This window comes from Salinisphaera sp. (assembly GCF_002729955.1).
Lineage (GTDB): Bacteria > Pseudomonadota > Gammaproteobacteria > Nevskiales > Salinisphaeraceae > Salinisphaera.
The window spans coordinates 1-50092 of the sequence record NZ_PBYA01000009.1 but is presented as its reverse complement, the minus strand read 5'-3'; the positions used below and the strand labels follow the sequence as shown (position 1 = coordinate 50092).

Below are 50092 nucleotides of genomic sequence, written 5' to 3'. Positions count from 1 at the left end.
CGGAGCCGCGCAGGGAACCGATGCGCAGCATCGGCGCAAGACAGGGTGTCCTTTGCTTTGGTTACTTTCATTTGGACAAGCAAATGAAAGTGACTCGCACATCAGTGCGAAACCCCAAGCCGCAAGTACCCGCGTCGTTGATTTAGAAAACGAAAGGTTCGAGTTAAAGCCTACGCGCCATCTGCCATCCGCCAACCGCTACGAACCGGCCCCCTCGTCGGCAAACCGCAATTTCTCACCACAAACACGACAGACGTAATCGGTGCCCTTCTGGGCGCGCTTGTGACGGATGCTGGTAAGAAAAGCCGGCTCCTCGCAGCCGCATGCATAGCGAAAGCGTTTGAGCTGGCGTACGGGTTCGGCGGGCAGCGTATGACAGGGCGCCGGGTCGACACCGAAGGCGCGCATCAGTGCTTTCCATTCCTTGCCGTGCGGGCGGGCACGGCGGCCGTAGAGCCGGTAGATCACCACGTGGGCGACTTCGTGGGGCACGGTTTCGGCGATCATTTCCTGCGGATGCGAGGCCAGCAGTGCCGCGTTGATGCGAATCCGGCAGTCGCGACTGCGACGCGCGAAGATCGCCTGGCCGGCGGCCCGGCCGCGCAGATCGAAGGCGACCGCCGGCACCGGCAGGCGGCGCGCACTGGCGCCGGTGATTTCGCGGGCGCGTTCGATCCAGTACACCGTGTCCTGTACGACGCGTGTTTGCAGGTCTTCGCCGTCGAAGTCGAGGCGATGCTGTTGGGCCTGGGCCATGGCGCAACCAGTGGTGAGTGATTCCAGCAAGCGGCTCAGGATACCTGTTGGCGATCGCTGTGCGCAGGCTGGCGGCGCGGGGGCGCCACGAACGCCAGCACCTGCCGCAGGCTCAGACGCTGGCGTCGCACCCAGTCGGCATCGTCCAGCCGGTCGCGCAGATTGAAGGGAAAACTCTGGCTGAGTTCGGCCAGGCGCCGATCCGCTGCCGCCCGCGCGTTTGCCAGACGATCGTGCTCCTGGCGCAGTTCGACGAGGTCCTGCGGCAAGCGGGCCGTGGCCGCGGCGGGCTGGGCACGGGCAAGCAATTCACGCAGCCGCGCGGCATCACCGGCGCGATAAGCCATAACCGCGAGCGACCACAGCCCGGCGGTATCGGCCGCGGCGGCCCGCGGGGCAACCTGGGGATGCAAGGCGGCCAGCAGGGCCCGAAAAATGGCCCGGGCCTGGTCGGATTCCACCGGCGCCAGCGGCGACCAGCCACTGCGAGGCGCCAGCGCGGCGCCCAGGCGCAGTTCCGGCGCGCTGTCCACGTCGCGACGCAGATCGCCGAAGGCCGCCCAGTAGCGCGCCGCCCATTCGGGGCCGTCGTGGAAACGCCAGTCGGCTTCGATGGCCAGTGCCCGTACGAGCGCACGGCGCTCGGCGCGTGCAGCCTGCACCAGCTGGGCATGGGCCGGATGAATCAGTCGTTGGGCCATTGTTTCGCTCATGGGTCGCTCCCGCTTGTCCACGTGATGTCGTCAACGTGGGAGAGCTTGCCGGTGGCGGTGGGTCAAACAGCGACCCTGGGCTGTATGAATTTACATTAAATATATTCGGCGTAGTGCGCTGCCGCCGCACGCAGGCGCTCGGCAGCGGCCCGGCGCAGAGATTCCGGGGCGATGATTTCGGCCTCCGGTCCGTAGGCGAGCACGTCGGCCAGCAGTTCGGCGCTGGCCGAATACGGCACCCGCAGTTCGTAGCCGCCGTCGTCGAGCGCCCGGCCCTGCTGGTCGGGGTGCCATTGCTCGTCGGCCACCCAGCGTGCGGCCTGGGGCGAAAAGCGGATGACCGCCGTGTTCTCGGGCGTGCCCGAAAAGATGCCGTAGCCGCCACCCAGCTCGGCCTCGAGGGCGTCGCTGTCCATATCGATGGCTTCGTCATCGAGCGTTTCGGCCGCGCGGATCCGGTCGAGCGAAAAACTGCGCAGGCCGTCGGCATCATGACACCAGCCGTCCAGATACCAGTTGTCGCGGTAATAGACCAACCGCTGCGGGGAGATGGTGCGCTGGCTTTCGGTATCGCGTGCACGCCCGTGATAGCGAATCCGCAGCCGTCGACGCATGGCCATGGCGCCGGCGACCTCGGCAAAGGCCGGCCCCGGCCTACGCGCGCTGGCGCGCAAAATCCGGGTGCGCCGGGCAAGCTCGCCGGTGCCCATGGCCCGGCTTTCGAGAATGCGTTCCAGACGCTTGCGTACCGGCGCGAGGTCTACCGCCAGCAGACCGGGCTGGACTGTTTCCAGTAGCTGGTCCATGGCCAGCAGCGAGATCAGCTCCGAGGCGTTGAACCAGAGTCCGGGCAATTCGAACTGGGCGTCGGGCGTGCTGCCATCGGCGCTGGCGTAGTAGTAGCCGTTGTATTCGCGGTCGTATTCGATGGGCGCATCGAGATAGAGCCGCATATCGCGAATGATGCGCTTGACCGTCGCGGGCGAGCATTCCAATCGTGCTTCCAGCGTGGCCTTGGGCGTGGGCCGGCGCGCGCCAGCCAGCTGCTTGTGCAGGGCGTAGATACGGTCGAAGACGTTCATGCGACGAGTTTAGGAAGCTCCGCACAACCTGTCACGGTCGCGCCGGGTCCTTTGCGCGCGATTCACAGACAAGTGACAGCGTAGCCTGCCCAAGCCAATAACAAGTTGCACGGTCGCGAATACTGACGCCGATCAAGCGCGCGCAAAGCCCCGGGCGCCAAGCGGTTCGGCATCACAGACGCCGCGGCCCCGTTGCCGGGCTTGACCTGCCAAAAAGGCAGGCGCTGCGCTTGGACGCCTTGCCGCACCGTCTGTGAGGACTCGAACGCGAGCCGCGACAGGTTATGCAGATATCCCCTGGCGCCTCGTTTCAAACCCGCCCACGAAAAAGGCCGCGCTGAACCCCAGCGCGGCCCCCTTTCCTGCATGTTGCGATCAGTGAATCAACGCGCGGCGCGGCGTGCCTCGAGATTGACGATACGCGTGTCCTGCGCGGCCGGTGTTTCGGCGATATCGAATGCCGTGCCCCCGTTATCGGGGTTGTAGCGCGATTGCAGATATTCGGCAAAGGCATCCTGCTCGGTGCCGGTGGCTGCGAACATCGCCAGGCCCGGATCGTAGTCGGTGCCGATCTGCGAAGCATCGATCACGCCGTCGGTGGTCGGGTCGATATCGACACGCTGCGGATCGGCCAGATTCTTCAACGGATAGGCATCGCCGCAATCATTGTTGCCGGCATCGTAGTTGTCGCCCGGCACACAGGCGGCGGTGAAGGCGAGCAGTACCATACGAATCTCGCGACTGGCGTCACCCTGGAGGACGCCGTTGGTCACCAGCGTATCGGTGGTATCGCCGTTGGCATCGATGAGCTCGAGGCTGCGGATACGGTTACCGGTGGTGGCCGTACCCAGATTCATCTGCCCGCCGGTACGCGCGGTTTCGTCCACGTCGAAGGCGATACGCATGCCGCCAATCTGCGGGAACTGGCCGGGCGTGGCCCCATCGGTGGTGGCGGCCACGGCATGTTCCATGATGTCGCGCAGCTCGGCCGCGGTCACGCTGATGATCGTCAGGCTGTTGTTGAAACGCAGCGCGCCGGCGATATCGAACTGCGACACGCCCCCTTCCGGCTTGCCGATGGATTCATTGGCCTGCGGCGGGCGCAGTTCGGCCTCACCGGTACCGCCCGGCGGGACAACCGACTGGCCGATGGCGTCGCGGATACCGCCGCCATTCTTGAGCGACACCTGCACGCCCGGCTCGACGAGGCGCGCGTAGTACAAATTGGCATCGGCGGTGAGGTCGCCAAGGTTCGTCTCCTCGGTACGCACCTGGGTGCGGCGCCCGTCGAGATAGACATCGGTAATGCCCTGGACATTGCCGTCCTGCTCGGCGAGTACGTTCTGCAGCGCGGACTGTACGGCCAGTACATCCGAGTCGGCCTCGGTATTCAGGCCCCGGGTGGCCAGTTGCTCGACGATGGCATCGGTGCTGGCCCAGGCGCCGTTGGAGACCGGGTCCAGCGAATCGGTCAACAGCACGCCATTGGCATCGAAATCGACCACGAGACGGCCGAGATATTTGTAATCGCCGTCGACGTTGACCACCAGCGTGGGCGTCTCATCCGGGCCCTCGAAGGCCAGCGGATAGGTGTCGGCCGCGCTGTCGCCGTCGCGCAAGACGTCGTTGCTGTCGGCCAGCAGCGTGTTCGAGCCGCCGGCGATGATGATATCGACATCGTTCAAACGCGTGGCCAGGGCTTTTTCGATGGCGATCTGCTGCATGTGTGCAACGACCACGATCTTGTTGATGCCCTGGGCGACGAGCGCGTCCACGCCGGGCTGGATGGCTGCCGCGAGCGCGTCGTAGCCGGCATCGTCCATGGCAAACCCGTCCGGCGACATATCGATTCCGCCGGTCGAGGTGATGCTCGCCAGAAGCGGCGTGGTCGCACCGACCACGCCGATGGTTTCGCCGCCGACCTTCACCGTGGTCGAGCCTGCCACACGCCCGGCCACCTGCGCCGAGGGCTGGCCATTCTCGGCGACCAGGGCTGACAGATTGCTGTCGCCCGAAAAATCGGCATTGAAGGACAGATACGGGAAGGCGGCGCCGGCATAGCCATCGCTGTCGCCGTCACCCGCGATCAAACCGGCAAAGGCCGACGTGCCGGCGTCCAGATCATGATTGCCCAGTGCCGAGGCGGACGTGCCGAAACGATTCACGAACACGATATCCGCGCGGCCGTTGCCGGCGGCGCCGAGCGCTTCGGGCACATCGTCGTCGGCCAGCGCGCCGGCGGCGAAAAACCGCGGTCCGGGAATGAAATTGTCGCCCGAGGAGAGCACGAGCGTATTGTTCGACAGCGTATCGACGCTGGCGAACGCGTTGACCAGGCTGGAAAAGTTGGAGACGTAATCCAGCGCCGCGGTGGAGCCGTCCATATCCGCGAAATGCAGTAGCTGAAGACGATAGGCGGCCGTTTGCTGCCCATCGCCGTTATTGTTGTCGTCGTTGTCGTTGGAATCGCTGTCGGAACAGCCGGCAATCGCCGCGGTCAGACAGAGTGTCAGCAGCAGTCGTCGCCAGACGGATCGCGTCTTGTTCATGGGTCCCCCGGGAAGTGTCGGTTAAAGTCGACGCGCAGGCTAGCGGGGGCATAAGGCGGCACGATGACAATTCACTGACAGACCCGTGACGGTTGCAACGCCTCAACCGCCACGGCCAGACTGGCGTATAACTCGACTTTGGTCGCAGCTTAAGGATTCCATGATCCGACTCCACGAAACCGTCCGTGTCGCGCGCAGCCCCGCCGACTGCTATCGCTATCTGGCTGATTTCTCCACCTGCGAGCAATGGGACCCGGGTGTCTATCGCGCCCGCAAGCGCACCCCGGGGGCACCCGCCGTGGGTAGCGAATTCGACGTGACCGTGCAGATGTTTGGCCGGCGTACCACGCTGACCTATCGAATCACCGGACTCGCCCCCGACCAACATATCGCGCTGGAAATGCGGGGCCCGGGTCTTACATCGGTCGAAACCATTCGTTTCGAAGAGAGCCCCGCCGGCGATACGACGATCGACTATCGCGCGGATTTTTCGCTCTCGGGCGTCCTGCGGGCCAGCGAACTCGCGCTCAAGCCCGTATTCAAGCGCATGGGGCGCAAGGCAGTGGCCGGGCTTGCCAGTGCGCTGACGATTGATACCGAAGCCCCGCGCCAGGGTTGGGTGAGCTATGCGGCCGATCGCAGCCTGTTGCTGGCCGCTCCGGCGTTTACCGAACGCGGCTATCTCGCGCTCGACGACAAGGCCCATAGCGAATTCATGGACGAACGCGTGGCCGTGGTCACCGGTGCGACCAGCGGCATTGGCGAAGCGATCGCTGCCGAATATGCGCGCCTGGGCGCGACCGTGGTGCTGGTGGGCCGGGATACCGGCAAGCTCGCGGCATCGCGCAAGCATGTACACGACTTCGCCGGCCAGGCGATAGAACGTATTCATACCGAACAGGCCGACCTGCTCGATGTCGCGGCCACGCGCGCGCTCGGCGAGCGGCTGACCGCGCGTTTTCCGAAAATCGATGTGCTGGTCAATAACGCCGGCGCCCTATTCCACGAACATGCACTGACCGGCGACGGCTTCGAGCGCAGCCTGGCGATCAATCTGGTCGCGCCGTTCGTGCTCACCGAAACGCTGTTGCCAGCGCTCGCTGCGGCCAAGGCGCGGGTGATCAATATGTCCAGCGGTGGCATGTATCTGCAGCCGCTCGTGCTCGACGACCTGAATTTCGAGAACGAAACCTTCAGCGGCAACAAGGCCTATGCCCGTGCCAAACGCGGCCTCGTCGCCTTGACCCGCCACTGGGCACGCCGCTACGGCGATGCAGGCTTGCACTTCAATGCGATGCACCCGGGCTGGGTGGCTACGCCCGGGGTGACCGAATCGCTGCCGGGCTTCGACAAGGTCATGGGGCGCGTGCTGCGCGATGCGCGCATGGGCGCCGATACCGCCGTGTGGCTGGGTTCGGCCCGCGCGGCGCGTAATTGCCAGGGCCAGTTCTTTCTCGATCGAACCCCCCATCCCACCGCCGTATTGCCGAATACGGCGGTACGCCCGAGCGAAGCGCAAACGCTTTATGGCTGGCTGCGCAACGAAACGGGCATCGAGGTTCACGGTGTCGGATAAGCGCGAACAACGTACCCGGCGTCGGCGCATTCTCGGCGCCGGCATGCGCAGCCTCGGTCGCGGCGTGCTCCAGACCATGCCCGGCTACGATCGCGCCAAGAGCTGGCAGAAAACCGGCCAGGACTGGTTCGACACCCTCGGCGGGCTCAAGGGCGCGGCCATGAAGCTGGGCCAGATCGCGTCCCAGTATCGCGATTTTCTGCCGGAACCGCTGGTCGAACAGCTCTCGCGCCTGCAACGCAACGCCGAACCCTGGGCATTCGAACGGCTCGAACCCGTGCTCGATGAAGCCTGGAACGACGAACAACGCGCGCTGATCGCCGAGATCGATGAACAAGCCATGGCCGCGGCCTCCATCGGCCAGGTGCATCGTGCACGACTGGTGGACGGGCGCGACGTGGTGGTCAAGATTCGCTACCCCGGCGTGGCGGATGCGGTGGACGCGGATATCGACAACCTTGGCCGCCTGCTCAAGCTGTCGCGTTTTCTGCCGATCCGCGGCAGCGATATCGATGCGGTGCTCGATGAACTGCGTGAGCGCTTCATCGAGGAAACCAACTACGTACAGGAGCTGGCCCACCTGCAGACGTTACGGGCAATCGAGCTGCCCGGCTTCGTACTGCCCGAGCCGGTGCCCGAGTTGTGTACCGATGCAGTCCTGGTGACGACCTATGTGGAATCGCGGCCCGTCGACGAGGCCGCGCCCGAACGCGGTCATGCCATCGTTCAGGCGATCAACCTGCAGGTATTCACCCACGGCATTCTGCATGCCGATCCGCACCCCGGTAATTTCGGGGTGACCGAGGACGGCTCGATTGCCCTGTTCGATTTTGGCTGTACAAAAACGCTCGATATCGAAACCCGTCACGGGTTGCGGGATGTGGTGGCCGCCGCCCTCGACGGCCGCTGGCAGGATCTGCATCACGCGCTGGAACGCCTGGGCGTGGTGCCGCCCGACAGCTGGGCACAGCACGGCGAAACCTATGCCCAGATCTATGCCAGCCACGCCACGGCTTCGCTGGAACCCATTCGCCATCAATCGCCCTATGTGTTTACCGACGACGGGCTGATCGAATCCATACGCGGCGAAGTGCGCGCATCGCTGCGCCACTGGAAGCTGTTCAATGCCGCCCCGCAGCTGGTGTTCTTGATGCGCACGCTCAGCGGGCTGTACTGGATATTGCGTAATATCGGCGCAGAAGCCGATCTGCATGCCGAGTTGCAAAAGATCGCGGCGGGCGACTACGATCCGCCGCCTGTCAACGAGCCGCCGGCCTGAGCGATTCAGGCGGTTCGATCACGCCACGGGTTCCCTCACCCCGTCACGAAAAAGGAAAAGCAGGCATGTCGTTATCGTTATCAGCGGCGCAGCGGCGCCGGATCGTGATCGTACTCGCGGGGCTGCATGTGCTGGTCATCGCCGCGAGCAACTATCTGGTGCAGTTGCCGTTCACCCTGCTGGGCTGGCATACGACCTGGGGCGCGTTCAGCTTTCCGTTCATCTTCCTGGCCAGCGATCTGACCGTACGTTTGCTCGGCGCGGCCACCGCGCGGCGCGTGGTGGCCGCGGCCATGGGCCCGGCACTGGTCGTGTCGTATCTGTTGTCCGTGCTCTATGTCGACGGGCGATTTGCCGGTGTCGATGCGCTCGGCGAATTCAATACGCTGGTCGCGCGCATCGCACTGGCGAGCTTTTGTGCCTATCTGTTCGGCCAGTTGCTGGATATCGGCGTGTTTCAGCGCCTGCGGGCGCTACGCCAGTGGTGGGTCGCACCCGCGGCCTCGACCGTATTCGGCAACGCGCTGGATACGCTGCTGTTTTTTTCGATTGCCTTTGCTGGTTCGTCGAATGCGTTCATGGCCGAGCACTGGCTGGAGATCGCCTGTGTGGATTATGCGTTCAAGCTGCTGATCAGCCTGTGTCTGTTTCTGCCGCTCTACGGCGCATTACTGGCCGTGCTGTCACGTTATCTGCTCACGGCAACGGCCGACGCCACGCCGGGGCGTATCGATTCTCGCGCTGACAGACCCGGTTATAGCCGGTAATGCCGCGCTGCGTGCCCGGCACGCGGCGTGCTATAACTCGAGCTGATGCCAATAAGCCCGGCAGCGGGCACACAACAACACGATTTAGCGAGGGAGATACGCCATGGTCAATCGCAACTTGGCGCTCTGGCTGTATATGTTTGCGGGGGCACTATTGCTGGCTGGTGTTGCCGTCGCCGCCCATGCCCAGTCGGCGATCGTGAACACGCACAAACCGTTCACGCTGAAGGTCCGCTACGGCAATAACGCCGATCCGGCCGCCACCGCCGCGGCTGGAGCGAAGCCACGACGTATCGAGACCACCGTGGCCGAACTCGATAGCGAGCATATCGAAACCCGCGACGCCGTACTCGAATACTGGTTCGACGCGACCGGCGATTCGGGTGATATGGCCCTGTCGGTCGACTTCACCTATGCCATCGCCCAGGGCCAGCTTCATGCCCAGACACGACTGCTCATGCGCGCGGGCGAGTGGAAGCGCGTCGCCGTGAATACCGACTCGGCGACCGGCACCGACGCCGTATTCGTACGCGTGGATCGCAATTAATCGAACCGGTCAGGGCCTGCGCGTTCAGAGACTTAGTGCCCCGCCTGCGAAAATGAAAATAATTTAATACCGTCCTGACGGAAACTTCAGGAAAGTGCTACGGTCTTAGTCAGGCCGAGGGCGGATGCTTCGAGGGTCGAAGCGTTCGTATGGGACCCTTAGCTAGGGTTCAACAATGGATAAAGCGGATCGCGTCGGTTTTGCGGCGTTTTTCGTGGCCTGTCTCTTTCTCGCCTTTCTCGGCGGTACGCTGGTCGTGCTCGCCAAGGTGTTTCCATACGAATGGCTCAATGACGCCTACAAGGCCGGTCATGCGCTCATCGTTCAGGACTCGATCCACGACCGGTACACACAGACCGACCAGTGGCGTAGCGCACGCACCGACAAGCGCGGCGTCACCATCAACGACCCCGCGCGTGCCTATAACGGTTATACGCTGTATACCTCGGGCGGCGCGCCCTATGCGTCGCTGGTGGATATGGACGGCAACGAAGTCCATCGCTGGCAGCTGGACTACAGCAAGCTCTGGGACACCGCGCCGGACGGGCGCGGCGCGCGCGACGACGCGCTCATGTACTGGCGCAAGGCCATCATGTACCCCAATGGCGATCTGCTGGCGATCTATATCGCTGCCGGCGATACGCCCTGGGGCTATGGCCTGGTCAAGCTCGATGCCGATTCCAATGTCCTGTGGAAATACCACGGCGCCACCCATCACGATATCGATATCGCCCCGGACGGGCGTGTGCTCGTGCTCACCCACGCCTTCAGCGAAAAGCGCTTCGAGAATTTCCCGGCGCTGGCGAAACCGTTTCTCGACGATTACGTGGTGGTGCTCGACGGCAATACGGGCGAAGAACAGGCCAAGATCCCGCTGTTCGAGGCCTTTTACGAGTCGCGCTATCAGCCGCTGCTGACCAATATCGCCCATTTCGCCCTCGAAGACCCGCTGCATACCAATAGCGTGCAGTTCATCGATGACGAACTGGCGAAGAACTTCGCCCCGGCCAAGGGCCGTGGCAATCAAGTGCTGGTGTCGTTTCGACACCCCGGCACGCCGGCGCTCATCGACCTGAATACCGGCCAGATGACCTGGGCGATGGCCGGCTCCTGGCTGGGTCAGCATTTCGCCCGCGCACTGCCCAACGGCCACTTCACCCTGTTCGACAACTACGGTCATTTCCAGGCCGACAACATGACCCGCGCGCTCGAAGTCGATCCGGAAAACGAACAGATCGTATGGCGCTACGAGGGCAGCGCGGAGCATCCCTTCGCCAGCCGCCTGCGCGGCGCGATGACGACCCTGCCCAACGGCAATCGTCTGATCACCGAGTCCGACGGCGGCCGACTGTTCGAAGTCGCGCCCAACGGCGACATCGTGTGGGAGTTCATCAATCCGGTACGCGGGGGCGACCAGAACCAGTACATCCCGGTCGTCTCCTCCGGTCAGCGGCTGCGCGCCGAAGATCTGGAGCCGGCTTTTCGCGAAAGCATCCAAACGCCCTAGGAGGTCTGTCATGGATAAGCACGAAACCCGTACCCCAACCGCACCGCTGCTGCGCTCGAGCCTGGCGATCGCGCTCATGCTCGCCCCGTTCGCCGCCGCCCAGGCCTATGTCGGGCCCGGCGCGGGCCTGAGTCTACTGGGCGCGCTCTGGGGCGTGGTGGCCGCCATCGGTGCGGCGTTGCTGTTCGTCGTGTTGTGGCCAATACGGCGCATGCGCCGTCGCAAGAAAGCCGAGGCCGCGGCCCGCAGCGAACAACCCACCGCGTCGACGCACGGCAACGAAGCCGGCAACGGCCCGAGCCGCTCTTAGCCATCGCGATGGCCCGGCCGCGCGAAGGCGGTCGGGCCACGACGAAAAGGACAGCACAGGATGGGGCTATTCGATCTACCGGCACCGTTGTTCAACGGCCTGGATGCCGCCATGGCGAGCTTTATGCCCGCCGCCCTGCGTCTGGCGGTCTGGGCCGTTCTGGGCTCGGTGCTGACCATGTTTTTATACAAGCTGTGTTCGCCGCAGGCACGTATCGGCCAGGCCAAGCGCGATGCCAAGGCCGCACGCCAGCGCCTGAACGCATTCGATGGTGATTTCGCCGATGCCGGGCCGTTGATCAAGAAGCAGTTCACGACCGCGTTCCGCCATGTCGGGCTCGTCGTGCCGGGCACGCTACTGGCGATTCTGCCGTTACTGGCCCTGTTGCTCTGGGCCGAAACCCATTACGGCCATACGCTGCCCGCGCCTGGCCAGGCACCGGCGATCACGACCGTTCCCGAAGGCGTGGCCACGCACTGGGACGATCGGACCCAGCCGGCAAAAATCAGCGTCGGCGACGCGGGCGCGCCGATCGCGCAATTCGATATGACCGCGCCGGTGGGCATCGTCACCAAACAGCCCTGGTGGCACTGGCTGGCCGAGAACCCGCTTGGCTATCTGCCCGAGGACGCGCCGGTCGAACAGATTCGTATCGATCTGCCCGTATTGGAGGTCATCCCCTTCGGCCCGGCCTGGATGCATTCCTGGCTGTTCGTATTCATTCCGGTGATGTTCATCGTCTCACTCGCGATCTACAAATGGGCGAAAATCGAATGAGCACGATCCCACAGACAAACGACACGGCGCGCACCGCGCGCTCGCAGCCCAGCGAAGCCGCCATTGCCGGCTTTGCCGTGCCCACCTGGATGCACCGCGTGGGCGGCTGGCAGCATCGGCATCCGCGTGCTGCCATCAAGCTGGGCAATTTCGATACCCGCATGGCCGCCGAGGCGATCGAGGACATCTCGATCGTGGCCCCGATCTATGTCGCCGGGCTCGCGCGTTCGGGTACGACCATCCTGCTCGAACTGCTGGCCGAGCACCCGCAGGTGGCGACCCACCGCTATCGGGATTTTCCGCCGGTTTTCACGCCCTGGCTGTGGGATCGCTGGCTGGCGCGGGTACCGCAGAACGCCGAAACCGCCACCGAACGCGCGCATGGCGACGGCATCGCGGTGACCTCACAAAGCCCGGAAGCCTTCGAGGAAGTGCTTTGGATGGCGTTTTTCGAGCATATCCACGATAGCGCGCATAGCAGCGTGCTCGATGCCGATACCCGCAATCCCGAGTTCGAACAGTTCTATCGCGACCATATTCGCAAGCTGCTGGCGATTCGCGGGCGTGCGCGTTATGCCGCCAAGGGCAATTACAACCTGATGCGGCTGCAATATCTGCAATCGATTTTTGCCGATGCACGGTTTGTGCTGCCGGTACGCGATCCGGTCTGGCATATCGCCTCGCTGATGAAACAGCAGACCCTGTTCGAAGCCGGCGAGACCGCGCATCCGCGTGCGCTGGAACATATGCGCCGTGTCGGCCATTTCGAGTTCGGCCTCGACCGACGCCCGATCCATACCGGCGACGACGACACGATCGACCATATCCGTCAGCTCTGGGCCGACGGTGAGGAAGTCGAGGGCTGGGCGCGCTACTGGGCGATGATCTATGCCGATGTCGATGCACGCCTTGCCCGCGATCCACAACTCGCAGACGCGGCGCTGATCATTCGCTATGAAGATTTATGTGGCGATTCGCGCGCCGTGCTCGAACGCTTCTATGCGCATTGCGGGCTGAATATCGACGCCCACGCCCTCGAACGCGCGGCCGAGCGCCTGCGCCTGCCGGGCTATTACAAACCGGCCTTCAGCGATGCCGAATTACGCCTGATCCACGATATAACCGGGCCGGTGGCGGCACGGTATGGCTATCGCTGACCCGCGCGGGCACCAACCGCGGGCATAAAAAAGGCGCGGGCCGCAGCCCACGCCTTGTATCGTAGCGCGTCCCGCGTGATCAGCCGGTGACCGAGGCCACACCCGCCTTGGCGGTCTGTGCGTCCTGATCGGGCTTGACGCCGGATACGCCGACCGCGCCAGCAAGCTGGCCGTCGACCATGACCGGCACGCCGCCCGTCATCGTCGCCTTGAGTTCCGGCACCGATAGAAACGCCGCACGGCCGCCGTTGATCATGTCTTCGAATGCCTGGGTTTCCTTGCCACCCAGTGCCGCGCTGCGCGCTTTTTCGGTCGCCACATAGCTGCCCATCGGCGCACAGCCATCAAGGCGGCGCAGTGCCACAAGATGGCCGCCGTCGTCGACGACCGCGATCGCCACGTTCCAGCCCTGGCTCTCGGCTTCCTTCTGAGCCGCATCGAGAATGGCGTGGGCATCGTCGAGGGTGATAACGGATTTCTGTTTCATGGGCATATCCCGATAATTAAATGGATGTTGTTACGGCCACTACTATAAACGCTGTATTCAAGCGCTCGGCGAACGGCGTGACAAACGAAAACGGCCCGCCGGAGCGGGCCGTTCTCTCTCGCCGGTCGACGATCTAGTTCATCAAGCCGTCGACCACGCCGATGCCATAGAACGCGATCAGACCGATCACGCCACTGAGCAGGCAGTAGTAGAGCGTGGGCAACAGCGTCTTGCGCAGGGTCGTGCCTTCACGCCCGAGCAGCCCGACCGTAGCCGAAGCCGCGACCACGTTGTGGATCGCGATCATGTTGCCGGCAGCCGCACCGACGGCCTGCAGCGCCACCATCATCGCGGTCGACAGTCCCAGCGTGGCGGCCACGTTGAACTGGAAGTCGCTAAGCATGAGGTTCGACACCGTATTCGAACCGGCGATGAAGGCACCCAGGGCACCCACGGCCGGCGCGAACAACGGATAGATATGACCCACGCCGTCGGCCACCAGTTGGGCCATGGCCACCGGCATCGACACCAGATCCGAACCGTTCACGCCCGAGTTGATGAGAATACGCACCATCGGAATCGTGAAGATGAGCACGAAACCAGCGCCGAGAATCGTGTTGGTGGATTCCTTGAACGCCGCGCCCATGGCGCCACCACGCATGCGGTGCAGGAAGAATGTGATCAGCACGGCCATACAGATGATGCCACCGGGCAGATACAACGGCTGAATCGAACCCGAAATACCCGCCTGACCGAGGATATCGCTCCAGCTGATCGCCACGGCCTTGAGCGCGTTGGTGATCGGCTCCACGGTGCGCGAAATCACCAGCAGAATCGCCAGCAATACATACGGCGCCCAGCCCATCGTGGGCGTGAGCGGCGTGCGCCCGGCCACGTGATCGGCCTTGATCTCCATGTTGCCGACCCATTCGGCCGGCCACTGGCTCTCATTCGGAAAATCCCAGGGCTGGGACGGAATCAGAAAACCGCGGCGGGCCGCCGGTACCACGATCGCCAGGCCCACCATGGCACCGATCATGGACGGAAACTCAGGTCCCAGAAAGATGCCGGCCAGCGCATAGGGCACGACGAAGCTCACCCCGGCGAATAGCGCGAACGGCGCGACTTCCAGACCGTCGCTCCAGGACTTGCGCTCACCGAAGAAACGGGCCATGACCGTCACCATGATCAACGGCATGAGAATGCCGCAGATCGCATGGGTGATGGACACTTCGGAGGTAATCAGCTGGAAATAGCTGGCCCAGTCCGAGCCGTTGGCCGTCAGCTGCTCGGAAATCTGATCCTTGTGCAGCCCGCCAGCCACGCCGACGATGATCGGCGTGCCCACCGCGCCAAAGGAGACCGGCGTGGACTGAATCATCATGCCCACAACCACCGCCGCCAGCGCCGGGAAACCCAACGCCACCATCAGCGGCGCGGCGACCGCGGCCGGGGTACCAAAACCCGAAGCGCCTTCGATAAAGCAGCCGAACAGCCAGGCGACGATGATCGCCTGAATACGCCGATCCGGACTGATGCCGGAAAAGCCATTACGAATCGCCGCGATACCGCCGGAATGCTTGAGCGTATTGAGCAGCAGGATCGCGCCGAAGATGATCCACAGAATTGAGATCGTGAGCATCAGCCCCTGCAGGCTGGAGGCCACCACCCGGGTGACACTCATATCCCAGGCCAGCAAGGCGATGAGCACGGTCACGATGAACACCACCGGCATCGCGGTGCGCGCCTGAAACCTGAAACCAATCAACAACACGCCGGCCAGCACCAGCGGGACGAACGCGAGCAGCGACATCGTCAAAGAAACCATGCACCTATCCCCTGCAAAAGTAATACGAGATGCACGCGCCGGCCGACTGTTCACCCCCGGCGCGAGACAGCTGCCAAGCTAATCATGTTGTTCGTGAAACGACAATTCATTATCGCCGAGCACCGCCATCGCATAGCCCGCCCCGCGAGCGGCTTGGGATCGTCATGCCCGCCGGGCCGCTTTCCGGCTGGGCTTTTGGCGTGTTCGGCCGCAACACGCAGACCGCACAATCGTTCGGCACATAAGACCAATTGACGATTCAGCCTCGCCCTGTCGCGAGCCAAACCTGCGCAGACCAGCCGGATACCCGGCCAAGCTGCCGGGTCACCGGCGCAAAGTGCTTTCACCACGGCAAGATAGGCCGATACAGCGTCGCAAGAAGGCTTGCGAGCGCCTAGAATGGCGTGATCGCCGATCGAGGTTTCGTCCCTGCATGCTGCGTTATGCCAAAAAGATACCGGTCACGGAGCTGGAACCCGGCATGTACGTGGAGGCACTGGATCGTCCCTGGCTGGAAACGGACTATCCGCTCGAAGGTGTGCATATCAAATCGCGCGCCGATATCGAACGCCTGAGCCGTCAGGTCGAATATGTCTATATCTCGGCGCCACCGAAGCCCAATCGCATCCCGCTGCCGGCACGCCCTGAGCCGGCCGGCTTCTCCCGGCGCGGGCTCGCGCCGGCCGCGGTCTACAGCCGGTCGCCCCAGAGTTTCAGCGCCGAGCTCGCCCAGGCACGACTCATTCGCGAACAGGCCCGGGATTTCGTGCGCTCGATCCAGGCCGATGCCCGCGCCGGTCATGCCGTGGACGAAGGCGATGCACGCGAACTCGTGGTGCAGATGATGGCCAGCGTATCGCGCAATCCGGATGCATTGGTGTGGTTCACCAATCTCAAGAATCGCGACGAGTACACGGCGCTGCACAGCATGAACGTGTGCATGCTCTCGGTTGCGCTGGCCACGACCATGGGCGAGCCCGAAACCGAGGTCGAGGAAATGGGCGTGGGCGCTCTCTTGCACGATATCGGCAAGATGAAGGTGCCGATGGACATCCTCCATAAGCCCGCGCGTCTGTCGACCGCGGAATTCGAGGTGATCAAGCAGCACCCGCAATATGGTGTGCAACTGCTCGAACAGGGCTCACAGCTGTCGCGCGATAGCCTGCGCATCGTACTCGAGCACCACGAGCGCATGAACGGTCGTGGCTATCCCGGCGGTCTGAAAGGCGACGAGATTTCGTACTACGCCCAGATCGTGGCGATCGCCGATGTGTACGACGCCATGACCAGCGACCGTGTCTATCAGCAAAGCCGTTCGCCCGGCGAAGTGATGAAGCTCATGAGCCGCAGCCAGGGTGACTTCAACCCGGCGCTGCTGGACCGATTCGTACACACGCTCGGCGCCTATCCGGTCGGCAGCCTGATCGAACTCAACACCGGCGAAGTCGGCTTTGTCGTGCCCGGCGATCCCGGCCAGAAACGGCCGCTGATGCTGGTGGTGCTCGACCACCGAAAGCGCCGTTATTTCCCACAGCGCGTGCGCGATCTCAATCGCTTCCCCAATTTCCGTATCGTGCGCACGCTGGCCAATGGCGCGTACGGTGTGGATATCGACGACTACGCCTCGGCCTGGAGCGGATAAGCCCCGACCCGTACCTGCGCCAAATAATTGACACAATAGGCCATGTTCGCGATGCGAACAGGTGTTTTCGTTGCTACACTCGGATCATCTATTCCCGAGCGACCGACCTGACACGTGCCAGCCGATTCCAGTGACGACAACCCGACCGGGCTCGCCCCCGACCACCGCGACTTCGTAACCGCGCTGGCCACCGGCCTGGAGGTGATTCGCGCATTCGATACCGATCACCCGCGCATGACGCTCAGCGAAGTCGCCACGCGCACCGGCATGAACCGCGCCAAAGCACGCCGCTTTCTGCTCACCTTGCATGGGCTTGGCTATGTCCGACGCCAGGCGCGTTATTTCGAGCTGGCGCCGAAAACGCTCGAACTCGGCTATGCGTTTCTTTCGGCCAATAATTACCAGCACGTGATCCGCCAGCACCTGGAACACGTCACGCAAGAAACGGGCGAATCCTCGTCGATGGGCGTGCTCCAGGGCGCGAACGTGATCTATGTTGCCCGTTCGGCGGCCCCGCATCGGTTGATGACGATCGCCCTTGCGGTAGGCACCCAGCTCCCGGCCGCCGCAACCTCCATGGGGCGCATGCTGCTGGCGACACTCGATCGCCCGCAACTGGAGGCCGTGCTCGCCGATCTCGAACTCACCGCCTATACGCCGTGTACGATCACCGATATCGACGCGCTACGCGTCGAAGTCGACACGGCACGGGAACAGGGGTTCTGTATCGTCGATCAAGAGCTCGAATCCGGGCTGCGTTCGCTGGCCGTGCCGGTCTACAACATGCACGGCCTGTTACTGGGCGCGATCAATATCAGCACCAATGCAGCGCGCGTGGAACGCAAGACGCTCGAGGAACGCTTTCTGCCGTTACTCCAGCACACCTGCGAGCAAATCGCCCGCCAGGTCAGCTAGCCCACCGAAAACGGCGCAATCAGCGCCGCGGCGTTCGAAGCCGCGGCGCTCGCGATAGGTTCGATCGGGCGCGGCACTGCCGCTGACACCGGCAAGCGGGCTGTCCCTTTCCTCACCCAGGCGCGCCAACGACCGCCGCGCCTTATCAGACATCCATGTTGGCACGCCCGCGCTTGCCGCCGACAAGGCGCGTCACAGCCAAGCATGCTCGGGGCGAACACTTACGCCCCTCAGCCGGACGCGATGTGAACATAGGGCGCGTGCCGCCTGAACGGGCGGCGAAGCTCTCCCGCGTTGACGCCGGCACAGCACAACGATTAGGTTATTCGCAATGCAAACGCACGTTCGCAAAGCGAACCACAGGTCTGATTGAGCCTGCGGTCGCGCGAGCGCCCTCGTGCGCGTGGCACGTCGACAGCCTGCCGTTGCGCCTGGATGCGGCGCGGGCCGGCGTACCACTGCCCGCGCGGTGCTTGCGCGCGTACGTCTTTATTCGAATAGATCACAACGAGAATCGAACATGTCCAACGCCGTCTATCTCTGTCATCCCGCGCGTACCGCCGTCGGCCGCTTTGGCGGCACCCTGGCCAGCGTACGTCCGGACGATATGCTCGCGCATATCATCAAGGCCGTGATCGCCCAGACGCCGAGTCTCGACCCGGCCGCGATCGACGATGTTCTCATCGGCTGCGCCAACCAGGCCGGCGAAGACAACCGCAATGTCGCGCGCATGAGCAGCCTGCTGGCCGGGCTACCCACCAGCGTGCCCGGTTCGACCATCAATCGTCTGTGTGGCTCGAGCATGGATGCGATCGGCACCGCGGCCCGCGCCATCCGTGCCGGCGAAACGAAACTGATGCTCGCCGGCGGCGTGGAATCCATGTCGCGCGCGCCGTACGTGCTGGCCAAGGCCGAATCCGCCTACAGCCGTCAGCAGATTCTCGAAGACACCACCATCGGCTGGCGCTTCGTCAATCCGCTCATGAAGCAGTGGTACGGCATCGACTCGATGCCCGAAACCGGCGAGAACGTCTCCGAGCAGTACAAGGTCTCCCGCGAGGATCAGGACGCCTTTGCCCTGCGTTCACAGCAAAAAGCCGAAGCCGCGCGCCAGGCGGGGCGTCTGGCCGAGGAAATCACGCCGATCGAGATCCCGCAGCGCAAGGCCGACCCGATCGTGTTCGATACCGACGAACACCCGCGTGCCAGCACCACCCTGGAAAAACTGGCCAAGCTGCCGACCCCGTTTCGTAACAACGGCACCGTAACCGCAGGCAACGCTTCGGGCGTGAACGACGGCGCCGGCGCACTGCTGGTGGCCGGCGAGGATGCGATCAAGCAGTTCGACCTGCAGCCCAAGGCCCGTATTCTGGGCATGGCCACGGCCGGGGTTGAGCCACGCATCATGGGCATGGGCCCCGTCCATGCCTCGCGCAAGCTTCTCGATCGTCTCGGTCTGTCGATCGACCAAATGGACATCATCGAGCTCAACGAAGCCTTTGCCAGCCAATCGCTGGCCTGCCTGCGCGAACTGGGCGTACCCGACGATGCCCCGCATGTGAACCCCAACGGCGGCGCGATCGCCATCGGCCATCCGCTGGGCATGTCCGGCGTACGTATCGTCAGTGCCGCGCTGCATGAAATGGCGCGTACCGATGCCCGCTATGCGTTGTGCACGATGTGTATCGGTGTCGGTCAGGGCATCGCCACCGTCATCGAACGGGTATAACCATAGCGAGGCCCGACATGGCATTTGTCGAATGCAACGGCCGCACCATCGGCTACGACGATAGCGGCGAAGCCGACCTGCCGGCGATGCTGTTTGCCCACCCGCTGGGCATGTCGCGTCAGGTCTGGACCGAGGTGACGACACGGCTACGCGGTCGCTGGCGCTGTATCGCCTGGGATCTGCCCGGTCACGGCAATAGCGCGCCCGTTGCCCACGCGCTCAGCGCGCATGATCTGGCCGCCGATGCACAGGCCGTGCTGGCGCATCTGCACATCGAGCGCTGTACCTTCGTGGGCACTTCGATTGGCGGGGTGATCGGCCAAGCCCTGCTGCTCGATGCCCCGACGCTATTGTCTTGCATGGTGCTTACCAACACCGGTGCGATCATCGGCCAGCCCGAGGCCTGGCATACACGCGCTGCGCGCGTTCGCGACGAAGGGCTCGCACAGATCGCGCCCGAACTCTCGCAGCGCTGGTTCGCCGACACCTACAAGCAGGCCCGACCCGCCGGTCTGGCGGGCTGGACCATCCAGCTCGCACGTACCGACAATGAAAGCTATGCACGGCTATGCGAACTACTCGCGGAAACCGATTTTCGCGGCCAACTCGCGGGCGTCGAGGCCCCGGTACAACTCATCGCCGGCGCCGAAGACCCCGCCACCCCGGTTACCACCCTGCGGGCACTGGCCGAAGAACTGGACGGCGCGCCCCTGATCACACTCGATCACGTCGCCCATGTGCCGTCGATCGAAGATGGCGCGGCGTTTACCGAGGCTCTGTACAGCGCCTGTCAGGGCGAGGCATTCCCTACGCCGCCGCGATCCAAGCGGGCCCGCGAAACCGGCTCGGGCGTGGCCGACCCGCGCTAAGCGTATCGTGTATCGATAACCGCCGATCGAGGGCAAGCCATCATGATTCATTCACCGATCAAGCTGCGTCACCTGGTAACGTTTCAGCAGGTCGCACGGCTTGGACGAATCAAGGCCGCAGCCGAAGCCCTGTCGATCACCCAACCCGGCATCTCGAAAACGATACGCGAGCTCGAAGACAGCCTGGGCGTCAAGCTGTTCGAACGACTGCCACGCGGCGTTCGCCTGACCCCGGCCGGTCGTACCCTGCTGCGCCATGCCGCACCCGCGCTGCGCTCGCTGGAAGAAGGCATCGATGCCATCCGCGAGGACAATGCCGAGAGCGTGATACGCCTGGGCGCGCTGTCCAATGTCGAAGGCGGCCTGCTCCCCGAGGTCCTGCAGGCACTGCACCAGCGCCACCCGCATCTGTGCGTGCAAGTGGATACCGGCACCGGTGCCGGACTGCTGGCGCGACTGCGGCTGGGCGAGCTGGATCTGGTGCTGGGCCGGCTCAGCGAAGCCGAAGAAATTCGCGACCTGGCGTTCGAGCACCTCTATCACGAACCGATGATCGCGGTGGTGCGTCGCGATCATCCCTTGCTCCAGTCGAGCGCCGACCCGCCGCGCGCCGGCAACGCCATCATGGACTATCCCTGGGTGGTCCCGCCGCGTGGCACGACCCTGCGCGAACAGCTCGAACGTTACTGGGTCGAGCGCGCGGCCACCCCGGCCCGTCTGGTCATCGAAACCCTGTCCCTGGCCTTGTGCAGCCGCTATGTACTGCGCTCGGACGCCGTCTGGATCACGCCACTGGATACCGTGCGCGAACCGCTTGCCGCCGGCACCATGGTGCGGCTTGCCGAGGCGATCGAAGCACGCGGCGGCTCGGTTGGCTATGCGGTGAACACCAGCCAGCCCATGCCGCGCGCAATCCAGTGTTTTCGGGCCTGTCTGCGCGAGATCGCCGCCGGCTACGGTATCCCCGCTCCGACGTAACAGGCGACGACTTGTTGCGGGTCGTGAGCGTCACCGTCACGCCAGATGACCGACCGTCAGGCCAGCGCCCGCAATTCCTGCACCAACGCCGCGTTCAGGGTGACATAGCCGTTGGCGTAGCTGCGTTCGCGTGCCGCGCGACGACGCTGTGACGGTAGCCGCGCGCCCTGTTCGATAAACCCTGCGAACAGGCGCTCGGCACCCTCGGCATCGATGGCGCCGCCAAACACCCGGGCATCCAGGGCGAGCACGAGTTCGCCGTGATACGGCGGCGCGCCGCGGCCCGCGTCCCAGGCCTGCGACTGGGCGCTGGTGAGATCACCGATCAACGGCCCGGCCAACAGTTCGATCATCGTCGCCAGCGCCGAGCCCTTGTGGCCGCCGAAGGTCTGCATCGCGCCGGCGAGCGCGGCCTCGGCATCGCGCGTCGGCTGGCCTTGGCCGTCCAGCGCCCAGCCCGGCTCCAGCGGCTCGTGGCTGCGATGACGCAGTTCGATTTCGCCGCGCGCGACGGCACTGGTGGCGAAATCGAAGACATAGGCCGGTGCATTGGCACGCGGCCAGGCAAACGCCAGCGGGTTGGTGCCCAGCAGGCCACGAATGCCGCCATGCGGCGCCACCCAGCTGTGGCTGGGCGTCATCGCCAGACCGACCAGCCCCTGTTCGGCGATACGTTCGACCTCCGGCCAGAGCGCAGTGAAGTGAAAGCAGTGATTGATCGCCATCGCGGCCAGGCCGTTCTGGCGCGCTTTCGCAACCAGGCTCGGCAGCCCCCGTTCGAAGGCCAATGGCGAAAAACCGCCGTGGGCATCCACCTTGACGATCGCCGGCGCCTGATCGTGAACCGTGGGCAGGGTATCGCCGGCCACCACGCCCTGTTCGCGCGCCGCGACCATGCCCAGCAGCCGATACAAGCCGTGCGACTGACATTCGTCGTACTGGGCACGTACAAGCAGATCGGCTATCGCCGCGACATGCGCGGGCGCAAAGCCATTGCCCTCGAGCACCTGCCGGGCCAGGGTGTCGACCTCGTCAAGGCCCAGTTCGACCGTATCGGACATCGTGTTTTCGTACAGGGATTCGGGACGCGGAGTCTAGCGCGTCAGGCGCGCCGCGGCGACGCGTGCCGAGGCCCGAACCGGCGATCGCCGGCTGCGGGGCCTTTGGCCGGAGATCATCGAAACGCGCTACGCCATCAGGGGGCAGCGGGCAGCGCGCGTTTGTGCGCCGTGGCCTCGTAGGCTTCGACGATGGTACGAAACGCCTGCTCGCTGACGTCGCCGCCCTCGAGAAAGGTGTCGATCTCATCGTAACTCACGCCAAAGACCTCTTCATCCGGGCGCTGTGGCTGGAGCGACTCGAGGTCCGCGGTCGGCTGTTTGTGTACCAACGCATTGGGCGCATCCAGGATTTCGCCCAATGCGCGCACCTGGCGCTTATTCAGACCAAACAACGGCGTGACATCGGCCGCGCCGTCGCCGAATTTGGTGAAAAAGCCCATCACAGCTTCGGCGGCCTGATCGGTGCCCACCACCAGGCCCTGATGTCGGCTGGCGATCGCGTACTGAACGACCATGCGCTGACGTGCCTTGACGTTACCCAGCACGAAGTCCTCCTGATGCGCGTCGTCGAAGTTCAGTTCGCTATTTTCGAGCGCTTGGCGCATACCGCGCGTGGGCGCTTCGATATTGACGTCGAGCACTTCGTCGGGCCGGATGAAATCGATCGCCGTCTGCGCGTCGTCGGCATCGTCCTGCTCACCGTGCGGCAGGCGCACTGCATAAAAACGCGCATCGGCACCCGCTGCCCGGGCGCGTTCGACGGCCAACTGGCTCAGACGCCCACCGATGGTGGAATCGACCCCGCCACTGATGCCAAGCACGAGGGCCTTCAACCCGTTATCGCGCAGATAGCTGGCAAGAAAATCGATACGGCGTTCGACTTCCTGTTCGCCGTCGATGCGAGGGGAGACATCCAGCGCCTCGATGATGTCGCGTTGGGTCGTTCGCGTGTGCGTATCCATGGGCTACTCCTTGGTTGTCCGGCTATGCCGCCGAGGGGTTGTGTCCGGAAAAGACTTCGTCGAAATAAAACACCAGCCGCTGCAACCCGTAGTGCGCTGCGCCGCGCCGTACATCGTTGCGTTCGCCTTCGAAATAGCGGGTCTCGGTAAAGCGGTGAATGGTATCGCCGCGACGAATCGCCCAGGCCATGCAGACAGTGCCCGGCGGCAGCCCGTTCGGCCCGGGGGCCGGCCCGGCAATACCCGTATTGGCGACGGCCGCATTCGCGTCATTGTTATCGATCGCGCCCGCGACCATGGCATCGGCCACCGCTTCGCTGGTGAGTCCGTGTTCGTCGATCAATTCATAATCGACGTCCAGATACCGATTTTTGGCCTGCGGCGAATAGACCGCCAGGCCACAGTCGATCGCCTGGCCGCTGCCGGGCACGCGGGCGAGTTCCGACACGATCAGCCCGGCGGTACAGGATTCGGCGCTCGCGAGCTTGATCTCGTTGCGCAGCAAAAAGTTGGCAATGTCCTCGATACGGTCCATGGCGAGACTCCGAGTCGGGCCGCTTTCAAATAGAGCGATACACGCTATACGCCGGCCGGGCCTGTCGTCCGTCCGTGCTTTTGACTAGATACGGAGTCCATGACGATGAGCCCTGGCCTGATGACGCACCGCCCGACCGAGGACCCGACCACGCGATCTTGGCTCGGGCCCAGGTCTGTTAAGGGCTGTTACGGGTGAAATTACGGATAGTTCTACCCCGGTTATGACTCCTAGGGTCGCGCTCCTTGTCCAGTTTTCACAGCGACGGTGATCGTTGGCGCGCCCTCGAAATCGTGCGCTCGAGCACCGCGCTGTCCTCAGATTCGACTACTCGGAGACCTGCCGAACCATGGACGACGAACAAAACATCGCAGTCATCGGTCTGGATGACTTCAACCTCGACATGCTGCGCACGGTGCGCGACGCCGAGCGCTACAACTTTTCCGGCCTGATCGACTACGACCAGATCGTGAATCCGGAAAAATATCCGGTCGAGGATTTCATTCATGACGCGCAGAACGGCATGGACGAGGTTCCTGGCGGCTTGCAGGCCATCGTCGGCCACTGGGATTTCCCCACCACCAGCCTGCTGCCGATCCTGCGCGACCGCGCCGGGCATGCCACGCCCTCGCTCAAGGCGGCGCTGATGTGCGAGAACAAATACGGCACGCGCCTGGCCACATCGGAAGTCGCGCCCGAGCTCACGCCGCCCTTCGCCCTGGTCGATCCCGAGGACGATGCGCTGCTCGACGATCCGCCACTGCCGTATCCGTTCTGGCTCAAGCCGGTGGTCGCGTTTTCGAGCACGCTGGGCTTTCGTATCGATAGCCGCGAAGATCTGCGCCACGCGCTGCGCGAAATCCGCCAGGGCATCGGCAAGTTCGCCGAGCCCTTCGAGGCCTTCAGCCAGCGCGCCACACTGGGCGATCAGCGTGCACTGTTGCGCGGGCGCTATTGCGTAGCCGAAGGCATCATCGCCGGGCGTGGCTGCACCGTCGAAGGCTATGTGCAGAACGGCGAGGCCCATGTCTACGGCGTGATCGATTCGTTGCGTGCCCCGGGCGGTTCGAGCTTCACGGGCTATGTGTATCCGTCGAACCTGCCGGATGACGTGCTCGATCACATGCGCCAGAAGTCCTGCGAGCTGGCCGCCCATATCGGCCTGGACAATACGCCGTTCAATATCGAGTTCCTGTGGGACGAAGAGCGCGACGATCTCAAGCTGCTCGAGGTCAACGCACGGATCTCGAAGTCGCACTCGCCGCTGTTCTATCTGGTCGAGGGCGCATCGCACCACGAAGTGGCTATCGACGTGGCCATGGGCAAGCAGCCCAACTTCCCGAACGGCGGCGGCCCGTACAACTATTCGGCCAAGTTCATGCCGCGTGTCTACGACAGCGCACGTGTTACCCGTGTCCCCAGCCAGAAGGATATCGAGCGTCTGCGCGAGCGCTTTCCGCATGCGATGTTCAAAAGCCATGTCAGCGAAGGCATGCAGCTCGAGGATCTGCCCAACCAGGACAGTTACAGCTTCGAGTTGGGCGACCTGTTCCTGGGCGCGGACAAGTACGACGACTTGAACACGTATTTCCACGAGGCCATGCATATCCTCGGATATCGGTTCTCGCGTAAGGTCGAGACCAACTACGACTGACATTCACGACGTCGAACAAGCGAACTACATGAGCGATCTAGCGGCACACGAGGCCCATCACCGCGTCATCGAGCACACCACTATTCCGATGAGCGACGGCACCCATCTGGCAGCCCGTATCTGGCTGCCCGACGACGCCGAAAGCCAACCGGTGCCGGCGATCCTCGAGTACATCCCGTATCGCAAGCGTGACTTCACCCGTTCGCGCGATGAAACCATGCACCCGGTATTTGCCGACAACGGCTATGCCGGCGTGCGCGTGGACCTGCGCGGCAGCGGCGACTCGGAAGGCGTGCTCGAAGACGAATATCTCGAGCTCGAACTCCAGGACGGCGTGGAGGTCATCGAATGGCTGGCCAAACAGCCGTGGTGTGACGGCAGCGTCGCGATGATCGGGATCTCCTGGGGCGGCTTCAACGGGCTGCAGGTCGCGGCCCGCCAGCCCGAGGCGTTGAAGGCCGTCATCAGCGTGTGCTCGACCGACGATCGCTATGCCGACGACGTCCATTACATGGGCGGCTGTCTGCTCGGCGACAACCTGTCCTGGGCGTCGGTGATGTTCGCTTTCAACTCTCTGCCGCCGGACCCGCAGCTGGTCGGCGAGCAGTGGCGCGACCTGTGGTTCAAGCGCCTGGAAGGCAGTGGCCTGTGGCTGGAGAAGTGGCTGGCCCACCAGACGCGTGACGACTATTGGCGCCACGGCTCGATCTGCGAGGATTTTTCCTCGGTCCAGTGCCCGGTGCTGGCGGTAAGCGGCTGGGCGGACGGCTACACCAATTCCGTATTCCGCCTGCTCGACAATCTGGATGTACCCACCCAGGGGCTGGTCGGCCCCTGGAGTCACAAGTATCCGCACCAGGGCGTGCCCGGGCCGGCCATCGATTTTCAGGGCGAAGTGCTGCGCTGGTGCGATCGCTGGATAAAGCATATCGACAACGGCGTGGAAAACCAGCCGGCCCTGCGGGCCTGGATGCAGGAGAGCATTCCGCCCTCGGGGAGCTACAGCTTCCGCCCCGGCTATTGGGCTGGCGAAAGCCAGTGGCCGCCGCAGCGCGATGAACGCGTATACCAGCTCGAACCCGATCTGCTGACCGAGAACTTCGACAATCCCGAAGTCGGCCACCACGATGTCGAGTCGCCGCTGAGCGTGGGCCTGTTCGCCGGCAAATGGTGCTCCTATGCCGCCGGCCCCGACCTGCCCCACGATCAGCGCGAGGAAGACGGCGGCGCCCTGGTGTTCGATACCGAGCTGTTCGAGCAGGATTTCGAAATGCTTGGCGCGCCGGTGGTGGAACTGGAGCTGTCCTGCAACCAGCCGACCGGCATGGTCGCGGTGCGTCTGTCCGACGTTGCCCCGGACGGCAGCGCCACGCGTTGTACCTACGGGCTGCTCAACCTCACCCATCGCAACGGCCATGACCGGGTCGAGGAACTCGAGCCGGGCAAGCGCTATCGCGTATCGGTGCAATGCAACGAGCTGGGCCAGATCATCGCGGCCGGCCACTGCCTGCGCCTGAGCGTGTCCTGCTCCTACTACCCGCTGGCCTGGCCGCCGGCGCAGTCCACCCGGCTGACGATTCATACCGAGAACTCGCGGCTGCGCCTGCCCGAACGCGAGCGCCAGGCGAGCGACGCCGATATCGCCTTCGACGCGCCGCGCGACGTACCCAAGCTGGACGTCGAACAACTCACCCAGGGTCAGCAGCGCTGGCTGGTGCATCGCGATCTCGACAGCAACGAGTCGACGCTGGAGGTCATCAAGGACGGCGGGCGCTATCACATTGCCGACGCCGATCTGACCGTCGCCGACGATACGCGCGAGTACTACAGCTTTCGTACCGGCGATTTCGGCTCGCCCAGCGCGGAAGTCATGGCGCATCGCACGCTCGAACGCGAAGGCTGGTCGATCTACACGCGTACCCGCACCGTGCTCACCGCGGACAGCAAGGACTTTCACGTGCACGCCGAGCTCGACGCCTACGAAGACGGGCGTCGCGTCTACTCGAACAACTGGAATCGAACGATCGCGCGCAACGGCGTTTGATGCGAGCACGCGCTACGCAGATTTGGACGACCCAAAAACAGCTATGCAAATCAATGACTACATCCGCCTGACTGCGACCGATATGCTGGCGCGCCTGGCCCGTCGCGAGGTCAGTGCGACAACGCTGGCCGACTGCGCGCTGCGGCGTATCGAACAGGTCGATGACCGGCTCAACGCCTTCTGTCATATCGATGAACGCGCCACCCGCGATGCCGCGGCAGCCGCCGACGAGCGCTACCGCAGCGGCCAGCCCATGGGCCGAATCGACGGTCTGCCCGTGGCTGTGAAAGACGCCTTCGACATGATCGGCTGGCCGACCCGCGACGGCTCCAAACTCACCGACAGCCAGGCCAAGACCTTCGATGCACCCACGGTCGCGGCCTGTCGACGCCACGGCTTCGTGCCCGCCGGCAAGACCACCACGCCGGAGTTCGGCTGGAAGGCGGTGACCGATTCGCCGCTGACCGGCGTCACCCGCAACCCCTGGAACACGGACATGACCTGCGGTGGTTCCAGCGGCGGCAGTGCCGCGGCGGTAGCCGCAGGCGTCACCCCGGTCGCGCTCGGCGCGGATACCGGCGGCTCGATACGTATCCCGGCCAGCTTTTGTGGCGCAGTGGGCTTCAAGCCATCACATGGCCATGCGCCCACCCTGCCCGGCAGCCACCACGACAAGCTCACCGAACGCGGGCCGATCACCCGTACGGTTCAGGACGCCGCTACGCTGATCGACGTCATTACCGAAAGTGATCCGAGCACGCCCCAGCACGGCGGCGACGAAAGCCGCTCCGACCGTGCCATGGCCGGCGACATCCGCGGTCTGCGTATCGCCTACAGCCCGGCGCTGGGTTTCGATGTCGACGTGGACCCGCAGATCGCGGCCGCGCTCGAGCATTGCGCGGACCTGCTGGCCAGCCACGGTGCGCGCGTGGTGCGGACCGATCCGCCCATCCATCCGGATACGGGCTCGCTGCGCGACAGCTACCACCAGCTGTTCTTCACCGAGACGGCGGTCATGGCCCGGAACTGGAGCGCCGCCCAGATCGAAACGCTGGATGCGCCTCTGCAGCCGATGGTCGAACGCTATCTACAGGCCAGCGCGGCCGATTATCTGGCCGCCGACAGCGAACGGGTCGCACTCATGCAGCGCATGAGCGATTTTCATCGCGACTACGATCTCGTGCTCTGTCCGACCGCGCCCATACTGCCCTTCGAGGCCGGACGCGAGGTACCGGCCGATTGGCCACACGAGCGCTGGACCAGCTGGGCAGTGTTCGCCTGGCCCTGGAACATGAGCGGCCAGCCGGCAATCACCGTGCCCTGCGGCTTCGGTGATGGCGAGCGCCCGATCGGCGCCCAGTTCGTCGGCGCCCGCCATGCCGATCATCTCGTGATGCGCGCCGGGCGCGTACTACAGCAGACCCATCCGCTCACCGACCGGGCACCACGTCTGGGCTAAGCGCCGTCGCTTGCCTGGCCGCGGCCCGGGGTCGATAGCGGCGTGACCGTGAACAGTTCTTCCGGATAGACGTTGTCAGGGCCGAAGTGGGTAGCTTCCAGGTAATCCGGGGTCACGTGGCACTGCGCGCCCTCGGCCTGGGCCAGACGTCGGAACAGCCCCTGCGAGGCGCTGTTGCTCGCCGTCACCGTGGCTTCGAGGGTCGTGACATGGGCACAGGCCGGTCGCGCCAGCACGGCCTGAATCATGCGCAGCGGCAGGCCTACACCCCGCCCCGCGGCATGCACGCCCACCTGCCATAAAAAATAGGTGTTCGCCTTCTTCGGATGCAGATACCCGCTCACGAAGCCGATGATCTGCCCGCCGCGTTCGGCGACCACGGTGGTTTCCGAGAAATGGGTGCACTGCAGGATATTGCAGTAGACCGAGTTCTCGGCCAGCGGATGCAGCGCCCGCACGAAACCGTGCAGCCGCGCGCCGTCGTTTACATCGGGTTCGCGAAGAACCAGCGTTTCGTCGCTCATTGCGTTATCGCCGTTTGGAATCTGGCGCCATGCTAAAACCCAGACTGCGTTTCCTCCTTGAGTAGAAGTACGTAACCGTAGCCACCGGAGGCGTCGGGCATCGATTACGGTATCGATGGCCAACGCAGCACGCCGCAACCGGATGCGGAAATTGCGGATTGTTCGTGGCGGCGTGCCGGCCTAGCCTCGGGCCGTCATTTTTCGTTCAAGGCCGCGCGATGTCCGCTTTTGAACAGCCCCGCGTCAATACCCGTGCCACGCTCCAATCCGGCCTGCTGATCGGCATCGGGCTGATGGCAGCGATCGACGAGATCGTGTTCCACCAGCTGCTGGCCTGGCACCACTTCGTCGACGCGCGCTCGGGGGCCTTCGCGCTGTTCTCCGACGGTCTGCTGCATGCCGGCGAGCTGCTGTTCCTGGTGGCCGGGGCGTTTATCGCCCGCTCGCTGTTGCAGGCGCAGCAGTTCGCACCCCGGCATTTCAAAGCCGCCCTTTTGCTCGGTGCGGGTGGGTTCCAGATCTTCGACGGGGTGGTCGACCACAAGATCCTCGGCCTGCATCAGGTGCGCTATGTCGACCCCGTGTGGCCCTACGACGTGGCATGGATCGGCGCCGGCCTGCTCATACTCGTGGCGGGCATGCTCGCCCTGCGCAACGCGCGGCGACACAGCGCCGACCAGTGATCGGGCATGCGTTGCTCGTCGTGGCCGTCTGCGCGGCGACTCTGGCCTATGGTCGGGCCTGGTACGCCTGTCGAAACGAATGGCCCCTGCGACGGGGGCTGAGCTGGCTGGCAGGCGCCGCGCTGGCCCTGATCGCACTCAGCCCGGCCATGATGCATTTTGGCCATGCCCGTATCGAAGGCCATATGATCCAGCACCTCATGCTCGGCATGTATGCCCCGGTTGGGCTGGTGCTGGCCGCGCCCGTCACCCTGGCGCTACGCGTGCTGCCGCAGCGCGCCGGCCGTACCCTGGTGCGTCTGCTCGCCAGCTTACCGGTGCGCACGCTTGCCCATCCGGTCAGCGCCGCGCTGCTGGATATCGGCGCCATGTTCGTGCTCTATCTCACCCCGCTCTACGGCTTCATGCACGACACGCCGTGGGCGGGCACGCTGCTGCACCTGCACTTTCTGCTCGCCGGCTGTCTGTTCGTATGGTCGATCGCAGGGCCGGACCCGGCCCCGCACCGGCCCGGACCCCGGCTGCGCTTGCTCGTGTTCTTCCTGGCGATGGCGCTGCACGGCGCCCTGTCGAAGTACATCTACCTGCACGGCTATCCGCTCGACTCGGCGAGCACGCTCGAGCAACGGCGGCTAGCGGCAGAGCTGATGTACTACGGCGGCGATCTGGCCGCAATCGCCATGGCGATTGCCTTCTTTGCCGCCTTGTTCAAACCCTGTGGCACCGCCCGTCATGCCGGGCCAAACCGAAAGACTAATCAGGCGCCCAACCATAGCTGATGCGTCGAACGGCACGCAGCGTCAGGCACGCACCGACCCGTCCTTACGGGCGTATCGAGTCTGGCAGCAACGGCAGGTCCACGCTGCCCGAAAGCGTCACCACGCGCGGCAGCCGGTTGAAGCTGAGGTAGTACTGGTTATGAAAGCCGTAGACCATCAGATACACCTCGTCGCCGGGATCGAGCCGCGTCGATACGCCGACGAGGGGCTGCTGATAAACCCCGTCGGCGTGCCCGCTCAACGGGGTGATCTGTGTATTGATCAGATCAATCCGCGTTTCGCCCTGACGTTTGAGCCCCAGCCCGACGAACACGATGGGAGCATCCGCCGCACTCTCGACCGTCAAGTCGGCCATGGGGATACCCGCCAGCGTCATAGGCCGTTCCGCGGTGAACAGAAACAGTTCCCGCGACGGCGCGGTGAGCTCGTTGAGCAGTTCCGGCGGTAGCAGCTGCAGCACCTCGTTGGTCAGCACGCTGTCGAGTTCGCTCGGGTTGGTCACCAATGCTTCGAGCGTATCCAGCAGGTTGGTCACCGTCATGCCCAGCGATTCGAGCACGGTCGGCAGCAGCGGGCTGCCGTTGATCTGCAGCCCCTGGAGTACATTGACCACGGTTTCCACCACCGGGCCGGTGGATAGCGTGGTCGATGGGATGGTGTAGCGCTGCCCGCCGATCGGGATATCGTCGGTCACGACGCCGTGCGTGTCGTCCTGAACGAAACAGTTGGCGTCGATCGGCGGCTTCGCTTCGATACCGCGCAGCTTCTCATTCAGGAAGCTGAGCATGCGTTCCGAGGTGGCATAGGTGGCATTGCCGCAGACGACACGCGGGTCCAAATCGAAGCCGAAGGCGCCCTGCACGGCCTGGAAAAGCGGCAGGATATGGCCGGTACGCTGGATGAGCAGGCGTACGTCGTTGCCGGCTGCGCGCAGGCACTGGGCGTTGCGCACGGCCTCGTTCATGTTGAACAGCGTATCGTTCACGCCCTGTACAAAGAACGCATCAACACGCGGTACGCCTTCGCTTGGGCGTAGCCCGTCGCAGAAGGCATTCAGCCCGTTCCCTTCGACCTCGGCAAGAATATCGTCGGAAATCTCGCCGAACTGTGCTTGCAGAAATCCCTCGTAGAGAAACGGATCGAGCGCGCCTTCGGCCCCGGTCACGCCGAGCAGGACCAGTAGATCGAGCCAGACGGTCTTGGGCGCGTCGTTCGGCGCCAGACTGTAGGTCAGATCATGCCAGGTGGCCGCCGGCACGATGGCGTCGATGCGCGGGTCCACACCGGCACCCACCAGCTGATAACCACCGCCATAGGACAGGCCGAGCGCGCCCAGCACGGGGTCACCGCGACGATAGGCCAAATGGCCACCGATTCGTTCGATCGCATAGTCGATAACCGCAGTCGTGTCGCGGCCTTCGAAGTCGGGATTTTCGACCATCACGCGGCCGCCCGTTTCGCCGAATCCACGCTGGTCGAAACTCACCACGAAATAGCCCGATTCCCACGCCTGGCGAGTGGCCAGGTCAGAGGCGTTGGCGTCGTCCGCCACGTCGTCGAGATCGGTAATACGGCTGCCGCCAAAACCGTGGCTGTGAACAATCAGCGGCGCGCACTCGCCTTTGTCGAGCGCCGGCGTGTACAACGTCATAGCGACATCGATCGTCGTGCCATCGATATCGGTCGATTGCGTGACCGCATCGACGCGCCCGGCCTCAAGCGCTGGGGCGTTCTCGTCGCAGAACAGCGCGGCGGGTGTGGCGGGCTCACCACCGCCGTCGTCGACGGCCTCGCCAGAGCTCGCTACGTCGACAGAACCGTCACTGCCATCGCCGCATCCGGCCATGGCGAAACACAGAACAAGCGCCCACCCGGCCATGAATGCCTTCTTACCCATTACGCCCCCTCCCCGCCGCGGCAGGCCAATGTCCTCGATCTGCGCTAGACGTTATCCCTTTGTCACCGGCAAGTAATGGGTATAAACACCGACATTACGACTTTAAGACAATGAGAGGCCTGTGGCAGGCCGCTTGCGGCTACCTGAGTCCCGCTGCGAGTTACCGCCGTGTCGGTTATGACTACGACACACTCGCAGGACGGCGCGTTTTGGGCATGGCGGGCCCGGGAAGATGATTCGCCGCTGCGCGGCTCACCCCTTCGGGGCCGGTGCGGCTGACGCCGCCCCGTTCAACCGCGCTGCGCGCGGTTGTCGACCTCTATTATTGTCTGTCGGGAGTTCGAATGAGTCGTGAGCACAAAAAAAGGCTCTCCATCTCTGGAGAGCCTCTCTTGCATGGCGGGCCCGGGAAGATTACTCGCGGCTGCGCCGCTCGCCCTTCGGGCTCGTGCAGCTAACGCTGCACGATTCGGCTGCTGCGCAGCCGTCGAACGACTTGTTATTTGTCGGGAGTTCGAATGAGTCGTTGCAAATAAAAAAGGCTCCCCATTTCTGGGAAGCCTTCTTTGCATGGCGGGCCCGGGAAGATTCGAACTCCCGACCTTGCGGTTCGTAGCCATATTTAACGGCATGCTTTCCATTGCCGTTACTTTTCCTCTATCGCGCCCACGTGGCGTTAATTGCCTATAGTTACAGCTCTTTCGGCCGATACTTTTGCGTAGCGGCGTTCACAGGCCGTCAATTAGAACCGCTTGCGGTTGAAGGTTCAACTACGCAAATGGCTCCATGATGGGCTCAGCCAAACCAGCCTTCCATGACCGTATAGCCGCTTTCGCTCTCGAAGCGCGGATCGACATCGTTTCGAGCGCGACCGCCGTTCGGATTAGCCGCCTTTCGCGTCCCTCGCTCGGAGTTCTGGACTCTGGCGGCATACCGCTAGGCGCAGTCGCTTCCAAAGCGATTAGTGAATGCTTGAACGAGCTACGCCCTTTCTACAGCGCACACGAGCGCAAACGTGTTGAACAGTTAGCACAAGTCGCGCACGCCTTCAGCGTCGACTTCCAACGTGACCCGAGTTCCGCGAAAGGTTCATTCCACCCGTTGGCCGGTGTCCTCGGCCGATCCTATTACTACGGTGCATTCATACCGCGCCGCGGCGAACCCAAGGCGCTAGGCATTCTTCGGTCGTTGCTGTTACGCGTAATCACGCGTCGCACGCTGAGCCAAGACGAAACCGAAGCGGCCAAGACAATACGCGACGTTCTGACCGTCCAACCCACGTATGCGTTCGACGGCACGGTGTCTTCAATCCTCACCGAGCGGTGGCATCTGGCCATCGAATCCGCCGCCCTCACGGCTCTGCTAAGGCCGTATTTTGAGGACGACGCGAAGCTCGCAACCGCATTTGCCCTCCAAGCGCTTGCTACAAAATATAGCTCTACAGATCCGCCGTCCGCATCGCCAGAGCCGCCGAGCACCGACGATCCCGGTAAGCCTCGATCTCCCCCAAGCCCGGGGAGGCCATTACCACGAGTAACTCCCGGGGGTCTCACGAGCATTCCGACCTTCGTTCCACCCTCTCCGGAGCTCGAGGCGCCGCCAACGAATGAAATTCCCGCTGAAGACCTGGAAGGTTTTCAGCTCGCCTTCGCGCTAGATATTTTTCAGGAGGAGGACGAGCCTCTCGAACTGCCGACCAAACGCGAGGTGAAACTAGCAATATTCGAGTTCGACCAACTGACTCGTCACCATCTTGAGGGAGCTCTATTGCCGGACTCGGACCGCGTACTCAGTAGCGGTGAGAGCGCACGGGTCTGGGGATGGCTCTTGGCCCGATTTTCGTCGAGCTCATCGTGCCCACCGATGGAAATGGCTGCTCATATCTGCTTGGCGCTCATGCTCGTGACTGGCCGGCGTCGCGACGAATGCATTTACGCTATTCGGAATTATCTAGGCGACAGCATGGCCACCGTTGAGGGAAGCCTTCGAGTCACTGACACTGGCTGGACTGGGACCATTCCACAGTTGCCTGAATTACGCGGCTTGCCTGAAAGCTGGTTCGACAGGCCAGTTCGCGAACTCGACCTCCCCTTTGCCAAACCCCTTGCCGGAGCCTTAAGCAGGCTGGCCGGCATGAAAAGCCTGGCAATACTCGATCAGATCGGCGCAACCGAATCCTGGGCACATACCTGGACGGAAGTCCGCGACAAGCTACGTAGCGAGGTACCCCGCTTCACCGAGACGCGTCTCATGCACACGCTGCCGGTTGCGGTTTTCCTGGTGACCGGTCATCTACGCGAACCACAATGGCTAGCCGGTTCGTCCCTCGAGCATTCGCTCGCTTCGAGTCACTACTACGCAACGCCGGCAACGCGCCTTCGCACGATCTATTCCGACGCCCTGACTTCGTTCGGGATCGAACTCAGCGGGGACGTGGGTTCAGCACATATCCTGGTTGGCGCGCCCCGGGCAGCAGTTCGATTTGAGCGCGCTCAAATCGCTTTCTCTGCGATGGTCTCAAGCACGTCTGGGCGCGTTCGATTGAGCAAAGCGCCTCTGCCGGTAATGGTCGACGGTGTTGCAGCGCTCGGTCTTTATCTGGCCATACTGTTCGGCGCGACCACGGCGAACCGCTTCACGGCGCCGATAGCGCAGATGACTCGACGACATTTCCTATCGCCAAGGAAAAGTGGCCCACGATGGACGTGGGCAATGGTCGCGGACAAGACGACCGAACCGGAACTCGACGCACGCATCTGCGTTCTCCCTGAACTCTTCACGCGTCAGCTCGAAGGCTATGTCCGCCAGCTGGAACGCCTGCAACGCCAGCTCGAAAAAAACGAACATGAAAACGTTGCACTACTAGCATCGGTACGAGGCGCGCTGAGTGGCGACGGGGCATTCTGGTTTGCCGTAACGGGGGAGGAATGCAGCTACGCGACTCAACCACTTACGCCGCACGCGATCGCATCCGCGTGGCCAGAATGGGCTGTCCCGCTACCTCTTCTACGACACCTTTTCGCCAGCAACGCAGTTAAATTTAATCTGGCCGGATCGGACATAGCCTTACAGATGGGCCATAGCATCGGCGGCACGCCATTCAACGAATGTGATCCCGACTCGCCTTTCGAGTTTGCTGAGCGTCTTGCGGATGGTCTACAGCTTTATCTTCATGCGCTCGGGTGCGAGCTCATCGGCACCGTCACCCGTTACGATCCGCCAGCGGACCTAGCCGCTCCACCGGCCGACTCGATCATTTCAGCCTACCGGCGGTTAGCGAAAGCCAGACGCGACCGGAGCGCGCAATCGCGTATCCGGCCCGACGAGGCAGAACGATTACGTGGCATCGAACTCGCACGCGCCTGCGTCGAGCAAGCGACCAAGGATAAGGACTGGCTAGTGCCGCCCGAGGCAATCCAGACACTGCTTGAAGAAATAAATGAGGAGCCCCTTCCGATACAGCAGGCCACACGAGAGGCCTTGAATACCCATATCGCGAAGGCAGCAGTTGGACATGGCGGCGCCCGGCAACTCCGGCGTCCATACGTTCCACCACTGCATATCCCGGATCGCGCACATAGCGCCCTAGCGCTCGTAAACCTCGACGCGACGAGATGGTCGCTTGAATTGGAAAAGATTTGTCTGACGTCTCTCGATCGCGGGCTCGGTAAAAACGACGTGGATGCGACGTTGGCCGCGACCGTTCTGTTGTTAGCGCTCTACGGCGCCGGCACCACCCAGGATCGAATATTACGATTGCTGGACCCGACGATCCCGCTCCATACGTTCGACGGCTTCGAACGTGGCGTAATTGCGGAGGTTCCGCTTAGTTCACAGCCAGGCTCTGACGACGTTCCAGAATGTCAGCTGCTCACCGGCGACGTGGTCCCCCTCATCGCGTTCCAAAGGCGCTGCCGGACTCGACCGCCTACTATTCCGCAACTCGATACGGCACTGCGGGCACAGCCTGAACTCCGGCCGTTTTTGTCGACGGCCAAAGGTTCCGTCCTGGCCGATGCCCTCCTTCTAGTCGGTCTTGCTCGCCAGGCATTCCTACCGGGTACGCGTAGCGCCTGGGAGCGCGGCGCGCTACAAACAGTAGGCCTCGCCTTGGAGCGCGCATGCCCACTGTTTGGTGCTCAGGCGCCGGCAGAGTTCACGCCCGCGCACGTCTATTCGAACCAGAACAACCAATTCCCGGCGCGTGCGTCCGGTCTTAACGAATACCGTAGTCTTCGCCGATTGGTTCACGATCTGAATGACGCCAGCAAGCGGCGAGTTGCCGTCACGCAGCTTGCCCATAGGCATCAGCAGCTCACTGATCGTTTCGGCGCAACCAGCCTGATTGCACTGCTAGCCGCCCTTGTCGTCTACCTACGCGACGAACGTCAACTCGCAGACAGTACGGCGTACGATTATCTGGTGGCGATCGGCAGGCGGCTGATTACGCACGTGGGCGCCGGGAACATATTCGATATCGAAAGCGACGATTTCGAAGCGGCACTTCGCCAGATCGCTATCGAGGAACGTTCCGGCGGGACGCGCCGCGGCATCGGTGTTGTCGCCCCCGCGATTGCGCATTTCGCCCGGGTACTAGCACGAGTCGGGTTCGACCTCGATCTGGCACGCGTATTCGACGGTCTCGACGTGCAAACGCCACGCCAACCCGGTTACGTGGCCGTGCAATGGGAAATCGATGCCATCGTCGGCGATCTCGCTGTTGCAACGGATACCGCACTCGACACTCTGGCCCTCGATACGTCGGCCGACACCGCCGCACTTGCCGAGGCAGCTATTCGAATACAGATGTCGGCCGGATTGCGTCTTCGCGAAACGGCCGGGCTCATGCGACGCGACCTCCATCTTCAATCAGCGCTGACCGTACATGTACACCCGACCAGACGGCGCGGCCTCAAAACGCTGAGCAGTCGCCGCCTGGTGTCGGTACCGATCGACGTCGAGAACACGAGCCGCATACAGGCGCTGCTACCACGTTTGGCCCGATCTTCGAACCTCGATAGCGATCTCCTGCTGGCGGCACCCGGCATGGGCATTCCCGCAGTTGCTCGGGCGATTTCGACCGCGTTTAGGCGACACGCCTCCATGCGTATTATGGACCGGCACGCTCGCAGCCATGTCGCGCGCCACAACCATGCGACCGCCGCGATCCTAGCAACGCATCCGACGCATACGATCTCTCCGCTCCAGACACTAAAGCCAGTAGCCGGACTTAACGCGGCCCCAGCGAGGCTCCACCCCGTTCGACATGTGCCACGCTGCCTACAGCTACGGTATCTATCCCGGCAAATGGGTCACGCGACGCCGCGCACCACGCTGATCTGGTATGCGCATAGCATTACCTTGCTCCATTCTCAGGTTCCACCATGGGCCGGTTTGCCGCGGGGCACTGAAGCTGCGCTATTGGGCTACCCTGCGACACACATTGATCGCTGGCGTACGCATCGCGGTGCTACAGATACGACGCCGCACCTTAGCCGATGGAATTCGGCGTGGTTGCCTGCCGCCCTGCATAAACGGCAACCGCCAAAGCACGAAACGCCAGCAGCTACTATACCAACGTCGAACATAGCATTGACTGCAGAACTGGCCGGTCGAGTCGCTCTGTACGTTAGAGAGGGCATAGCTACTCTGACCGGCGCTTACCACTGCGGCGTATCACTCGAGCGATACCGTGTGGTCGTAGACTTGCTCGGTGAGCATGATCGCGGGCTCCGATTGAACTATCTGACAGGCCGCCGTCGTAGAGCTCGCTCGCGTTTACGTATTCCTCGGGCGCACGATCAGGGGCCAGCACTAAGAGAAATCGACGTGGCTCTTACAGAGTGCCGTATTAAACGCGACGACCTCAGACGTTGGTTGCTGAAGCAGCTCTCGCAACCTACAGATAACGACCTTCTATTCGATAGAGAATCCGAGGAACTTTTCAATCTCCTCAGCCGGCATAAGCGAATGCAGAGAAGAACGGGATACGGTATGGACCTCGTTCTAGAGAAAGCTGACCGCCGCCACCTTCTGCTCGCGCTGGCCGTAATTTGCATGCGCACGAGTGCGTAATACAGGCGCCCGGACATCGATATTATATAATTAATATGGTTTTTCGTTTATATAATAAACAACAAAACGTTTTCTTACTATCTAGCTCATTTTAAACGGTCGACCAGGCTCGCGTTTTCGGTTATTAATTATTAATGACCCGTTTACAGACCGCGAGTTAAAACATGAATGATCCAACAGGTGAGTACAGCGTCGACTATAGCTTTAAACCCCGTCCTTATCGTCATTTCGCCCAGATTCTGGACGATATTAAAGGCGCATTCGTGCGTCGCGCGATAGAGTTTAACTTCCGCGTCTCGCAGATATGCCCTGTCTACGGGTCAGGCGAGTTGGTCGATCATATTATCGGCGTTCGCGTTGTAGGCCATCCCTTCGAGTCAACCTCGAATCCAAATGTAACGAACCACCCGCTCCTACCGCCCGAAGAGCTGGTGGCAGCACTGCTCACACGATCACTCCAGGATCTCGTCAATCGCGAGCCGACCCGCGAGGACCGAATGCGCAAAATCGAGGAATTCGCAAATAGCGATCCAGGGGAGAGCGCGGGACCTCAAACAGCGTTGACGCCAGATCATCCCGATATTCGAGACAAAACAATTCGGGTAACTGAACCGACCGGGCTCACTAGCCTGATCGATGTTTCGCGAGGGCGACTATCAATCGACAATGTCTGGGTTTCCCTGGATGACCAACTCGCAGAAATCCTTGCGCGTCATCTAAAACGGTTTAGATTTGCACCGGTCCCAGGCAAGAATTCATCTCGCAAACGATTGAATTTGCAGGAAACGGAAGAATTTCTAGATACGCTGTCGATTGCAGTAGCGGCAGCGCAACACCATCTCGAAGATCCGCTCGCAGTCGAACCATAGCGAGCTCAGACTCGACTATTCGAATTCCGCCCCCGCCTTCGCGCGACACCCATCGTATCGTCAATCGCCGCATCATCCGCGCCGCGCCCTCTTATCTGGCACGGCACGGCACGGCGCGGCACGCCGAACATGCCGGAAAATCTCACGGGCCACAATTGCCTGATGCTATCCACGCTCGACCAGTTCAATGACCGGGCGTTCGAAGATAGCGATTCAGGGCGGCGCGTACTCCGCGTACATGGAAGCTTTCGTAGTAATACGGCCGATGGTCTGCATGAGGCCGTACGCTCAGGCGTGGGGCTGGCGCGGCTTTCAAACTGGCTGGTGGCGCCGGATCTAGCTGTAGGCAGGCTAGTCGCCGTGTTACCGCAATACCCGCATGACTACTCTGCCTTCTACGTGCTCTATCCGCATCGGCGGCATTTGTCGCGCAAGGTACGCGCGTTTGTCGATTTCCTGATCGAGAAGTTCACCCCGGTGCCACACTGGGAACTAGATGGCTGACTGTCAGCACATCAGACATGACTTCTCAGTAGATTGTTCATCCAAGCCGCAGGGGTGATACCGACCTCAGGCGTCGTCGGCATCCTCTGATCGCGCAACGACCATCTCGAAGAACCGTTCGCCATCTGAACTCAAGGCGGCCCTGTTTACATTAGCGGGTTACCGCCCCTCCTTATATTAATCGAAAAGCCGCGCGCGCAGCTTTTCGATTCCATCGCCTGTTCTACTACTCAACAGAACCAGTTCGCGCTTTCGTATACCAAGCGTCGTCGCAATATCCGCAGCAACGTCGTCACGGGCGGCCTTAGTCAAAGCGTCCGATTTGGACCGCACCACAGTAATTTGAGCCGCATCGCCCCGGCTCTTCAATACAGTGAAAACGGCCTCGTCAGCATCACGAATTTTGCCGCTTAGCACGAACACATACCTGGAGAACGACCGCCAAGGGAACTTGTCCAGATAGCTCTTTACCGGATGCGAAAGCGTATCGAACCCTGGTGCGTCGACGAATACTTCATTGTCAAAGATGCTCAACAGATTACAGTTGCGATCCAAAGACCAGTTCGTAGCGTCTGTTTCAATTCCAATGACCGGTCTTGGTCTAATCTGATCCTCTGTAATATTTTTCAGTAAAGAAGATTTTCCGGAACCGGGCTGACCTATCACTAACGTGTGGCGACGCCGATCCACCGCTAGTTCCCGGGCGAGCCGAACAAGATTGTCTTCCAGTAACGAGGGCTTCGATGTAGTCGGCGTCGCGGCCGAGGGCAGCAGCGATCCGAAAAACAATTTCCCAACACGCCGCGATACTGTCGGTTCAAGCCACCACATGTACTAAACCTTCAGCACGGGGTCAGTTGCGATTCTAATGCGCTCTCGGCGAGCTGATGGCAATCGTTCAGATAACTGAAGCCAGCGCTCGAAGTGATCGCGTAACCGATGCCGCTAGCGATAAGTTGGCCGACAAACGGAACATAGCGTGTGACGTTGCGCGCCACCTCACGACCCGCATATCGCTTCAGTAATAGGAGTGAACCTTCTTTCGTCGCGTAGCTCAAGACATTATTTGCAACCTGGCCAATAGCAGGGATTGCCGAATCTTTCATCGCGAGCAAATGGTCGTTATCTAACCCGTAACAGCTCCTGATCTCACGAAATAGTTTCGTCAGGACAGCTAAATCAACGGCGACGTTCGCTCCCGGTACTGGATTCAGACCGTTCGCCGCGGCCGCTACGGCAGCGTAAGCCACATACTTCTCACACGCGGCTTTTTTCCGACTCAGAAACTCTTCGCTGTATGCCTTGGCGCCACGCTCCCAACGCTCTCTCTTCGCCCCATCCAAGTGTTTATGAATTTCCGTAACCAAAGTGTCCAGCCCCGCGCCATCCCGGCAGCTGGTGAACACTACATGCGCGTCTGATTGCGCATGATTTCGAATATCCTGCGTCCTACGCTGTTCCAGTTCTTCAATCGGGATGCCCTCTTCCCACATCTGGTCACGCATATTCGATACGAATATACATACCTTGCCTTTTGATTGGAGATCCCGGAAAAACTCGGAGTCCGCTTCGTGTAGCTTTCCGGAGACGACGCACAGGAATAAATCCATGCTCATGATCGAGAAGCGTTCTGCGTAGCCGCTCTTGGGGAAACTGTCTGGTGCCATATCCGGGCAGGTCGATTAGATCGATGCCGTTGTGGTGATATCGTGCCGCATCGGTTGTTTTATCAGTTTCCACGCCGACCTCCGCGACCTGTCTTCCAACGATCTTATTGATCAGCGACGATTTTCCGGCCCCCGGCTGTCCGAAAAGCGCGATTGAAACGGTCGATGCTCTTTGCTTGTTCAGCTTCTCGCGAATGTTTTGTACTTCGTCATTTAGTTCCATTGCCGAAAAGCCCTCTCGTGTACGGTGAAATTTAGAGAAGCAAGGGTTCTTGAACGCCCACTTATATTCTTATATCGCGAGCAGGCGGGTCGGCATTGCACGTCCAGCTCCCCAAGAGACGCTTAAGAACGACCGTCGAAGGTATCGACATTCTCTTTGATATCTTGAGTACTAAAATTCGTCCCCAGCAGGCTTGCATCAGACGCGATGGCATCGTAACGATCGAAAACGTAAAGATCCCCCGTGCAGTCGTGCGCTCCGCGCGTCAGGAAGCCAAGCGCCCAGCGCTCGTTAGAAGAACAGCTCGAGCACTGGATGCGGGTTGGTGGCGCGATCGAATAGATACGGAGTGTCGGCACTAACGAAGTCGCTGCGCTGCGCGGCTAATCAACCCTGACGAGCTCAGCGCATACGAACATGCCATCTACGACGCGGAACACGAAGCGCTGATGACCCGTGCCAGTGATGAGTAAAGAGCGTTCCCCACGCTACTCAAGGCACATCACACTAGGCAGGAGATCGACTCCGATGGAGGGCTCGAAGTAATCCGCGACAAGCTCCGAGCGCATGTATAGCCCAAGCTGCTGAGCACCAATAATTCATCGCGGTGCTGAGGGCGTAGAGATATCGACCGTCTTGCCCGGATCGAATCCGGTACTTTCGCCGGGGCAGCCGCGCTGGTTAGAGACCACGCGCGTTCCGGAAACCACACGATCGCAGCTGTGGTGGTTATGGCCATACACCCACAGCGCCACGCCGGGACCGATCAGTTCGTCCAGGTCGTTCTGGAAATACGACGTCAGCGCATCACCCGCGAAGCTCGGGTTCTGCATCGAAACGGTTGGCGCAAAATGACTGACCACGACGGCTGGTGCTTGGTCGTTAATCGCGTCCTTGAGGAAGCGGATCGAGCCAGCGTGCCAGCGGCTTATGTGTTCGGGCGTGATTGACGCGTCGGCTGCTCGAATACAGCGGAAGTCGTTGAGCCGTGCGTTCCAGAGTTTCGCGGTGTCTGCCCGCTGAACCGGTTCACGGGGCAGCCCGGGCCACAACGGCGTGCCGAGAAAGCGCTGACCTTGGATCGTTACTTCCTCGTTATCGAGCAGGTGGATGCCGAGCCGGTTAGCGGTCTCACGCATCAACGGCGCTAGTTCAACGATATCGTGGTGATAGTACTCATGGTTGCCCGGCACATAGATGACCGGTCGATCGAATTCTTCTCGCGCCCAATACAGCCCGTTCGTGCCGCTGTCGATATCACCGGCCAGCACGACAACATCGCAGTCCACGTCGTCACGGATCGCGGCCGGCCCGACTTCGAGGTGCAGGTCGGACAGGATTCGAATACGCATGGTGGCGCGCCTTTCGTCGTCTAATATTAGCGCCACGCCTGGGTGGCCTAAGCAGCGTAACCGCTCGGAACCGCTTATTCTCAGCTTAAAATAGCGGAAACATCCCGTCGGCATTCAACGTCTTCGATCGCAACGAACAGCGTTCGATCGACCCACCGAGCAGGACATTCAAGAACGAGTCGGCTGGACGTCTGCGGGCTTCGACAAAAGGGACAACAGCGGCTCGAGACTGGCAATGGCATTGGCTGCCTTGCCGCTACGATCCACCTGGATCGATGCCATCCCCAACGCATGCGCCCCCTCAATGTCATCGGTGACGGAATCGCCGACGACCAGGATCTGATCTGCTGACATATCGAGGTGACGGGTGGCCGCCTCGAACATCCGGCGATCCGGCTTGAGGGCGCCAACCTCGTAGGACAGTGCGAATCCATCCATCCACGCCCCAAGTTCGTGTTCCAACGCGCGGCCGAAGGGCACGACGAGATTGCTGGCTGTAACGAGGCGATAGCCCCTTCGACTCAATGCTTTGATCACAGGCGGAACATCGGGATAGGCATGGACTTCGTCTAACCCGGCCTCGAGTGCCCGTCCCAACACATCGCGTGGCGGGGCCTGGCGACGATCGCCGCAGTCGATCAGTTCCGCGGGGCCGATCTCGCCGGCCATCCACCGATCGAGAAGCCGTTGTCGCGCCGCACTCGGTAGGGATTCGTGCCACGGCACAAATTTGGAGAGCGGCTCACCGCGACAGGTCGTTCCGAACGCATCGAACACGATGCCGCGAATACGCGATAAATCTATGCGAGGTAAGGTCAATGTGTATTCCAGACCCGCTACCGTATCGGGCAGACCTAGCCATTGCCGGCAATGTCGGCCACACGGCCGGCACTCAGGCCGGAAACGCGTGTGAGGCCCCCGATGCGCTGCCACGGTCGTCCGGCCACAATATCGCGGGCACGGCTCGGCCCGACATGGGCGAGGTGATCCAGCGCATCTAGCGAAGCCTGGTTCAGATCGATACAAGACGTTGGAGTCGTCTCGATTCGCCTTCTTGAGGCTTGATCGGTTCGCACGATGTCCTCGCCCAGCACTATATACACCGGCGCATGATCCGAGACCCGATCACGTGCCGTGGCGTGATCGAGACCGACCCATGTCGGGAAGCGAGCGATGCCTCGCATGGAAATCGGCAACGTGCCATCGGTCCAGATATTGTCGTACAGGTTGGCGTAGCCGGTTTGGCCAAGTGTGCTCGCGCCTTGTGTGAGCGCCGGTTGCGTCATGCCGTCGAAGGCCTGCTAGCTGGGATCCTCCGGCGGCATGTTGAAGTCACCGAGCAGAATGCGCTCGCCGTCGAATGTCTCACCAAGCCATTGCCAGTACTCGTCGAGCTGGCGTATTTCGGCGGCCCGATCGCGCTTGCTGTCGCCATAGAGGATATAGATGGTCGCCGCGGTCAGCTGAACCGGCTTGCCATCAACCGTGACCGTGAACTGACTGGACAAAGGCTCGCGCGCGAAATGGTTACCCGGATCGAGATAGACGGTTGTGCCACCGTCGTTGGTCACCGCGGATTTACGCCAGAGGAAGGCATAGCTTTCCTTGTAGTGGTTGTCTCCCAAGGTATGCGAGACCACCACACCCCAGGGCTCGCCGGATCGCTGCGACACCCGTGTCGCCAGCGCCTTCGCGGCGGCAGGCTTCATGACCTCCTGCAATGCGACGAAATCGAAGCGTTGGATGACCTGTGCAACGGCCTCGAGATCCTTGTCGTGGTTCCAGCCGAGATGCTTGAGGTTCCAGGAGGCGATGCGCACGGCGGCGTGCGCCGGTGCCGTGCTAACCCAAAGCAGCACCACCATCAGAACCATAGCCAGGCCCGATCGACAGGCTGCACGCATTGAACTCCCCCGGTCAGACAACTGCGGCGCATGATGCCGGAAGTTCACGGACGCGCGCATCGCGATACGGGCGAAAACGCTCCAAGGCTCCGGTTGGCGGGGTACGGAACGCGCTGGCGGCGCGCTCACCGTCAGCGCCAACGACCTACAGGGATTTCACAACAGCAAAGTATAGGAATTGCCCAGCCGGCATCGCACGCCACAGCAAATCTTTTATGCCCACCGAAGGGTACACTAAAGACCTCAACCGTCTTTAGTGGCGCTCATAATGGACGTTATCGATCTTCTGGAATGCGGGGATACGGCAGCGTTGGAAGCACTGGGTGCGCGCTTTGCGCGGCGCCGCCTCAACCGCAACCTGACCCAACAGGCACTGGCGAACGAGGCGGGCGTATCCCGCAAGACCGTCTCCCATCTGGAGAATGGATCGCCGGTAACCACGGTGAACCTGGTCCGCGTGCTTCGCGCACTGGGCGAGTACCGTACCCTCGATAATGTGCTGCCGCATGTGCCCATCAGTCCGTTGGATCTGGTAAAGCTTCAAGGCAAGGAGCGGCAACGGGCACGGGGACGTTCGGACGAAGCGTCTTCGCAAGAGCCATGGAACTGGCGCGAGTAATATTTTTGGCGCCGATGGTTGCCGCCCTTTCGATCGTGCTGACTTGGTCCACCAGCAAAAGCCACGAAGGGTCATGCGGTGACTACCTATATGCAATCGACTATAAACCGGCTCTATAGTCGATCGGCAATATAGCCAGCACCTTTGTCGAAACGCCGACGCTAAGTCCCGAAGCCGATACGTTACATACCCACATCAAGGCTCCCCACCAACATGAAGGCGGACAGATCATTTCACCGCCTCGAGTGAGCGCAATTGGCTCTCCCCTTCAACAGAACCCGTGCCTCGCTCCGCACGACTTCTTACCCCATAGCGTCAACGACCAACGGCTAGTCCGAGCGATTTGAGTCGAGCAACCACCGACTGCGAACGCGTAGTTGCTGGAGAACTGGATCGGATTTTGCGGCTGCTAACGACCCAAAGCGGACTTTCCAAACTTCTTGCCTGAACCTTCGCCGCCGTTCTCAACCCACGCTGCTCAACGGCGCACTAAGACATCGTCGTTGCTACTTTCGCAGTGATCCGGACCAGGATTTGCGACGATCAGATGGCTTTCGTTTCCGTCGTTCAGTGAACGATTGCTCTTGGCATACGATTGAATGCAGGCCTGCGTGGGCTCGGGGCGAGTGTCGGCCCCAGCGGCACACGGATCCGTGCAGGTATTCCAGGCACCGATCTGTTAGAGCGAGGGTGTCAATGGCAAACCGGATCTACACCGCGGCACGCCACGGCCCCGCTGATATACCCGGGGACACGGTGCGAATCGAAATCGGCCTAGATAACGAATGCGGCAAGCTGGTTTTCTTCGACGAATACGATCAGAGCGGAGCGAACGTCAGGCGCGCCGAGAAGGCAAACACGATATTGAGATCTCTCTACGTCGTGGTGCCGACGAAATCAACGGCGAACTGGCTGCGCTTGAATCAATACACCACCAAACCCCAACGATCATAAAGCGCACCGTCTGAGACCCCGAGCCATTCGCTCCCGCGGCTGCGGAACCACCGACACCTCTCGCTTCGACGTTTTGACTGTACACACATCGAAAACGACTAAATAAAAGGCCCTCTACGAATTAAGGTCGGGCCGTTCCGAAATAGATGCCGCGTTATTCCCCGATCGTCTAAAAAATAACGGCCCCGTACCACACTCCGGGTATTGTTTACGGCATATTTGTGGCCTATATTGAAAACATGAAGTCTAAAGTGCTCCACGCGCTGATCTTGGTGCTGGTATTCACCAGCGTGCTGGCCAGTCCAGCGGTCATGGCGTGGACCATGCCGGCCGAGAACGCGTCAAGCGATTGCTCGTTATGTCAGGCCGACACCACGAAGCCGCAGCACTCAACCGCGGCGACTTCGACTTGCGCAGTGGCCATCTGCGGCATAATGGCTGATGTTGCGCATAACACTGCCGGGGTTACGCCCCTGCCACCTGCGGTGCCCACGTTTCACATCGAAACGCATTTGGGCCGCCAACTCGAAGGGCCCGACCCTTTTCCCCCGCGAGCTATCCACGCTTGATCTGACTGACGCCTGAGCGCGTCACAAACTCCGGCTGAGCTTACACAGACCGCGCCTCTGCGGTCAGTGCTGGTCTGTCATGCGACATCAACCATTACGTCGCATGTGCACGCCTAACGGCTTTCCGGAACTCCCTAGATCACGTGGAGTTCTTCCGATGACCCAACTACGTAATGCGACCGTGGCGCGCCTGACGCTCATGCTCGTTCTGTTTATCTCGACCGGCGCGGCCATCGCGGCACCGGTACAGGCTCGCCTTTACCACAACCCGGGCTGCATGTGCTGTGAGCAGTACGCCGACTACCTCAACGCCAAGGGGTATGAGGTGGACGTGCTCGACACGGACGATATGGCGGCTCTCAACGAAAAGCACGGCGTCGAACCGGCGTTGTCGTCTTGTCACACCACTCTCATCGGCGACTACGTCGTCGTCGGGCATGTACCTGAGCCGGTCGTTGCCAAGCTGCTGCGCGAGGAACCCGATATCCGAGGTATCGCTTTACCCGGCATGCCGAGCGGCTCGCCGGGCATGCCCGGCAAAAAGAGCGAACCGTTCGTCATCAAAACGCTGAATGGCGACGTTTACACGACGTATTGAGCCTTTATTCAGGCAATTACCGAGGTAACAAACGATGAAAAGCTGTGATTCCGGAAAATCGACGTCACCCGACTCCGTGCCTCCAGCCCGGCGCTGGCTCGAACCCCGCAGCTTATTAGTCGGCGGCGTTGCCGCCGCGGCGGTCGGGCTTGTATTCAACTGGGACTGGGTCGTGACCATCGGAGCCGTCCCGCTGCTGTTCACCCTGCCCTGCATGATCATGATGGGCTGGATGATGTGGAGTATGCGGCCGACCGCTACCGATGGTGCAACGTCCCGGCAGGAACCAGATACTCAAACCCGTTATTCAAATCAGATCGCGTCATCGAGCGCACCTTCCGACCAACCCAAAGAGGACTAGAAACATGCGTACAACAGTAAAAACGATCATCGCCGCTGCCCTGATCGCGGGCGTGCCCGCCGTATTCGCCGCAACGCAAGGCGAGGACGCGAAGCCGGCATCCGAGGGCAACATGGGCCACATGATGCAAGGCCAGGAGGGCAAGGGCCACGGCATGGGCATGATGGGCGATGGCAACATGCCCATGATGAAAATGATGGGTCAGATGAACGACATGATGGAAACCTGCAACAAGATGATGCAGAGCAAGATGGAGAATATGGACGGCACTGACGGTTCAACCGACCAGGGCTAGATACGAGCGCGCCGGCGGCCACCGGAATTGAGGCCGTCGGCCTTTTCTTCATCGAACAGGAGTATAGAAATGAGCCTACGTCTAGGCGATACCGCACCGAATTTCACGGCCGACACCACCGAAGGCCGCATCGATTTCCACGAATGGCTCGGCGACGGCTGGGGCATGTTGATGTCGCATCCGGCCGATTTCACACCGGTCTGCACTACGGAGTTGGGCGCGGTCGGCGGACTCAAGGAGAAGTTCGCCCAACGCGCCGTAAAAGCCATCGTGGTCTCGGTGGATTCGGTCGATGATCACAAACGCTGGTCGGCCGATATCGAGGAAACCCAAGGCCAGTCCGTGAATTTCCCGATCATCGGCGATTCCGACCGCACGGTCGCGGAACTCTACGACATGATCCACCCAAACGCCGGCGACACATCGACGGTGCGCAGCGTGTTCATCATCGATTCCAACAAGAAGATCCGGATGACGCTCACCTATCCGAAGAGTGCCGGGCGCAATTTCGACGAGATCCTGCGGGTGATCGATTCACTGCAGCTGACGGACAACTACAAGGTCACCACCCCGGCCAACTGGCAGGACGGCGACGACGTGATCGTGTCGCCGGCGCTGTCCAATGAAGAAGCCGAGAAGCTGTTCCCGGCCGGCTGGAACGAGCTCAAGCCCTATCTTCGCATGACCAAGCAGCCGAACAAATAACGGCTGAGAGTGTGCTGCCCCGGGCACAGACATGTTGCTGTGTCCGGGTTCTTAGACAAAACATGCCCCGCGCCATCCGTGTTTGGCATAGCCCCAACGATATATAACGCCGGCCATTTATTCGCAGGGTTGTGCTCCGATATGCAAACCGAAGCTCCGAACAAAAACGTGGCCGAGGGATACGCCCGGATTGCGGGTCGCTATGACCGGAGGCGGCCAGCTCATGCTCACGGACTGGTGTGGCGATTATCTGATGTGCCGGCTGTTCGAGCGCTATCAACGGCTGCGCGCGCATGCGCACGCACGGACCTATCGAACGCATGAGTGCGCT

Annotated in this window: 46 protein-coding genes; 28 read left to right on the top strand and 18 right to left on the bottom strand. The window is 62.0% G+C overall.

Annotation, left to right across the window (positions count from 1 at the left end):
- Nucleotides 1–198: 198 nt before the first annotated feature.
- The 4 genes from CMN27_RS03040 to CMN27_RS03025 form a co-directional block, all read right to left on the bottom strand.
- Entirely contained in the window at nt 199–756 is a 558-nt protein-coding gene (locus tag CMN27_RS03040; RefSeq protein ID WP_293623932.1) for a SprT-like domain-containing protein, read from the bottom strand.
- A gap of 35 nt (nt 757–791) precedes the next feature.
- Complete coding sequence (locus CMN27_RS03035) at nt 792–1469, bottom strand: hypothetical protein (protein WP_293623931.1); 678 nt, start codon at nt 1467–1469, stop codon at nt 792–794.
- 95 nt (nt 1470–1564) lie between these two features.
- A complete protein-coding gene (locus CMN27_RS03030) occupies nt 1565–2551 on the bottom strand; it encodes a WYL domain-containing protein (protein WP_293623930.1) in 987 nt (328 codons plus the stop codon).
- 383 nt (nt 2552–2934) lie between these two features.
- Nucleotides 2935–5100: a bifunctional metallophosphatase/5'-nucleotidase gene (locus CMN27_RS03025; RefSeq protein ID WP_293623929.1), complete on the bottom strand. Its 2166-nt coding sequence runs from the start codon at nt 5098–5100 to the stop codon at nt 2935–2937.
- Between the two features lie 160 nt (nt 5101–5260).
- Between CMN27_RS03025 and CMN27_RS03020 the strand changes: the two genes are divergently transcribed.
- The 8 genes from CMN27_RS03020 (at nt 5261) to CMN27_RS02985 (ending at nt 13020) form a co-directional block, all read left to right on the top strand.
- Nucleotides 5261–6676, top strand: a complete 1416-nt coding sequence (locus CMN27_RS03020) for an SDR family NAD(P)-dependent oxidoreductase (protein WP_293623928.1) — start codon at nt 5261–5263, stop codon at nt 6674–6676.
- Nucleotides 6666–7955 (top strand): AarF/ABC1/UbiB kinase family protein, encoded by a 1290-nt coding sequence (locus CMN27_RS03015; protein WP_293623927.1) that lies wholly within the window; start codon nt 6666–6668, stop codon nt 7953–7955. The genes CMN27_RS03020 and CMN27_RS03015 overlap by 11 nt, the downstream gene beginning before the upstream one ends.
- 65 nt (nt 7956–8020) lie before the next feature.
- On the top strand, nt 8021–8722 hold the full coding sequence (locus CMN27_RS03010) for a 7-cyano-7-deazaguanine/7-aminomethyl-7-deazaguanine transporter (RefSeq protein WP_293623926.1): 702 nt from the start codon (nt 8021–8023) through the stop codon (nt 8720–8722).
- A 103-nt stretch (nt 8723–8825) separates the two neighbouring features.
- Nucleotides 8826–9269 carry a hypothetical protein gene (locus tag CMN27_RS03005; protein WP_293623925.1) on the top strand — a complete coding sequence of 148 codons (444 nt, stop codon included), beginning with the start codon at nt 8826–8828 and terminating at the stop codon, nt 9267–9269.
- A gap of 175 nt (nt 9270–9444) precedes the next feature.
- Nucleotides 9445–10776 (top strand): arylsulfotransferase family protein, encoded by a 1332-nt coding sequence (locus CMN27_RS03000; protein ID WP_293623924.1) that lies wholly within the window; start codon nt 9445–9447, stop codon nt 10774–10776.
- Nucleotides 10777–10786: 10 nt separating this feature from the next.
- The gene (locus CMN27_RS02995) at nt 10787–11086 is read left to right on the top strand and encodes a hypothetical protein (RefSeq protein ID WP_293623923.1); all 300 of its coding nucleotides are present in this window, start codon (nt 10787–10789) and stop codon (nt 11084–11086) included.
- Nucleotides 11087–11146: 60 nt separating this feature from the next.
- The gene (locus tag CMN27_RS02990; protein ID WP_293623922.1) at nt 11147–11863 is read left to right on the top strand and encodes a hypothetical protein; all 717 of its coding nucleotides are present in this window, start codon (nt 11147–11149) and stop codon (nt 11861–11863) included.
- Nucleotides 11860–13020, top strand: a complete 1161-nt coding sequence (locus tag CMN27_RS02985; protein WP_293623921.1) for a sulfotransferase — start codon at nt 11860–11862, stop codon at nt 13018–13020. Before CMN27_RS02990 ends, CMN27_RS02985 begins: the two co-directional genes overlap by 4 nt.
- A 79-nt stretch (nt 13021–13099) precedes the next feature.
- Here the strand turns inward: CMN27_RS02985 and CMN27_RS02980 are convergent, their stop codons facing one another.
- Together CMN27_RS02980 and CMN27_RS02975 are read right to left on the bottom strand one after the other, a co-directional pair.
- Nucleotides 13100–13507: a heme-binding protein gene (locus CMN27_RS02980; protein ID WP_293623920.1), complete on the bottom strand. Its 408-nt coding sequence runs from the start codon at nt 13505–13507 to the stop codon at nt 13100–13102.
- Nucleotides 13508–13640: 133 nt separating this feature from the next.
- On the bottom strand, nt 13641–15335 hold the full coding sequence (locus CMN27_RS02975) for an L-lactate permease (RefSeq protein ID WP_293623919.1): 1695 nt from the start codon (nt 15333–15335) through the stop codon (nt 13641–13643).
- Nucleotides 15336–15768: 433 nt separating this feature from the next.
- Between CMN27_RS02975 and CMN27_RS02970 the strand changes: the two genes are divergently transcribed.
- The 5 genes from CMN27_RS02970 to CMN27_RS02950 all read left to right on the top strand — a co-directional run bounded on the left by CMN27_RS02970 (nt 15769) and on the right by CMN27_RS02950 (nt 21468).
- Nucleotides 15769–16977: an HD-GYP domain-containing protein gene (locus CMN27_RS02970; RefSeq protein WP_293623918.1), complete on the top strand. Its 1209-nt coding sequence runs from the start codon at nt 15769–15771 to the stop codon at nt 16975–16977.
- A gap of 114 nt (nt 16978–17091) precedes the next feature.
- Nucleotides 17092–17892, top strand: coding sequence for an IclR family transcriptional regulator C-terminal domain-containing protein (locus CMN27_RS02965; RefSeq protein WP_293623917.1), 801 nt, complete (start codon nt 17092–17094; stop codon nt 17890–17892).
- 520 nt (nt 17893–18412) lie between these two features.
- Nucleotides 18413–19621 (top strand): 3-oxoadipyl-CoA thiolase, encoded by a 1209-nt coding sequence (pcaF, locus tag CMN27_RS02960; protein WP_293623916.1) that lies wholly within the window; start codon nt 18413–18415, stop codon nt 19619–19621.
- Nucleotides 19622–19638: 17 nt separating this feature from the next.
- On the top strand, nt 19639–20490 hold the full coding sequence (locus CMN27_RS02955; protein WP_293623915.1) for an alpha/beta hydrolase: 852 nt from the start codon (nt 19639–19641) through the stop codon (nt 20488–20490).
- 42 nt (nt 20491–20532) lie between these two features.
- Nucleotides 20533–21468: a LysR substrate-binding domain-containing protein gene (locus tag CMN27_RS02950; protein ID WP_293623914.1), complete on the top strand. Its 936-nt coding sequence runs from the start codon at nt 20533–20535 to the stop codon at nt 21466–21468.
- A 56-nt stretch (nt 21469–21524) separates the two neighbouring features.
- Here CMN27_RS02950 and CMN27_RS02945 read toward each other — a convergent pair whose 3' ends face one another.
- From CMN27_RS02945 to CMN27_RS02935, 3 genes are all read right to left on the bottom strand, one after another.
- A complete protein-coding gene (locus CMN27_RS02945) occupies nt 21525–22529 on the bottom strand; it encodes an Ldh family oxidoreductase (protein WP_293623913.1) in 1005 nt (334 codons plus the stop codon).
- A gap of 134 nt (nt 22530–22663) precedes the next feature.
- Nucleotides 22664–23491 (bottom strand): ammonia-dependent NAD(+) synthetase, encoded by an 828-nt coding sequence (gene nadE / locus CMN27_RS02940; protein ID WP_293623912.1) that lies wholly within the window; start codon nt 23489–23491, stop codon nt 22664–22666.
- Between the two features lie 22 nt (nt 23492–23513).
- A complete protein-coding gene (locus CMN27_RS02935; RefSeq protein ID WP_293623911.1) occupies nt 23514–24026 on the bottom strand; it encodes a CinA family protein in 513 nt (170 codons plus the stop codon).
- 349 nt (nt 24027–24375) lie between these two features.
- On the opposite strand from CMN27_RS02935, the gene CMN27_RS02930 reads away from it, so the two are divergent.
- From CMN27_RS02930 to CMN27_RS02920, 3 genes are read left to right on the top strand one after another with little or no spacing between them, the layout of a single operon-like run.
- Nucleotides 24376–25680 (top strand): ATP-grasp domain-containing protein, encoded by a 1305-nt coding sequence (locus CMN27_RS02930; RefSeq protein ID WP_293623910.1) that lies wholly within the window; start codon nt 24376–24378, stop codon nt 25678–25680.
- Between the two features lie 28 nt (nt 25681–25708).
- Complete coding sequence (locus tag CMN27_RS02925; RefSeq protein ID WP_293623909.1) at nt 25709–27724, top strand: CocE/NonD family hydrolase; 2016 nt, start codon at nt 25709–25711, stop codon at nt 27722–27724.
- A gap of 43 nt (nt 27725–27767) precedes the next feature.
- A complete protein-coding gene (locus CMN27_RS02920) occupies nt 27768–29183 on the top strand; it encodes an amidase (RefSeq protein ID WP_293623908.1) in 1416 nt (471 codons plus the stop codon).
- Here the strand turns inward: CMN27_RS02920 and ectA are convergent.
- Nucleotides 29180–29707 (bottom strand): diaminobutyrate acetyltransferase, encoded by a 528-nt coding sequence (ectA, locus tag CMN27_RS02915; RefSeq protein ID WP_293623907.1) that lies wholly within the window; start codon nt 29705–29707, stop codon nt 29180–29182. The genes CMN27_RS02920 and ectA overlap by 4 nt on opposite strands.
- Nucleotides 29708–29925: 218 nt before the next feature.
- Between ectA and CMN27_RS02910 the strand changes: the two genes are divergently transcribed.
- Together CMN27_RS02910 and CMN27_RS02905 are read left to right on the top strand one after the other, a co-directional pair.
- Nucleotides 29926–30390 carry a DUF2243 domain-containing protein gene (locus tag CMN27_RS02910; protein ID WP_293623906.1) on the top strand — a complete coding sequence of 155 codons (465 nt, stop codon included), beginning with the start codon at nt 29926–29928 and terminating at the stop codon, nt 30388–30390.
- Nucleotides 30391–30410: 20 nt separating this feature from the next.
- Nucleotides 30411–31169, top strand: a complete 759-nt coding sequence (locus CMN27_RS02905; protein ID WP_293623934.1) for a cytochrome c oxidase assembly protein — start codon at nt 30411–30413, stop codon at nt 31167–31169.
- A gap of 43 nt (nt 31170–31212) precedes the next feature.
- On the opposite strand, the gene CMN27_RS02900 is transcribed toward CMN27_RS02905, so the two are convergent.
- Nucleotides 31213–33066: a CocE/NonD family hydrolase gene (locus CMN27_RS02900; RefSeq protein ID WP_293623905.1), complete on the bottom strand. Its 1854-nt coding sequence runs from the start codon at nt 33064–33066 to the stop codon at nt 31213–31215.
- Nucleotides 33067–34038: 972 nt separating this feature from the next.
- Here CMN27_RS02900 and CMN27_RS02895 point away from each other — a divergent pair.
- The 3 genes from CMN27_RS02895 to CMN27_RS02885 all read left to right on the top strand — a co-directional run bounded on the left by CMN27_RS02895 (nt 34039) and on the right by CMN27_RS02885 (nt 40514).
- Entirely contained in the window at nt 34039–39141 is a 5103-nt protein-coding gene (locus tag CMN27_RS02895) for a hypothetical protein (protein WP_293623904.1), read from the top strand.
- 164 nt (nt 39142–39305) lie between these two features.
- Entirely contained in the window at nt 39306–40010 is a 705-nt protein-coding gene (locus CMN27_RS02890; protein ID WP_293623903.1) for a hypothetical protein, read from the top strand.
- 129 nt (nt 40011–40139) lie between these two features.
- Entirely contained in the window at nt 40140–40514 is a 375-nt protein-coding gene (locus CMN27_RS02885; RefSeq protein ID WP_366515391.1) for a LysR substrate-binding domain-containing protein, read from the top strand.
- A gap of 177 nt (nt 40515–40691) precedes the next feature.
- On the opposite strand, the gene CMN27_RS02880 is transcribed toward CMN27_RS02885, so the two are convergent.
- Genes CMN27_RS02880 through CMN27_RS02870 form a run of 3 tightly spaced genes read right to left on the bottom strand, consistent with a single transcriptional unit; the run spans nt 40692 to nt 42404 of the window.
- Complete coding sequence (locus tag CMN27_RS02880) at nt 40692–41345, bottom strand: GTPase domain-containing protein (protein ID WP_293623902.1); 654 nt, start codon at nt 41343–41345, stop codon at nt 40692–40694.
- Between the two features lie 11 nt (nt 41346–41356).
- Nucleotides 41357–42019 carry a hypothetical protein gene (locus tag CMN27_RS02875; protein WP_293623901.1) on the bottom strand — a complete coding sequence of 221 codons (663 nt, stop codon included), beginning with the start codon at nt 42017–42019 and terminating at the stop codon, nt 41357–41359.
- A complete protein-coding gene (locus CMN27_RS02870; protein ID WP_293623900.1) occupies nt 42012–42404 on the bottom strand; it encodes a GTPase in 393 nt (130 codons plus the stop codon). Before CMN27_RS02870 ends, CMN27_RS02875 begins: the two co-directional genes overlap by 8 nt.
- A 243-nt stretch (nt 42405–42647) precedes the next feature.
- Here CMN27_RS02870 and CMN27_RS17420 point away from each other — a divergent pair, with 243 nt between their 5' ends.
- Nucleotides 42648–42746, top strand: coding sequence for a hypothetical protein (locus CMN27_RS17420; RefSeq protein WP_366515390.1), 99 nt, complete (start codon nt 42648–42650; stop codon nt 42744–42746).
- Between the two features lie 257 nt (nt 42747–43003).
- Here the strand turns inward: CMN27_RS17420 and CMN27_RS02865 are convergent, their stop codons facing one another.
- The 4 genes from CMN27_RS02865 to CMN27_RS02850 form a co-directional block, all read right to left on the bottom strand.
- Nucleotides 43004–43756 carry a metallophosphoesterase gene (locus CMN27_RS02865; RefSeq protein ID WP_293623899.1) on the bottom strand — a complete coding sequence of 251 codons (753 nt, stop codon included), beginning with the start codon at nt 43754–43756 and terminating at the stop codon, nt 43004–43006.
- 168 nt (nt 43757–43924) lie between these two features.
- Nucleotides 43925–44533 carry an HAD family hydrolase gene (locus CMN27_RS02860; protein ID WP_366515392.1) on the bottom strand — a complete coding sequence of 203 codons (609 nt, stop codon included), beginning with the start codon at nt 44531–44533 and terminating at the stop codon, nt 43925–43927.
- Between the two features lie 77 nt (nt 44534–44610).
- Nucleotides 44611–45042 carry a helix-hairpin-helix domain-containing protein gene (locus tag CMN27_RS02855; RefSeq protein WP_293623897.1) on the bottom strand — a complete coding sequence of 144 codons (432 nt, stop codon included), beginning with the start codon at nt 45040–45042 and terminating at the stop codon, nt 44611–44613.
- Nucleotides 45043–45057: 15 nt separating this feature from the next.
- The gene (locus tag CMN27_RS02850; protein ID WP_293623896.1) at nt 45058–45660 is read right to left on the bottom strand and encodes an endonuclease/exonuclease/phosphatase family protein; all 603 of its coding nucleotides are present in this window, start codon (nt 45658–45660) and stop codon (nt 45058–45060) included.
- A gap of 268 nt (nt 45661–45928) precedes the next feature.
- Here CMN27_RS02850 and CMN27_RS02845 point away from each other — a divergent pair, with 268 nt between their 5' ends.
- The 6 genes from CMN27_RS02845 (at nt 45929) to CMN27_RS02820 (ending at nt 49761) form a co-directional block, all read left to right on the top strand.
- Nucleotides 45929–46279, top strand: coding sequence for a helix-turn-helix transcriptional regulator (locus tag CMN27_RS02845; protein WP_293623895.1), 351 nt, complete (start codon nt 45929–45931; stop codon nt 46277–46279).
- Nucleotides 46280–46975: 696 nt separating this feature from the next.
- Nucleotides 46976–47233: a hypothetical protein gene (locus tag CMN27_RS02840; protein ID WP_293623894.1), complete on the top strand. Its 258-nt coding sequence runs from the start codon at nt 46976–46978 to the stop codon at nt 47231–47233.
- A 726-nt stretch (nt 47234–47959) separates the two neighbouring features.
- A complete protein-coding gene (locus tag CMN27_RS02835) occupies nt 47960–48400 on the top strand; it encodes a DUF411 domain-containing protein (RefSeq protein WP_293623893.1) in 441 nt (146 codons plus the stop codon).
- Nucleotides 48401–48434: 34 nt separating this feature from the next.
- Nucleotides 48435–48761, top strand: coding sequence for a hypothetical protein (locus CMN27_RS02830; RefSeq protein WP_293623892.1), 327 nt, complete (start codon nt 48435–48437; stop codon nt 48759–48761).
- Nucleotides 48762–48765: 4 nt separating this feature from the next.
- On the top strand, nt 48766–49056 hold the full coding sequence (locus CMN27_RS02825) for a hypothetical protein (protein ID WP_293623891.1): 291 nt from the start codon (nt 48766–48768) through the stop codon (nt 49054–49056).
- Between the two features lie 69 nt (nt 49057–49125).
- Complete coding sequence (locus CMN27_RS02820; RefSeq protein ID WP_293623890.1) at nt 49126–49761, top strand: peroxiredoxin; 636 nt, start codon at nt 49126–49128, stop codon at nt 49759–49761.
- Nucleotides 49762–50092 lie beyond the last annotated feature (331 nt).

What these genes read in the sequence shown, in the direction of transcription:
- CMN27_RS03040 (WP_293623932.1), bottom strand. Translation starts at nt 756, where the DNA reads ATGGCCCAGGCCCAACAGCATCGCCTCGACTTCGACGGCGAAGACCTG.
- CMN27_RS03035 (WP_293623931.1), bottom strand. Translation starts at nt 1,469, where the DNA reads ATGAGCGAAACAATGGCCCAACGACTGATTCATCCGGCCCATGCCCAG.
- CMN27_RS03030 (WP_293623930.1), bottom strand. Translation starts at nt 2,551, where the DNA reads ATGAACGTCTTCGACCGTATCTACGCCCTGCACAAGCAGCTGGCTGGC.
- CMN27_RS03025 (WP_293623929.1), bottom strand. Translation starts at nt 5,100, where the DNA reads ATGAACAAGACGCGATCCGTCTGGCGACGACTGCTGCTGACACTCTGT.
- CMN27_RS03020 (WP_293623928.1), top strand. Translation starts at nt 5,261, where the DNA reads ATGATCCGACTCCACGAAACCGTCCGTGTCGCGCGCAGCCCCGCCGAC.
- CMN27_RS03010 (WP_293623926.1), top strand. Translation starts at nt 8,021, where the DNA reads ATGTCGTTATCGTTATCAGCGGCGCAGCGGCGCCGGATCGTGATCGTA.
- CMN27_RS03005 (WP_293623925.1), top strand. Translation starts at nt 8,826, where the DNA reads ATGGTCAATCGCAACTTGGCGCTCTGGCTGTATATGTTTGCGGGGGCA.
- CMN27_RS03000 (WP_293623924.1), top strand. Translation starts at nt 9,445, where the DNA reads ATGGATAAAGCGGATCGCGTCGGTTTTGCGGCGTTTTTCGTGGCCTGT.
- CMN27_RS02995 (WP_293623923.1), top strand. Translation starts at nt 10,787, where the DNA reads ATGGATAAGCACGAAACCCGTACCCCAACCGCACCGCTGCTGCGCTCG.
- CMN27_RS02990 (WP_293623922.1), top strand. Translation starts at nt 11,147, where the DNA reads ATGGGGCTATTCGATCTACCGGCACCGTTGTTCAACGGCCTGGATGCC.
- CMN27_RS02985 (WP_293623921.1), top strand. Translation starts at nt 11,860, where the DNA reads ATGAGCACGATCCCACAGACAAACGACACGGCGCGCACCGCGCGCTCG.
- CMN27_RS02980 (WP_293623920.1), bottom strand. Translation starts at nt 13,507, where the DNA reads ATGAAACAGAAATCCGTTATCACCCTCGACGATGCCCACGCCATTCTC.
- CMN27_RS02975 (WP_293623919.1), bottom strand. Translation starts at nt 15,335, where the DNA reads ATGGTTTCTTTGACGATGTCGCTGCTCGCGTTCGTCCCGCTGGTGCTG.
- CMN27_RS02970 (WP_293623918.1), top strand. Translation starts at nt 15,769, where the DNA reads ATGCTGCGTTATGCCAAAAAGATACCGGTCACGGAGCTGGAACCCGGC.
- pcaF (WP_293623916.1), top strand. Translation starts at nt 18,413, where the DNA reads ATGTCCAACGCCGTCTATCTCTGTCATCCCGCGCGTACCGCCGTCGGC.
- CMN27_RS02955 (WP_293623915.1), top strand. Translation starts at nt 19,639, where the DNA reads ATGGCATTTGTCGAATGCAACGGCCGCACCATCGGCTACGACGATAGC.
- CMN27_RS02950 (WP_293623914.1), top strand. Translation starts at nt 20,533, where the DNA reads ATGATTCATTCACCGATCAAGCTGCGTCACCTGGTAACGTTTCAGCAG.
- CMN27_RS02945 (WP_293623913.1), bottom strand. Translation starts at nt 22,529, where the DNA reads ATGTCCGATACGGTCGAACTGGGCCTTGACGAGGTCGACACCCTGGCC.
- nadE (WP_293623912.1), bottom strand. Translation starts at nt 23,491, where the DNA reads ATGGATACGCACACGCGAACGACCCAACGCGACATCATCGAGGCGCTG.
- CMN27_RS02935 (WP_293623911.1), bottom strand. Translation starts at nt 24,026, where the DNA reads ATGGACCGTATCGAGGACATTGCCAACTTTTTGCTGCGCAACGAGATC.
- CMN27_RS02930 (WP_293623910.1), top strand. Translation starts at nt 24,376, where the DNA reads ATGGACGACGAACAAAACATCGCAGTCATCGGTCTGGATGACTTCAAC.
- CMN27_RS02925 (WP_293623909.1), top strand. Translation starts at nt 25,709, where the DNA reads ATGAGCGATCTAGCGGCACACGAGGCCCATCACCGCGTCATCGAGCAC.
- CMN27_RS02920 (WP_293623908.1), top strand. Translation starts at nt 27,768, where the DNA reads ATGCAAATCAATGACTACATCCGCCTGACTGCGACCGATATGCTGGCG.
- ectA (WP_293623907.1), bottom strand. Translation starts at nt 29,707, where the DNA reads ATGAGCGACGAAACGCTGGTTCTTCGCGAACCCGATGTAAACGACGGC.
- CMN27_RS02910 (WP_293623906.1), top strand. Translation starts at nt 29,926, where the DNA reads ATGTCCGCTTTTGAACAGCCCCGCGTCAATACCCGTGCCACGCTCCAA.
- CMN27_RS02900 (WP_293623905.1), bottom strand. Translation starts at nt 33,066, where the DNA reads ATGGGTAAGAAGGCATTCATGGCCGGGTGGGCGCTTGTTCTGTGTTTC.
- CMN27_RS02890 (WP_293623903.1), top strand. Translation starts at nt 39,306, where the DNA reads ATGAATGATCCAACAGGTGAGTACAGCGTCGACTATAGCTTTAAACCC.
- CMN27_RS02885 (WP_366515391.1), top strand. Translation starts at nt 40,140, where the DNA reads ATGCCGGAAAATCTCACGGGCCACAATTGCCTGATGCTATCCACGCTC.
- CMN27_RS02880 (WP_293623902.1), bottom strand. Translation starts at nt 41,345, where the DNA reads ATGTGGTGGCTTGAACCGACAGTATCGCGGCGTGTTGGGAAATTGTTT.
- CMN27_RS02875 (WP_293623901.1), bottom strand. Translation starts at nt 42,019, where the DNA reads ATGCGTGACCAGATGTGGGAAGAGGGCATCCCGATTGAAGAACTGGAA.
- CMN27_RS02870 (WP_293623900.1), bottom strand. Translation starts at nt 42,404, where the DNA reads ATGGAACTAAATGACGAAGTACAAAACATTCGCGAGAAGCTGAACAAG.
- CMN27_RS02865 (WP_293623899.1), bottom strand. Translation starts at nt 43,756, where the DNA reads ATGCGTATTCGAATCCTGTCCGACCTGCACCTCGAAGTCGGGCCGGCC.
- CMN27_RS02855 (WP_293623897.1), bottom strand. Translation starts at nt 45,042, where the DNA reads ATGACGCAACCGGCGCTCACACAAGGCGCGAGCACACTTGGCCAAACC.
- CMN27_RS02850 (WP_293623896.1), bottom strand. Translation starts at nt 45,660, where the DNA reads ATGCGTGCAGCCTGTCGATCGGGCCTGGCTATGGTTCTGATGGTGGTG.
- CMN27_RS02845 (WP_293623895.1), top strand. Translation starts at nt 45,929, where the DNA reads ATGGACGTTATCGATCTTCTGGAATGCGGGGATACGGCAGCGTTGGAA.
- CMN27_RS02840 (WP_293623894.1), top strand. Translation starts at nt 46,976, where the DNA reads ATGGCAAACCGGATCTACACCGCGGCACGCCACGGCCCCGCTGATATA.
- CMN27_RS02835 (WP_293623893.1), top strand. Translation starts at nt 47,960, where the DNA reads ATGACCCAACTACGTAATGCGACCGTGGCGCGCCTGACGCTCATGCTC.
- CMN27_RS02830 (WP_293623892.1), top strand. Translation starts at nt 48,435, where the DNA reads ATGAAAAGCTGTGATTCCGGAAAATCGACGTCACCCGACTCCGTGCCT.
- CMN27_RS02825 (WP_293623891.1), top strand. Translation starts at nt 48,766, where the DNA reads ATGCGTACAACAGTAAAAACGATCATCGCCGCTGCCCTGATCGCGGGC.
- CMN27_RS02820 (WP_293623890.1), top strand. Translation starts at nt 49,126, where the DNA reads ATGAGCCTACGTCTAGGCGATACCGCACCGAATTTCACGGCCGACACC.